The following is a 48,409-nucleotide window of genomic DNA, read 5'->3' on the forward strand; positions in this document are numbered from 1 at the left end:
TGCTGCCCTTCCGGGCTTTCGTTACCGTGAAAACGCGCTCTCTACGAGCCCTTTTCCCACTTCTATTTATCGCTTTTCAATCGTCCCTCCCTTGCGGAGTGGTGCAAAGATAGAACTTTGGCATATACCTTGCAAGTACAGCCCGCTTATTTCTTCTCCGAACCACGCAAGCACCTGTGGATCTGCGGGATATTTTTTCAAAAACAAAAGCTTTAAGCTTGCTTGGATATGAATAACGGACATATGTGATCAATTATTGCCTTGTTCTCGGACTTTTTCACAATACTGCAAAGGCAGACTTGTGAGAAATAAAAGTATAATCCGAAGCTTACCTATGTTCTAACTTTTGCGATCCTAAAAATAGCAGCCCGATTTTTGGTTTAGTTCCATAAGGAAGAAGGGGTAGTTGCGGAAGCTCATTGCTACCTTAATACTAGTACAATCCCCCCCCCTTTCGTGTGATGAATATTCGTAAACGAGGGAAATGTCAGAAAGTGATGTTTTGAAACGAGCTACTTTTTAAACACCCAGTATTTCTGCATGGTGAAATTAAAACCGAGAGAAACAACGAGTTCCAAAATGAGTTTCGAGTAAAAAGGATTTAAAAAAAAATAATCAACCAGGAGATATATTCCGGTAGATTTGAGCGTAATGCTTCCTAAAACCACCAAAACGAATTTCCACAATTGATTACCCAAAGGCATTGTTTTACTATCAAAGGCCCAGTACCTATTGATAAGAAAGTTGACAACGGCACCTAAAGACCCACTGACAATATTCGATCCGTGGGCGGAAAAGCCAAAGGCCTGTAGACAAAATGTATAAATGGCAAAATCGGAAACACCGCCCAAAAAAGCGGAGACCTGTGCTTTACCAAAAGAAAGTATAAAATCGCGCTTAGGATATTTATACTTCTGTTTCATGCGTACGTACTTTCTCGGTTTTCTTAGCCTTCTCTTCCCAATCTTTTAAATCGCCCAAGTGAAGCAAGTTTTTGGTATCTATCCAGTTGATCACAAACAGTATCGCACATATTCCTATCACCAAGTAATTGATGCTGCCTGGAAAGATTACTTCAGATAATAACACGGCACAAATTACAACTCGTATTTCCGTAGGCCCCATAAGACCCGCATCAATTGTGTATTTATCTGTAATGCGATACCGTAATTGTGAGATAATCATAGCCCAACCATATAGAGATACCAAAGCGAAACCTGAATATTTAAAATCATCCGGAGCGTAGAAGACATAACCTAGCCCAATCATCACGGTACTAATCCAGTCCATCACGATGTCTAAGGCGAACCCATACCACTTTCGCGACTTATTTCTATAGAATGCAATGCGGCCGTCTAGTGAATCACCATACCACTGCACGAAAAAGCCCAATATCCCTAAAAGTAATAGCGGTCTGGAAACATATTCTGCCAAAAGGAAGCTTCCCAAAATCATGACGGACCCAACGAAACCTATTCCCGTCAATCCATCGGAAGATACCCACTTTGGAACCCGAGGCACCAAGTACGAAATAAATTTCTGCTCGGGTACACTAAGTACGTTTGTTCTTTTACGATCTTCGAAAAGCTTTTTGTTGATCTGCTGACTCATGGGGCTTTATTTAAAACCAGTTATTATCTTTATACCAAAGCAAACTTTCACGCAGTCCTTCGGACAGGTCGTACTTTGGTTTATAGTGTAAAATATTTTTTGCTCTGGAGATATCGCAGCTCCAGTTTTGCGCCGTTAGCTCCCCCAGACGTTCTGGATAAATAACGGGTGTTTTGGATGAATTTCGAAAAGCCCATTGAAATAGCAGCGCGGCACGTTTTACCAGTGCATAGGGTACATGAAGCCGGATCAACTTTTTTGTAAAGGTTTCTTTGAAAATATCAGCCATGGCATAGCGCGAATAAACATGTCCATCTGTTATATTGAAAGATACTAACGCAGGCTGCGGAGCGGTACAGGCGTTTAATAAAACTTGAATCAAATCTTTCACATACACGAAGGACAGCTTCTGTGAAGCACGACCTATATAGGCGTCGAGCCCTTTGTTCATCGTATCAAAAAGAATAAACAAATCTTTTTCACGAGGACCATAGACGGCTGTTGGCCGGATGATTGTGATCGGCTTATCCGCAAATTTCGTTTTGATCATCTCTTCAGCCGCTCTTTTACTACGACCATAAAGTGTGAGCGGCCTGTATTCTGCATCATCTGCTATGTCATCGTCGTTATAGCTGACAGGACCTATCGCTGCCAAACTGCTAACAAAGACAAAGCGCTGCGGGGGAGCGCTACAGCCAAATGCAGCATCCAGTAAGCGCTCTGTAAGCGCAACGTTTGCAAGCATGATCTGCGACTCAGATTTTGCTTTAGTCATGGCTGCCGCGTGGATAACATAATCGTACCGCTCGTTCTCAAAAAGACTCTGTAGCCCGCGGTCATCTCCGAAATCCGTAAAATGGAAAGTGTGTATGTAGGGGGTAATAGCGGTGATGTCACTAGACTTTCTAACAGCAGCATGCACTTCAAATCCTTCTTTGCTAGCGAGTTCTACAAGATGAGACCCAACAAAACCACTTGCTCCTGTTATTAAAAGTTTCATGTTTACAGCGCTTTATCGTACAGACGATAACGCTTATAAAGATCAGCGTTAATCTGCTCTATAGCGTGATTCATCATGTAGTTATGATCTAGCATCCATGAACATTCTGCAGCAATGATGCCAGATGGAATAGCATTCTTTATAATTCGCCCGTACAAACAGGCTTCAATCCCCAGCTTGCGATATCCTTCCAGTACACCCAACATCAATACACGTACAGTCTTGATCTTCTTTAAGCCAAATAACAGTTTAAAAATACCGAAAGGAAGTAACCTGCCACGCTTGATTTTAATCAATACTTCGTTGATATTGGGTACGCCAAGTGCAAAACCAATCAACTCGCCATCTTTTTCGGCCACGATACAATACTTTGCATCGACGATCATTTTCAGGTCTTTAGCCGTATGATGAAACTCTTCATCGGTCATTGGGACAAAACCTAAGTTTTTATCCCAAGCTTTATTATAAATGGTTTTTATCTTTTTCGCTTCGTTATCGAAATCTTTAAGATTGATTTGTCTCAACGTAATACCAGACCGTTTCAAACGATCTTCCAACCGATCTAGAAGCATAACAGAACGCCGACTAGCAGTTTCCGTCGTTACCCAATAAGCGCGAAGATCTACTTTGTCGTTAAATCCAGCATTCTTAATGAGGTTAATATAGTAAGGTGGATTATAGGGCATCATGGCCATCGGCGGTCGATCAAAGCCATCAACCAAAAGGCCGCAAGTATCGTTTGTTGTCAAATTAATTGGCCCAACGATATTACTTCCGCCCTTCTCTCTCACCCATGCCGCCGCAGTTTCCAGAAGCTTATTCGCTACATCCTGGTCGTTAATACTCTCAAAAAAGCCAAATTGACCTTCGGAAACGTTATTAAAAGCATTATGGTTGGTATTCCAAATGGCTAAGATGCGCCCAACAAGGCGATTTTCCTTATAGGCTAAAAAAGCCTGCGCAGATGAATGCTTATAAAAGGGATGCTTATTAGGTGTTAACAGATCTTGTTGCCCTAAAAAAAGCTCCGGCACATAGTTCGGATCATTCGCGTACAAATCATGTGGCAGGTCAATAAAAGCGGCAAGTTGCTTTTTGGTTTCAACGGGAACGATCGTAATCATCAAACTAGTTCATAAAAGATTCGACTTCGACTGTTTTGAAAACCTTAGCCATTTTATCTACAGCCTCGTCAATCTGGTCGAATGTATGTGTGGCCATTAATGAGAACCGGATTAGTGACTCTTCGGCCGGAACCGCAGGTGCAACTACGGGATTTACAAAAACACCGCTATCTTGAAGCATCTTGGTCACGTAGTACGTTTTATCGTTGTTACGGACAAAAATGGGGAGTATTGGGCTTTCCGTAGATCCTAAATCAAATCCATTGTCTAGCAATAGCTTTTTAGCATAGTTTGTATTTGCCCACAATCGTTCTATATGCTCGGGTTCCGTCTGTATGATTTCCAACGCTTTTAACGTAGAAGCTACCGAAGCCGGCGTCATACTTGCGCTAAACATTAACGACCGTGCGCGGTGCTTCAAGTATTCGATAGTCTGCGCATCCGCCGCCACAAAACCGCCCAAGGAAGCAAGTGATTTACTAAATGTTCCCATAATTAGGTCTACGTTATCTGTAAGACCAAAATGTGAGGAAGTGCCTGCGCCTCTATCACCAATCACCCCCAAACTATGTGCATCATCACATAGGATTGCCGCGTCATATTCCTCGGCAATAGCCACCATTGCGGGAAGGTTTACAATATCGCCTTCCATACTGAAAATACCATCGGTGGCAATCAACTTCAAGCTATCTTCTGGTAATCTCGCCATTTTCGCACGTAAATCTTCCATGTCATTATGTGCGTACTTGATTACTTTCGAAAAGGATAAGCGACTTCCGTCAATTATGGATGCATGGTTGCGCTCGTCCAACAGGATATAGTCGTTACGCCCTGTTAGACAAGAAAGTGGGCCTAAATTTGATTGAAAACCTGTACTGAAAAGTATCGCAGCTTCTTTACCTACATAGCTAGCCAATCTCTCTTCCAGTTCGACATGGATATCAAGCGTACCGTTAAGAAAACGCGAACCTGCACAGCCAGTGCCATATTTGGCTAAGGCTTGTTGCGCAGCTTCAATAATCCGCACATCTGTTGTCAGTCCTAAATAAGAGTTTGAGCCGAACATCAACACGCGCTTCCCATCTATAATAACTTCCGTATCTTGCTTAGACTGAATAGGTCTAAAATAAGCATACAGATTATTAGACTTGATGGGCTCCAGTTCACTTTGTAGGAACTTAGATGTTCTTTCACTTAACTTTCCCTTGCTCATGCTGTAGGTATTCTATTTATTGTGATATAATTTCTATAATGTAAGCTGACTTAACTTTTGACTTTCACGTATTAAACGTCAAAAATATAATTATAAACAAAAATATACAATTTAAAATTTCTAATAATGCCAACGTTCAAAAGATTCTAAACGTAAGCTATTAAAAATAAATATTGTATACATTCAGCCTAAAAAAAACCGCTGCAAACATACGAAACTCGATTGACTTAACCTCATCTAAAAACCATATGAATATCATAAAATTAAATTATTGTTAAGAGATTAACAACAGTTTGCAATTAAAATTTCGACCAAAGCTTAAATTCACTATTTTTGCTGTTTGCAAGGATAAAATGGGCATATCAGGAAATATAAACATTAAAAATAAACGCGCTTCTTTTGAGTATCATCTTTTGGATCGGTATACTGCCGGTATTCGATTGTTGGGCACTGAAATTAAGTCTATTCGAGAGGCAAAGGCAAATATTAATGATAGCTTTTGTAGTTTTCTGGAGGATGGATTGTATATAAGAAACATGCATATTGCGGAGTATTCTTTTGGTTCCTTTTATAATCATGAGGCGAAGAGAGACCGCCAGTTGCTACTTACAAAAAGAGAGCTAAAGAAATTGAAGGAAAAGGGGGAAGAAAAGGGCTTCACCATTGTCCCACTACGCATCTTCATAAGCGAACGCGGATTTGCTAAGGTCGAAATCGCACTAGCGCAAGGAAAGAAAGATTTCGACAAACGTGAAACGATCAAAGAAAGGGAGAGCAAACGAGAGCTTGATCGCGTGATGAAATATTAGTTTTACGCCCTATTACTTCTGCATGTACTGCCCTGGCGTTATTCCTTCTCGTTGCTTGAAAAGCCGGATAAAATAGTTTACATCAGAAAATCCCGCTGCAAAACAAGCTTCCTTAACGCTTCCTACTTCCCCTAGCAATTTTTTTGCGTATTGCATCCGCATGCGTATAACGAACTCCATAGGACTTACGCCTAATTCATTTTTAAAAAATCGGGACAGCGCGCTTTTACTCATACCTACTTTTGCTGATATGCTATCAACCGAAAGTTTTTCGGTCAGGTTTTCCAGTATGTATTCTTTCACACCACGGGAAGCCGACTTATCCGGACTGACCTGCGTTTCTTCCAGCACAAGTAAGCCCTGCATCTGCATAATACGAATCATAAGCTCCTTTAACACAAGATCAGCTAAAGCCTCTTTATGCAGATCGGCACTCAGGGTCACTTGAAAAAGCTTATTCGTCAATCGTGCTAGTTCTTCACTATTTGAAAAGTGAAATTTATCCATTTGAAAATGCCAGCTGGCTTCGTTCCCATGTTTTGGATAAAACTCGTTCAGGTAATTGACAACTTCGCTAATCTTCGCTCCGTCGACCGTTATGGCGGTACACTGCGTGGGAGCCTCCAGCCGTGCTTCGGGGAAGTCTATCTGCATTTTGGTGTATTCAGGAAGCAAAAGCGTTTCGCCCGGAAAGTAATCAAACGACACCTTTTCCTGAAGATGCATTACCTTTTTGCCTTTGATCATATTAATGATCACCAATTCATCGAATTGCAGAGGTACCAACGAACTCGCTTCATATGTTTCAAACACATTAAGCTCATAATTTGGAAGTGTGTAGGCTCTCCGATTCTCCACTAAGGTTGACAATTCCTCTTTGCGGGATAACGGAAGCATTTTTATTTGATGATTTTTGGACATGTTACGACCTCTCGCTGTTTACGGATTACAATCAAATGTAGCTATTTCAAAACCGTCTGCAAGGTGCTATTGTCAGCATAATGCTACTATTTGAGACGATAATGCTACTGTTACAACACGCCGAAAGATATATTTGTTTTGCTAACAAAACCACTTTAAAAAGTAAGTATCATGAGTGCAATTAAAAAACCAACGTTCAAAGAGCGTTATGACAATTACATCGGCGGGAAATTTGTTGCTCCTGCACTGGGAAAATATTTCGATAACATTTCTCCTCTTGACGGGAAAGTTTTTACGAAAGTTGCCCATTCTACGAAGGAAGACATCGAATTAGCGGTCGATACGGCAAACAAAGCCTTTGAAAGCTTTAGTAAGACATCTGCAACGGAGCGAAGCATTATGCTCAATAAAATTGCAGACCGCATTGAGGAAAATCTGGAATACATAGCTGCCGTGGAAACCATCGACAACGGAAAAGCGGTTCGCGAGACATTAAACGCTGATATTCCGTTGGCCATTGATCACTTCAGGTATTTCGCCAGTGTCATTCGTGCCGAAGAGGGTGCGATAAATGAGTTGGATAAGGACACGGTCTCAATCATCGTAAATGAACCCCTAGGCGTGGTTGCACAGATTATCCCATGGAATTTCCCGATATTAATGGCCGTATGGAAATTAGCGCCAGCGCTGGCTGCAGGAAACTGTGTGGTATTAAAGCCTGCTGAGAGTACGCCAACATCCATCATGGTATTGATGGAAGTGATTGGTGACCTTATTCCCGAAGGCGTTGTCAATATCGTAAATGGCTTTGGATCAGAGCTGGGGAGAACGCTGGTGACGAATCCGAAAGTTGCGAAGGCCGCATTTACAGGCTCTACGGCTACTGGACGGATGGTCATGCAATATGCTACGGAAAATATTATTCCGGTGACCTTAGAATTGGGCGGCAAATCGCCTAACATATTTTTCAGCTCCGTCATGGATCATGATGATGCCTTTTTGGACAAAGCGATTGAAGGTGCTGTACTTTTTGCCCTCAACCAAGGTGAAATCTGTACCTGCCCATCGCGCCTATTGATTCAGGAAGACATTTATGAGCGTTTTATTGCGAAAGTAATTGATCGCGTGAATAAAATCCAGGTCGGCGATCCGTTAGATCCGAATACCATGATGGGCGCACAGGCTTCTAAAATTCAAAAAGATAAGATCATGTCTTACATCAAACTAGGAAAAGAAGAAGGTGCTGAAGTCTTGACCGGTGGTGATGAAAACAACCTTGGAGCGGGTTTTGAGGAAGGTTACTACATTAAACCAACGCTGTTTAAAGGGAACAATAAGATGCGCATCTTTCAGGAGGAAATATTCGGGCCGGTACTAGCGGTGACGACATTCAAAGATGAACAGGAAGCGATTGAAATTGCGAATGATACGATCTACGGCCTGGGAGCAGGGGTGTGGACAAGGGACGCCCACCAACTGTATCAAGTGCCGCGCGCTATTCAAGCAGGGCGTGTGTGGGTAAACCAATATCACTCCTATCCTGCAGGTGCACCATTCGGAGGCTACAAACAATCAGGTATAGGTAGAGAAAATCATAAAATGATGCTTGATCATTACCGCCAAACAAAGAACATGTTGATCTCTTACAACAAAGAGAAACTTGGATTTTTCTAAACAACATAAACTAATACAGCGCAAATGGGGTTATGAAAATAATCCCATTTGTTTTAATAAACGATAGCTATGGCAATACGTAGATTAGATGTAACAGATAAAGCTAAAGAACTTATAAAAGACTTGGTAGAGAAACACGGCGAATTGATGTTTTACCAAGCTGGCGGATGCTGCGAAGGCACGCAGCCACAGTGTTTTGAAAAGGGAGGATACTATCCACGTATGAACGACGCCCTCATCGGCTACGCCGAGGGCTTCCCGTTTTGGGTGGATCGTGATCTATTTGAATACTGGAAGCATGCCCATTTTACGCTCGACGTACTCGACGGCTTTGGCCCAGGCGGCTTTTCTTTAGAAACTCCTCTAGGTAAAACTTTCAAGGTGCATTACCGTCTATTCAGCGAGGATGAGCTCGCTGACCTAGAGCCTGTGCAGCGAAACGAGTAACGACTATTTACGAAAAACAATTATATGGCAATACTATTTGAAAAATTTCCCCTTTCACGGATCACACTCCCCAACAGACTTGTAGTATCACCCATGTGCCAATATTCTGGTCAAGATGGCTTTGCAAACGACTGGCATTTGGTACATCTGGGACAATTTGCAATAGGCAAAGCAGGCGCGGTGATACAAGAAGCGACAGCTGTTGTTCCAGAGGGCAGAATTTCCTTTTGGGATTTAGGTATCTGGAAGGATGAACACATCGAAAAATACCAGCAGATTACAGCGTTTATAAAATCACAGGGTAGCGTACCAGGGATACAGTTGGCACATGCCGGGCGCAAAGCAAGCGACAATAAGCCTTGGCAGGGACGCACACAATTTGCGCCGGATACCGAATATGGTTGGCAAACGGTAGCTCCATCTGCGATTCCTTTTCATGAAAAGGACCACACACCTATAGCCTTAGAACTGACAGCTATCCAAGCGCTGGTAGAACGCTTTCGTGAAGCGGCAGAACGCGCCATAAAAGCTGGTTACGAAATTATTGAAATTCATGCCGCTCATGGTTACCTGATTCATCAGTTTTTATCGCCGCTGGTCAATCAACGAACTGATGAATATGGGGGAAGTTTCGAAAACAGGATACGTTTTTTATTGGAAGTTGTGGACGCGGTTGCTCAGGTTGCAACGGAGCAGTCTTTATGGGTGCGTATTTCGGCAAGCGACTGGGCTGACGGAGGCTGGGACATTGAGCAGAGTGTGGCACTTACTGCAATATTGAAGCAAAAAGGTGTGGAAGTTATTGACGTATCATCCGGCGGCGCGGTGCGTCATCAGCAGATTGATGTCGGGCCAAACTACCAAGTGGGCTTTGCGGAGAGAATAAAGAGGAAAACGGGTTTAACGACCGCTGCTGTTGGGATCATTACTAGCGGTACGCAAGCTGAAGAAATCTTAAAACAGCAACAGGCTGATTTAATACTTGTCGCACGTGCCTTTTTGGATGATCCACATTTAGTCTATCATGCTGCGCAAGATTTAGATGTAGATCTGGAATGGGCAGATCAATATAGTCGTGCAAAAGAAACCATAAAGAGGGGCTAAAAACCCCTCTACCTAACTTACGCTTCGATATTAAGCCCCTCCAATACAGGAATAGGCTTTTTATCATCATCTAAAGCGACGAACGTGAACATGCCCTGAATAGCAAGCTCCCGCCCTTCTTCGTACATCTTTTCCAAATATATCTCTACCTTGACCTTCAGGCTGGTGCGCCCGACACTGGCAACTTTCGCGACGGCTTCTATGATGCTGCCCGAGGGAATTGCTTTTTCGAAATCTATACGATCTGTTGATACGGTAACTAATCGCTTGCGACAAAATCGCGTGCCTGCCATAAAAGATACTTCATCCATTATAGCCATGGCCTTGCCGCCAAACAGAGTGTCATGATGATTGGTTAAAAATGGGAAAACAGTTGTACACACGCGTGTCTCGGCAAGCTGTATCCTTTCCTCTAATGTCATTCTTCGTTATTTAATATGAATAATTTATACTTTTTCCACGTCAATCCCGATACCTTTCAGGAGCATGGATGCGTTAAAGATGGTACACCGACCATTTTTCAATTTGTAATCAAACAGCATCTCTCCTTCCACTACCTGAATATCGAAATGGTAGTTTTGCACTTTCCCACTATATTCCTCTTCGAGGCTGGCGAGTTGTAAATCGTGCGTTGCTACCATCCCTTGCCCTTCCATCGCTATCAATTTCCGAATGATGGCACGCGATCCCAGGTATTTATCGACAGAATTTGTACCGCGCAACATCTCATCAATAAGAAAGAAGCTCTGCTTGTCCTTTTCGACCGTTTGTAGGATAAACCGCATCCTGTCTAACTCCGCTTTAAATGTGGACGTGCTTTCATTCAGCGAATCTTTAATGCGCATGTAGGAGATCAAATGATAAATAGGCAGGCGGAAAGACTTCGCACAACATACAGCTCCGGCATAGGCCAGCACAGCATTAATTCCTATGGTGCGTAGGAATGTGCTTTTCCCTGCCATGTTCGAACCAGTTATTAATGCAATGCTGTGGTTCTCGTTGGTGTAATCATTCACTACCGATGTCTTAACTGAAATTAAGGGATGCGCAATATGCGTCGTCGCCAAGGAGACATTATCCTTATGATCTAAAATTTGTGGAAGCGTCCACTCCGGATGGTTCCGCTTTAAAATGGCCAACGAATTCAATGCTTCAAATTCGGCTATTACATCAAATGCGAGCAAAATATTAGCTTCATATTGGCTTTTCCAGTGGACAATTTTCATTACATATTTGAAATCCCAGAGAAAGACCATATTGAGCAAGCTTCCAACCAGCATATTATTGCGCGCGTCAAGATTATTAATGAGTTGCGCTAGCTGTTTAAATGCGTTGGAAAGTTGCGTATCATTCATCCGCAACTTGCTTTGTAGCATTTGTGTGAGGGACGTATTGAATGCTTTGCCTTCAATAAGCGCAAGCCCATCTGCATAGGCTGCCAAGACTTGCCCCACCTTATCAATTTTGCTGGAAAACAGGCTTACTTTGCCAGCCATGGCTAGCGTCCACAGCAAATGAATAATGGCTAGCCCGCCTAAATAAGTCCACAATGGATAAACGAATATAGAAATCGTAGTGAGCGCTAACATAATGAACGGGACGAGTGTGACATAAATCTTCAAAAGCGGCGTACCAAAGGATAATCCTGAATCTTGAAAGTAGCGCCCCAAAAAAGCTTTTACCTCTATTTTTTGCGACAGGTTGAAAACGAGCTTTGATTGGAAATGTTGGCTCCACTCCAAATCGTTCTCCAATTCAGCAACCGCCTGTTGACGGCTTTCAATACTAGGCCGGCTGCCCGCGGCCATAAGCCATGATGCCAAGGTAGACTTCCCCAATGCCGTTGCTGCTCTATTAAGCATAGCGAATAAAGAATACGGACCGAAAACATCCAGATCAGCGGTATACGGGTGTTGGTTGTTTTCAAATGTTTGTCCGTTATCATAGATACCTTGCCGTGTATCTTTAAGCTGGATTTCGTTCTCGTTGATTTTCAAGAATGCTAGTTTATCATCCCGTTGCCGTTCCAGCTTCGCTTGCCTATTGATGAGAAAGACGAATATCAAAATGATGCCGATAGTTAACATCAGTACCAGTAGAATATTATTAAGTTGAAAACTGTAGAACAGTAGCGCGCCGCCGCCAAGGATAACAAAGAGACGAGCAAAACTATTTTGATTGATGCGCTTATTTAATTGTTGGATCTCTTCACCAGACTGTTGAATATGGTCTTGGTACTTCTGATATATCATGCCATAAAAATAGGAAAAGCTCGGCAGTACCGAGCTCTTATTTTCAATTAATTATCTTTCCTACCAAGCTTGGTCTCCCACTAAGGGTACAAACCTAAAGGTATCAAGTTCAATGCGTTCGAAATCATTTTCGCCCACGCGTAGGATAGTTACCATCTTTTGTGATTTTTCGTCGCCGACAGGTATCACTAAAAGGCCACCATAACGCAACTGTTTCAACATAAGCTCAGGAACGAATGGTGCGCCAGCTGTCACGATAATTTTGTCGTACGCTGCGTGTTCAGGAATACCTTTCGAGCCATCACCTAAAAAAAAGTGGGGTTGATACCCCATGTAGGGCAGCACTTGGATTGTTCGTTGGTACAGCTTTTCTTGCCGTTCGATGGTAAAAACCTCGGCACCTAACTCTAATAAAATACAAGTCTGATAGCCTGATCCTGTTCCGATTTCCAACACCTTATCGCCTTTCCTGACATGAAGTAATTCTGATTGATAAGCTACCGTATAGGGTTGTGATATGGTTTGCCCATCTCCTATCGGAAAGGCAATGTCACGGTATGCCTGATTCCAAAATGTTTCATCGAAGAAGAAATGGCGCGGCACTTTACCGATGGCCTGCAGCACACGCTTATCTTCTATCCCCCGTTTTTCCAAGTGGTTTACAAGCTGCTTTCGCGCGCCCTTTTCCCGATAATTATCTACAAACTTATACGCCATTACTCCTCAAAAATACCATTGTTAAGGCATATTCGAGCGAATAAAATGCAAATTGTTTAGGGTCAAGCTGCTATAAGCCGCAAGCTTTCCTTACCTTCGTAGCGAAGTCGTTTTTCTGCTTGTTAAGCCAAAGACTGCTTGAACAAACGTTTATAATGCCCAGCATCATTTGCATTGGCATTTCAATTTCGCACCTATACGAAAACAAACATATGATTAGAAAATCTACACTTATCGTCTTTTTCACATTGCTCTTTCAATTCGTAAGTCATGCACAAAACAGTTCTATACGGGACACGGTTTTGCATGTCTTAGCCATAGGGAACAGCTTTTCAGAAGACGGTATTGAGAACTACTTGCATGAACTCGCAGCATCTGCCAACAAAAAAATAGTCATTGGAAACCTTTACATTGGTGGTGCACCCCTATCCCTACATGTACAAAATGTACGAAATGACGCAAAAAATTACAGCTATCGTAAGGTTTTACTAGATGGTAGGAAGACGACGACGAAAGATGTTAGCATATCCGATGCACTTGAAGATGAGGAATGGGATTATATTAGTTTTCAGCAGGCAAGCCCCCTATCAGGAAAATATGAAAGCATAGAAGAGAGCCTTCCGGAACTGGTGAAGTATGTCCGCGATAAAGTTGGTTCGCGCCCTCGATTTGTGTATCACCAAACCTGGGCTTACCAAAAAGACAGCAAGCATGAAGGATTTAAAAATTATAACGGCGATCAGGCCGTGATGTATCGATCGATTGCGAATAGTACTAAGCGCGTGAAGAGGTTGGGATATTTCCACGAAATTATTCCGGCGGGCACAGCGATTCAAAATGCACGTAGTAGCTCCATTGGCGACCATTATACGCGCGATGGCTATCATTTGGAACTTGGCTATGGAAGATTCACAGCCGCTTGTACTTGGTTCGAGAAGCTTTTTCACGAGGATGTTCGCAACAACAGTTACAAGCCAGTTTCGATAACTGATCTCCAAGCGACGATAGCAAAAAAAGCGGCACACGCCGCTGTAAAAAAACCTTTTAAAGTGTCTAAAATAAAGCTCTAGGATTGTTCCTAGAGCTTATTTATCAGTCTTTCAATGGTAGCTTCAAACTTTGCCAGCGCACTTTTCTCTTTATTAATAAAGTCATTATCAGCCAATTTACCGACAACTTCTTCCATTTCTTCATAAGAATTGTAAATCATTTGCTTAAACGGGTTTTGGTAATCTTTTGAGCGTGCATTCTCAATTTCCGAACATATCCATGTTTTGGTATCAAGCGCATCGGTAAGTAGATTGCGTAAAAACAGATGGTCCCAAGCGGCTACCTCTTTCTCTTGAATTTCTGCTAATGAAGAGACGGCATGTTCAAACCGATCTTCGAGATAATCCCGACTCCATGCATGGTAATGTTCGTGCACATCATTCCAGGAAGAAAGCGCTCCTTCACGAACATTGTCCAAAAGCTGTTTCAACTTTGCAGCAGGGATCAATTGCCCTCCAATGTTTTCAAAAGCCTTTCTATTTTGGGAAATTCCTCTTATTCTTGTCCAGAACGAATCCATTGATTCACTAGCCTCGAGTGCACCGATGATTTCCAAAGATGCATAATAACGGATCATGCGCTTATAGACGTGGTAGGATTCACGGGGCTTTGCCAGCACGACTTTTCGCTTCGAAAATTCTACATTATCTAGCAACACAGATTTTCCAGCAAGTGAATCATTAGCGTTTAGCAGTGTACGTCCAAAGCCAGCCCGCTCATCTTCTGACGCTCCTTCCTTGGCGAAAGTTTTTCCCACCGCTGTTTCAATCTCACCCAACGCCACAAACATTTCATTGATGGTATCTGGAGCTAATACATCATATTCAATATACTGATTTTTGAACTTACGTTTATCCCTGGCTGCAAATTTCGAGGTATTTCGCATCAGGGCATACATATTATACAGAAACCAATAGCCCGGTAAAATAACCAAGCGGTTGGTATCGACTTCATTACTGACTAAGCAAAATGGAAATTTTATATCCAGCTCATGTAAGAAATCGCCTTTTACAATCAAGGTATATGATGCAAAGCGCGAGTTGTGTTTTAAACTTACGCATAAGCCTGGCCAGAAGCCTCTTCCTGCTACGATCTCACCATCGGCAGCACGTGAATTGTGGTTAGAACCTACCGTTGCTCCCGCCGCCATATTGCTTTGCCCTTTGACGACTGCTGCACAAAGAAATGAATTGTTATGATGTTGCTCGTGTGCTGGAAAAATCAACGAGTTCAATACTTCGCAGCATGAAATTGTAGAATTGTCTCCCAAAAAAGAGTTTATCAAACGAGCCCCATACTTCAATTGTGAATTAGATGACAGAATAAACCTAACGGCCTTGACGCCATAAAAGATTCGGCATCCATAACCAATAATTCCGTTCACCAATTCACAACCTTCACCTATTTGCGTATAAGATTCTGACGATGAATTAATCGTCAAGTTTTTTAGTTTATTGACGCCTTTAATATATGCATGCGCGCCAATCTTGACGTCCTTAATAGTATGGGTATTCTTTATAATAGAATGATTGCCAATCTCGCTGTAATAGCCATGCTCCACAGAAAACTGCGCCTCAGCTAGTTCTTGGAAACGGCGTTGTAGCGTGGTATCTTCGCGATAGCGTGACCAAAGAAAAACGTCTCCAGCTTGCATGCCATCAAATGGCAATACGGATCTTCCGCCATTTTCATTACACAGCTCCAACCGTATTCTTCGTTCTTCCACATCACCCCTTTTCAAGATGCCATTTCCGAACTTTGCAGAGCTGCTCGTTTCCATTTCGCTGATATTGGCCAGCATTACATCGTTGCCTACAATAAAATGCGACATATACCGGACGTTGTGTACGGCAACTGTGCTACCAAAATCACAACTGATAATAGTAGAATTGTAAATACCACAAGGCAAGCGCAGGTCGCGAAAATCTAAATACACATCGTCCATATCCCCGATGCGCACCATTCCATAAAACTTACTGTTTTGTATCTGTTCTGGCAGAAATTGATCTGTAACCCATACATCTTTCCAGTTACTAGCAAAATTATCATTGCGCACCAGCACTTTTATCTCCTCTTCGCTTAGTGGTCTAAACGTGGCTGTGGACTGGAATTGTTGGTTACGGTAAAAATATTCATCTCCGTTTTGGAGGTAGGTTTCGGGTACGAAACCATACCCCAAATCGGTAAGTTTCTTTTTTATAATTTTTGACATATATAACTATTCAACAGTTACCGATTTTGCTAGATTGCGCGGCTTATCGACATCCAACCCGCGGTTGATTCCGATATAGTACGATAATAATTGAAGCGGTACCACGGACAGGATAGGTGCAAGAATTTCGTGTATTTGAGGTACGACCATCACATCATCAGCTAATCCAGCGACAACGTTGTCACCCTGTGAAACAACGGCGATAACCTGTCCTTTTCGTGCTTTAATTTCTTGAATATTGCTCACTATCTTCTCGTGATAACTGTCTTTAGTAGCGACAAAAACAACTGGAAGGTTTTCGTCAACCAGTGCGATAGGCCCATGCTTCATTTCAGCAGCAGGGTATCCTTCGGCATGTATGTATGAAATCTCTTTTAATTTTAACGCACCTTCTAGTGCTATAGGAAAATTAAATCCTCTACCTAAGTACAAGAAGTCTCGTGCATCAGCATATTTGTTTGCGATTTCTTTGATGGCAGCATCTTGTTCTTCCAATATATCTTGAACATATTGCGGCACCTTGGCGAGGTCACCCAATAATTTATTGAACAATGTCTTGTCTATCGTTTGTTTCTCATATGCCACCTTAAGCGCAATAAGGTATAAGACGGCCAACTGTGCGGTGAACGCTTTCGTGCTGGCAACGCCTATTTCTGGACCGGCATGCGTGTAGGCTCCTGCATCAGACATTCTGGCGATGGATGAACCTACGACATTGACCAAGCCAAAGATAGTCGCTCCCTGTTTTTTTGCATTTTCAATAGCTACTAACGTATCAGCCGTTTCCCCACTTTGTGATACGGCGATGATAACGTCCTTGTCCGTGATAATTGGGTTTCTATAGCGAAACTCCGAGGCGTACTCCACCTCTACGTTTATGCGACAAAGTTCTTCGATAACATACTCCGCTAAAAGTCCAGCATGCCAGCTTGTACCACAAGCAACGATGATAACGCGGTTTGCGTGGATAAGTTTCTCTTTGATCTTGTCCACACCGCTCAATGTGATGTGCTGATGTTCGGCATCCAGACGACCGCGTAGTGAGTCAAAAATAGTTTGTGGTTGTTCAAATATTTCTTTGAGCATGAAATGGTCATAACCACCTTTTTCTATCGCTGCCAATTCAATATCCAGTTTTTGAACAAAAGGTGTGATTCGCTCGTTGCCTAGATTTTTTAAGATCAATTCATCCGGCCTCACGATGGCTAGTTCGTAATCGTTGATATAAACGACTTCCTTGGTATAAGCCAACATCGGCGAGGCATCAGATCCTAAGTAATGTGCATTATTTCCAATACCGATCACCAATGGGCTACCCTTTCTTGCTGCGATGATTGTATCGGGCAGGTCCTGATCGATCAACAAAATGACGTATGCTCCAACAACACGCTTTAATGCGATACGAACCGCTTCTTCCAAGGAACAGTCATTGTTTATTTTGATATCCTCTATAAAGTTCAACAACACTTCGGAATCCGTATCGCTTGCAAAGGTATATCCTTTTTGTACTAACTCGCTTTTAAGCTGTGCATAGTTTTCAATGATACCGTTATGTATCATTGCTATATTGCCGGAATTGGAGTAGTGTGGATGTGCATTTCTGTCTGAAGGAACGCCATGCGTGGCCCAACGGGTGTGACCAATTCCGACTGTGGCTTGGATATTCTTTCCGTAAACGTAATCTTCAAGAGCTGCTACTTTGCCTTCTTTTTTATAAACCTCTAAGGCTTTTCCGGTATGGAGCGCTACACCAGCACTGTCATAACCACGATATTCTAATTTTTTCAATCCGTCGATAAGGATCGGATATGCTAAGTTGCTACCTACGTAGCCAACAATTCCACACATAAAATGATGAGTTTAATTTTGATAACAAAGGATAAATATAGGACAAATTACGTACCGCAATCGATTGATTACCCGTATTTATCGAAAAACATTTAGCGATGTGCGCCGTTCTATGAACAAAATCGTTTTACTATGCGCGCAATTTGGACAGGGGCAATTGGCTTCGGCCTGGTAAATATACCAATCAAGATCTTTAGCGCGATCCAGACGAGCCAACTGGATCTAGATATGTTGGATAGGAAAGATCTTTCTAATATCCGTTTTAAACGGGTGAATGATAAATCGGGCAAAGAAGTTCCGTGGGATAACATTGTAAAAGGTTATTTTTTAAAGGATAAGTACGTCGTATTGGAAGAGGCTGACTTTGAAGATGCTTTGCCCGAGAAAAATAAGATGATCAATCTGCAAACGTTTGTTAAAGAAAAAGATATCGACAGTATCTATTTTGACACACCTTATTACTTAGAACCACAGAAGGGTGGCGAAAAGGCTTATTCATTACTCTACAAATCACTTGAAAAAACAGGTCATGTCGGGCTAAGTACATTTGTGATGCGCACTACCGAAAACCTGGCAATCGTTCGTCCACGTGATGGCATGTTGTTGCTCAACAAGTTACGATTTGAAGAGGAAATTCGTGACACGGGGGATTTAAACCTGCCCAATAGCCGGATCTCCAAGGGAGAAATGGATATGGCGGTAAAACTGATCAAACAAAATAGTTCAGACTTTGATATATCGGGCTACCGCAATGAATATAGCAAGGAACTGTTGAAAATCATCAAGAAGAAAGCGCAAGGAAAACGTGCTACTATCCGCAAAATCAACGTGGATAAGGAAAATACGAAGGCTTCCGAGCTATTGGCTAAACTAAAAGCAAGTTTGGGGTAATCATAAGAAAGTACTTACTAGCGGTACCGCGCCATTTAAAAGGATGCAATTGCCTTTTTGAGGTTCGCTTTTTCTTCAAAAATATTTTTCCAAGGGTCTGGCTTTGTGGATATTCTTTCCAGCACGGTCTGCATGGTAAACTGCTGGATAGTTAAATCCTCGTTAACTTCGGCCCAGTCTAAGGGTGTGGATACCGTTGCCCCCGGTTTTGGCCTTACAGAATACGGCGCTACCACGGTCTGCGCACGTTTGTTTTGCATATAATCCAAGTATATCTTGTTTTTGCGTTTCGATGGAGATCGTTCTAGGCTTGTTGTTTGCGGATGTTGTTCATGAACCAGTTCGGCTACCATCTGGATAAAATCCCTTGCTACATCAAAATCATATTGGCCTGCAACATGAATGTAAATATGTATACCCGTAGAACCTGAGGTCTTCACGAAACTATTTATACCGGCTTCGTCCAAAATATCGTGAGCCGTATTGGCGACAGCAACAACCTCTTTAAAATCCACACCGTTCGGATCTAGATCGAGTACTGCAAAGGTTGGATTATTCTTTTTCCGGTAGCTAGCGAGCCAAGGATTAATTTCGATAGATCCCATATTGGCCATCCAGAGCAAGGTAGGTAGATCATTACAGAGCAGGTAATTGACGATGTTTCCGGTAGATTCCGATTCCAGCTCTACTGTTTTAAGCCAGTCTGGGCCGGTACCTTTATCGACATCTTTTTGAAAAAAACTAGAAGCCTCAATACCATTCGGAAAACGATTCATAGATATTGGCTTATCTTTTAAATAGGGCAAAATAAAGTCGCCTAACTGCTCGTAGTAGTCCAGCATCTCGCCTTTTGTTATTTGGTCTGCTGGCCAGTATATTTTTTTTTGATTGGACAGCTTCAGTTTTTTACGCCCGAATGTTAGCTCCCTTTCATTTTGTACGTCCCTTATCGGAAATACTCGCTTGATGTCTGCCAGCGCTTTGTCTTCGCGGAGCGCTTTAAAAACGGGATGCCGAAGATGACCGTCAGTCGTCCATTCGCTATATTCTATTTCAGCAATAAGCTGGGGCTTTACCCAGCTAACGCTTTTCTCATTAGCTACAACGACACCTTTCGGAAAAGGCTTCTTTTCAACAACCGCTTTATCCAGCTCTTTCTTCATCTCGCGTAACACATCGTCTGGAAAACCAGTACCCACGTTGCCGATATAGACTAAACCTTGATCGCCCTGCACAGCCAACACCAATGCGCCAAACCCTACGCGGCTTCCGCTAGGCTTCGTGAAGCCTACGATAATTGCTTCCTGCGACTGCTGAACCTTTAGCTTTCGCCATAACGTTGATCTTTTCCCCGACAGGTAGCGACTATCGGTCTGTTTAGCGATCACACCCTCCCATTTTTTTTTACGTGCCTGCTGCAAGGCCTGCTCCAAATCTTCCTTTAATTTTGGGACAATCAATACGTCTGCAGATAAAATTTTCGAAAATAAACGTTCCAATAGATCTTTGCGATCTAGCAGGGGAAATTCACGTAAATCGTTTCCATCCAGCATCATTATATCGAAAACATGGTAGCGTAGTTTAAATTTCGCAGGTAGCGGCTCGCCATGCTGAAGGAGCTGAAAATTTGATTTACCCTTGGTATCCTCGGCAACTACCTCTCCATCTAGAACCACCGATTTACCGAAATTTTGGAAAGCTTTAACCACAGAAGGAAATTTGCTATTGAAATTTATGCCATTGCGCGAGGTCAGCTGCACGTTCTTCTCGGTAATTTGGGCAATCGTCCGGAATCCATCTAGTTTCTGCTCGAAGATCCAATCCGCATCTTCGTTAACATTTTCGGAAAGCACCGCAAGCATTGGTTCCAAAATCGTCCCGCTCGCCTCCTCGTCTTTGGTAGAGGCTGCATTTTTTTGCTTAGCCGATGGCTTATTTGCCGGCCTATCTGCCTTAGGCGTGGAGCGCCCACTTTGCGACTTCCGAAAAGACTCTCCCTTTTCTTTAATCGCTTTGGGAATTTCATCTTCAGCATCGTAGCCATCATCAACCGCATACTTATCCTTATGCTTGATGAGAAGCCAGGCGTTGTCATCCTGCGGATTTTTAATGCGTACCAAAGCAAATTCACCCTTTAACTTTTTACCCTGCAGGACGATCTTTACACTGCCCTTTTCAAGTGCATCCAGCAGCTCTCTTTCTCCATCAGTATTTTCTAAAGGCGTATAAAATCCCTCATCGAATATAGAAACCGTTCCAAAGCCATAATTTCCTTTTGGAATCTCGCCCTCGAACGTTCGATAACTCAACGGATGGTCTTCGACCATAACTGCTAATCGCTTATCTTTAGGATCTAACGAAGGGCCTTTAGGCACTGCCCAGCTTTTAAGCACGCCGGCCATCTCCAACCGAAAATCGTAATGTAGGCGAGAGGCGTGATGTCGCTGTACAACAAAACGTAGCTTCTTTCCCTTGCCCGACAATGTTCCTTTCGGTTCCTTGGTTTTTTCGAAGTTTCGTTTTTGATTGTATTTCTCCAGCGCTGCCATACGCTATGAACAGCGGATCAAGGGATTTGGTTTTTCGATAACTAACAGGCGTACAACGCCTCGCATAATCACATTAACGAATCTGACCGCTATCCCGAAAATCTTTTAAAATCATATCAATGATTGTATTTGAAACGGGTTTACGGATAAACAAACGATTTAGCGCTTTAAACCAAAAGTTCCCTATCGTAGCATTTAAGACAGCTTCCAACCTTTGTCTGATCTTTTGTTTATAGCGCCTATTGAAATCCGCCTCCGCAATAACTGGAAACTCCATAAAATCCAATTGGGCGTCTGTTCCATAGTTTTCATGATACATCTCATTCGTTCGCGCTTTAACAACGCGCATATCCGGAATGATGGGGAAGAATTTCTGGCTGTGCACATCAAATTGCTTTTCGTTAAATGCAAACCTAAGCTTTGCCGAATCATGTGGTTCCAGCCCTAGCTTACTCGCAACCCCGGCTTCCGGCAGCGCGAAGTAGTAACGCAAAAAGGCTTGACAATTTAGCCTACCCAAATGGTAATCATGTACACGGAAAGATTTATCCATAAAGCCTCCAAAACCACTAAAGGGAGCCGATGCAAGATGTTTTTTCACGGGCGTAATAACCTTTCCGACCTTTAGCTTACGAACAGGCTCGATCAAAAACTTTGTATGATCTCGGCCTTCAATCGCATCCAGTATGCCGTCTTGATTAAACATCGCCTGGTTACGCAGGGCTTTAAACATTCCTTTCGCTACCGTAATAATGTCGGGACGAGGATTCTCCTCTTCCACGTCATGATCACTATTGGGAAAAGGGTCGATCATCACTACAGCATATCTATCGTTCAGATCGGTGGGATTCTTCTCCCTCAACACTTTCAATCCTATTGCGAAAGGTTCGTTGTTTATCAAGCCTCCATCGATCGAATTAAATTTGTAGACGGTATTTTCATGCAACAAAGGGCGAATACCTTTTTGCTGTCCAAAAAGGTATAGCGGATAGCGATTAATAAACTCTTGCGATATGGCTACCTCTCGCGATTTTAATCCTATTGGAAAGGCTGCTGTGCTTAGTGTCGCCTCTTTCAGATAATTCATGTCGCGAGGATTATTAAGATCCAGCACATAATACAATTCATTCCCGGTAGGAATGCCTGCTGGCATATCTTCATGCGCTAATTTATAGCGAAAAAATCCGGCGTGGCTTGTTATGATAGGATCAGATTTTCCGTATCCTCCAAAATCTAGTTGGAAATTGATACCGCGTAAATTTGTCGTTGTAAGGACGAGATCCAGATCGGGGGATATATAAGATGGGTATTCCTTTAGTTGATCAAGTTTCAACATGCTATTGGCGATAGCATCGATAGGGTCGGCATTCAAAAGCGCTTCTGGCTTTTCGCCTTTTTTCAGCTTTTTCAAATCATCTTTCGCCAGCATCTTTTCGAAGGTATCCGCGCGGTCATCGTCCGCCATCTCCACCCAGCTTTGGTAAAATCGATTCATCTTACCTGTCGGATTGTCTTTATTAACCGGTTGATAATGCTGATCTACCAGATTTAACATGGTTAATGCACCCGTTATTCCACCAGCTGATGCGCCACTAATCACATCAATTTCCACATCGTGCATGGGAACAGAATGATCATAGCTCGCATGCGCTATCCCCAGCGCCTTATTTTTCTGCTTTGCTTTTTCCCATAATTCTAACGTTTCCAATAAGTAATCCATAACACCGGCAGTAAAGGCGCCGGCAGAGACGGCTCCCGCCATGGTGAGGCAAATTTTGAACTTTTGATTTTCTTCCATGTGAGATGATATTTATCAAGACAAGCAGTTGGTATGAGCAGTTTCCAATAATAATAAAACAAAAGGTTTCCGTCAAGCGGAAAACCAATATTTATCAAAAAATAATGAAAAATTAATAGCACATAAGTTTTAACAAAAAGGCCTTATATCCTATTTGATATTGGAATTTAGTCTTTTCTCGTGTTCAGAACACAGTAACAAAAAATCACAAATAATTGAAGCAAAGTGGCCATTTAGAATTTAAAACGACCACTTATGCTTAAGAAAAACAATTTACCGGTTACCAGTCTTTTGTGTAGCGATGAGTTGTATCAAAGACTAACTCGTCGTCAAATAAAATAGAAGCGATATTTTGTAAGGCAGGCATCTGATTGGAAGAGAAATTTGCACGATTTGGATCGAAAGCAAATATCATATGTGCTCCATAGCCTCCAGATCTAAGATTGCTAAGCGCTGTTGTTGTCGGATATCTGCTCAAGTTGTATTCGCCGGATGACATTCCCCAACCTGACCGGGGTAAGCCCGGGTATAGGTTGCTTAAATCGAAAGAACCTAGGTAATCATGTAGTGCATAATCAACATATTCGCCGGCCTGAGCTTGAGGTATTGCATTCGCACCGCCGAAATTGCCGGTTAAACTATATACATACACCATCACTAGCTTTTCAGGCATTGCCAACTTTGTTTCATAGCATAGACGTGCTGCCGCCTGATAAGATGGCGTAACGAAACCAGCGGGTGCCGGCGTTTCATACCTGGAGTATTCGTCGTCGAAAAAAACACCATCTAGATCATAAGTGGCACATACATTGCGAATCTCCTGCGCGAAATCGCGTGCCGTTTGTTCGTTAAGATTAGCAACACCTGATCGGTCATGATTACCTAAAATACTAAGGATAACTTTCATTCCCTTATCTTTAAGCGGCTTGAGGTATTTATCTTTATTTTCTAATAAATGGGTCACATTCTCATTGTGGGTAACGCGTACTTCCCCTGTCTCCTCATCGTAGTTAATATTCGAAGAAAAAAGGATAACCATATCCACCAGCGGGTTCCCACTGTTCTTCAATGTTAAACTCAAATTGTTTAATGGATTCGTATTATTCACCTCCATACAGCTCACGATCTTGATGCCGGTAGATTTATCCGTGGATGCAACACTTAAGTCATTCTCACTGGCTTTAATAAGGGATTCTTCGGCTGGCGTCATCTGGAGCACATCTTGTTTACAAGAGAAAAAAAATAACACCAAAAAACCTAGACAAATGTTCATGATTTTTGAGGAGTTATCAATAGTTAAATAGTTCATAATATTGATTTTTAAGTTCTTATACTTTATTATTATTAAACAGTAGCACCCATATCAATACCCAATATTGGAACAGGAGTTAATTTCAAAGGTCATATATTTATCTTATTCGTTAGAATTAACAGACCACTCAATTTCCTGCGCTTACTTCGACTCGCGCACCTGATTTCAAAATTCACAACCATCGACAGCAACCTTAAAACCTTAAAATCAATTCAATAACATATTACAAGCATTGATACCTGCTGATTTGAATTTTGCAAGTCACCGCCCAACAGCAAATGCAACCTTGTATATTATATGTAATTATTTATTTAAGTGATTCATATTAATTCTTTTAAAACACGTTTGATTAATCCAATATTATACATAAACCAAACATAACAAATATTTTACAATAACATATTAACTTAAGATGATTTTTTAATAAAAAATTAATAATTCAATATAACTTAACTTACCAAGGTTATGATTAAATGTCAATTAACGAAGTATAGCTCAATAAACATTTAAACATTATTAATTTGCTATATTAAAAATAACTTTACCCCATTAACCAACAACCCCTAATTTTGTCATTATGGAAGTTTGGAGATCTTTGTAGAAACTAAAGATTTTGCTAGGATATACTTTTATGGGGCATACCTAAATAGGAAGTCACATTGGCTTTAAAATTTTAATTTATCTGCCAACAGTTGTAAATGTTGATCGGTAATGTCCAGGTGTGTAACAAAGCGTACGAGATACTTATCAAAAGCCACACAATGGATGTCATTTTCCTTCATTTTGGAAACGAAGGATGCTGCATCCATAGCGTCGCGCAGCTCGGCCATGATAATATTTGTGGCTACCGGATAACAGCCTTTCACATGCGAATTTCGTGTTAGCATCTCTGCGATATCCTTTGCTTTCCTGTGGTCATCTTTTAACCGATCCACGTGATTATCCAGAGCATATATACCCGCCGCCGCTAATGCGCCAGCCTGTCGCCATCCCCCACCCATCACCTTACGGAATCGACGAGCTTTGTGAACCAACTCATGCGAGCCAATAAGTACCGAACCTACCGGACAGCCCAACCCTTTTGACAAACAAATGGAGATACTGTCAAACTCTTTGCCGTAGTCTTTTGGCGTTTGTTCAGTCTCGACCAATGCATTAAAGAGGCGTGCACCATCTAAATGCAGGATAAGTCCACGATTTTTGCAAACCGCTTTAATCCGTTTTATTTCCTCAAAATCATAGATACTGCCGCCACCCTTATTCACTGTATTTTCCAAGGAGACAAGTTTCGTGATAGGCTGATGAACATCATGCGGATTGTTAATGTTTTGCTCTACCATTTCGGCAGTTATCCTTCCAAGATTGCCATCTAGCGGCCTTACCGAAGCGAAAGCATTTAACGCTATTCCACCACCTTCATACAGGTAAATGTGCGCGAGCTTGTCACAAATAACTTCATCTCCTGGTTGCGCATGCACGCGAATAGCCAGTTGATTCGTCATGGTTCCTGTAGGACAAAACAAAGCCGCATCTCGTCCAAACATGTCTGCTACTTTGGCTTCGAGTTTATTGACGGTAGCATCTTCGCCATAAACATCATCACCAAGTTCGGCAGCTTCCATAGCGGCACGCATGCCCGCAGTAGGCAAGGTTACCGTATCACTTCGTAGATCAATTTTCATAGTCATCAATTTTTATTTTTGAACCAACCACCTATCCCCACTAGATGTCCGTAAAATCAAGTGCTGTTACTTTATGTTGATCACGGAAATCTAAAAATTCATTGAGCGTATATTCCGGACAGGCACCCTCCTTAGCAGTAATAAAAGCACCCAGTGTTACCGCATGCTGCATAGTCTGCTCGGCGGTCGTCCCCTGTTCTAACCTCTTTGATAAAAACCCCGCTAAAAACGAATCTCCGCTGCCCACTGTATCCTTTATTACAACAGGGACCGTCGGATACAAATAGAAATTATCACCACGAGCATACAAAGCGCCTTTACTCCCCTTAGAAATAATAACCTCTTGTAAATTGAAGGTATCTTGCAGATAACGGATACTATCCTTCTCACTGCTGTATGCTTTCCCCATAAAGTCTAGCATCATACGAAGTTCAGCCTTGTTGAACTTTGCTAAATCTGTCTTATACAATAAATCTTTGATAGTGTTGACATCGTAAAACGGATCACGCAGGTTAATATCAAACACATTGTATTTGCTAAGTTCAAGCAAGTCGAATAATGTATCACGAGATACTTGATTTCTTGTTGATAGTGTCCCAAACACTAAGGCATCCGCCCTGTCCACAATATTTTGGTTTGCGACGGTTTTCTCAATAAAATCCCAGGCTACATTTTCTACTATATCATAATGGGCGTCATTGTTTTCATCCATATGGGCGATAACAGTACTGGTAGGATAGCTTTCATGAATTTGTAAACCTTTCGTCGTCATTTTCCAAGCGTTGAGTTTATCCAGCACTTCCGCACCTAAATCATCCCGTCCAATCGCACTTAGCATCGTCGCATCCATACCCATTTTAAAGAGATGGTAAGCTACGTTAAACGGAGCCCCGCCAATCCTCCGTTTGTTATTAGGGAATATATCCCACAACAACTCTCCAAAGCAAGCTACCTTGATCTTATTCTCCTGCATAATATTGTTTTATATCTATTTTATATGACAATTACTGTCCATCTATTTACGTAGTACATTTGCTCTGCAGCACGGGATTTTTGCTAGAAAGAATAGGCTTGTACAGAAAACTGTAAGAAAGCACGGTTATCTACTGGATTCCACATGCCCCATAAGCCTAATGGCAACACAATATCTCCCACCTTAAGGTTTCTGCTCAGCATAAGACTAATCTCATTGAAACCTGCATTTCTGGAGAAAAAATTCGATTCCTCACCTTCTCCGTTATTTAGTGCAAAGCTATAACCTAAACGTCCTCGAACTTCAATCTGCTCATTTTTCAATATCGGATACTCTCCAGATACGAACGTAGAAAACTTGTTTTTGGAATTATTAAGATCTCTATCTCGTCCAAACACAACGGTGTTCCAGCTTAATATTAACGGAACAGCTTCACTTAAAGTATAAAATGTCCTAAAATCAAAAAAGCGCCCCGTTTCGTCATTTCTATAGTTAAAAAACTCGGTATTGTTATAAGTGGCATCCGGTGAAAAGTTATAGATATCCCATAGCTCCACAGCGAAGCGTTTATGTTTATAGCCAATAAAGTTATTAAACTCTTTATATGATCCGCTGGTATTGCCAGCGGCCCAGAAGCCACCATAAAAGTTTTTGTAATCAAGCTTTACATCGCCCGTATAAATGAGTCCGGATGCGACTTCAATACCTCGCCAAAGGTGATTATTTCTGAACTGTAAAGAAGAATGCAGTTCCTGTCCAAAAAGTGCAACTGATCCCGCCAGCCACAGGCATAGCATGGCCAATAATCTAGCTTGTCTCATTAAAAATAGATTTTAATAGTAAGAAAATACATTATACGTTGTCGCCGGTAGGCGATAAAAGAAGGTGTTTGCCTTAGTCAAGCATATCCTTAGGACGAATGCGTGAGCCAAACAAAGCGTAGGCCAGCATCAGCAATTCGCAGACCACCGTCAACGTCCATGTCCAGCGCCATGAGCCCAAAATATCTGCTAGGCCTCCCTGAATAAGTGTGAACACAGCGCCCCCGAAGACTGCTGAGATGAATACACCGGAAGCTTTGGACGTGTACTTCTTTAAGCCTTTAATAGATAGCGAATAGATACAACTCCACATCGAGGAGTGCAACAGACCTATAGCAACTAAAAACCATAAGTTTTGGGTGATCATCGCTATAATCGCAAGTATGGTAGCTAGAATGGTGGTGGTTATCAATTGCGTTTTGGCTGATATCTTGTTAAAGAAACTGGATATCGCTCGGCCAACAAGGAAACCTCCCCAATACAACGTAGAGAGCAAAGCATGTATACCAAGATCCATTCCGCCAATGATGATATCTGATTTACCGAAGAAAGTAAGCGGGTGGCCCGATTCCATAAGTTCAAAAGCGTGCAGATTTATATTTGCGCCAATAGCGACTTCCGTTCCTACATAGAAGAATATGGCTAACACACCGAGTACAAAGTGTCGAAATGACCAAATACTGCGTTCCAACTTCTCACCATCCACGGCTCGCGTATTGGCAATATCTGGAATGTTTAGATTCTTCGTGATTAGCGTAACCAACAATACACATAGCACAAGCCCAGCAATAGGCAGTATCAATTGCTTAATCTCTATACCGGCGATGGAAACCCCGCCAAACATTACAGCGGTCACAAAGAAAGGTGCGGAAGTTGTACCGATAGAATTAATCGCCGTCGTGATATTCAGTCGCTGGACGGGCTGCGTTCCTGGCAATTCATACGAAGCGACATAAGGATTGACCACTACTTGGATCACAGCGGCTGAAGTACCCATAAGATAGGATCCGATGACAAAAATAATGAAGCCATAAGGAATGATTGTTTCGCCCAATTGTAACACAAGATGTGTATGTTGAGATCCGATCCATGATGAAATTAAATACATCAGTAAGCCCGATATCATAAAGAACAAGCCCCTTAGGATGGTACTCTTATACCCCAATCGATTGACCCATTTACTGGCCAATGTACCATTCAGCAAATAGCCCAAGAAAAAAAAGAAAGTGATTAACGTGGTAAACGTATTCTTTAATTGGCCCGCGTCAGCAAGAAAGGTAATTTTTAATGGTGCCTGTAATTGCTCGTTTACAGTGGTCAGAAAGCCCACAATGAAGTATATAAAAGTCACCGTAGCAAATGGCAAAATGCTATTACGTGTATTCGATGTCATAACCTATAGATTTATTTCAAATAATAAGATGATTAGTACGATGTTGATTGATTAGCTAAGACATTTCGCATGCCCTCCCTTTTTATACGATCTACATAATTGGTATATAGTGTGGAAAATTCACTATTATCTGTTAGATTTAAATGCTTAAATGGTGGGATTGCCAAAAAAGCAAGTGGATCCTCGTTCTGTATAAGATCTAAATCTTGCTGTGTCAGCCAGGGTTCATTGATCTCGTATGTTGATCCGGAATCGTCCTTCAAGCAGGCAAGGTAGTGTCGGTACGCTGCAATGAGTATAGCGACCCTTGTTAAATCCTGCCCTGCTGCTATCATTTTTTTAAGATTTGGAACGATATAGACCGGAAATTTAGAGAGTCCGTCACCGCATAAACGACTCACCTGGTCGCTTACGGATTTGTTTCCGAAACGTTCGAGCAGCGTTTGTTTGTACTCCTCCAAATCCGTTCCCTGCGGTGCAGGTACGTGCGGGGTGATATCTTCATCCATAAATTTCTTTATGAATGCACGTACATCATCATCCTGCATGGCTTCGTCCACCTTGCGGTAGCCTTTGAGCATAGACGGGTAAGACAACAACGTGTGGGAGGCATTCAGCAAACTAAGTTTCATGTTTTCAAACGGCTCGACATTGTCGGTAAATTCCACCCCTACCCTTTCCAACGCAGGCCTTCCGGCAATAAAATTATCTTCAACGACCCACTGGATAAAGTCCTCACAGTAAACCGGAGCTTTATCCGCAACACCACTTTTCTTATTCAATCGCTCTACATCCTGCGCTGTCGTCGTTGGCGTTATGCGATCTACCATACTGTTTGGGAAAGTGACGTTATCGCTAACCCAAGTTGACAAATTCTCATCCTGCTCCGCGATGAATGTGGTAAAAGCTTGTTTGGCGGCTTCGCCATTGTGTTGCAAGTTATCGCAGGACAAGATGGTGATCCCCCCCGCCTGGTTAGCGCGACGGCGCCGTAAACCTTCTGCAATAAAACCAAATACTGTCTTGGGTGCTGAAGGACGCTGCAGATCATGCTCTACAGCATCGTTATCCCAAATAAAACTTTGCGTTGATTTGTCTAGGTTATAGCCGCCCTCGGTGATCGTCAGCGTGATGATTTTAATAGCAGGATCAGCAATCTTATCCAATACAGCTTCAGGCTGCTCAACAGCCCACAACAGTTGCTTAATGGAATTAACCTCATGCACTTCGTCTTGCCCGTCACGACCACATACAGTGAGGGTATAGCGCAAACCCTGTGCTGTAAGATTGTGAAACGTATTTTTGTCAGACGGCAGTAGACACACTCCACAAATCCCCCAATCCGCCTGGTCTGGATCGCTTAGCAGTTGATTGATAAAAAACGCTTGATGTGCGCGGTGAAAATTTCCTACCCCGATATGCAAAATTCCGCAAGGCACGCCTGAGTGATCAAAATTATGTTGATTTTCCATCCTATAACAATTTACCGGTTTATAATAAAATCTTACTGGTTAACCAAAACTAACGATAAGCCACATTATTAAAAATTGAAAATCAATATTATAGACATGGGAACGATCCCAAAATTAAGGGAACGATCCCAAAATCACATTCTTATACTTACCTTTGAGTAAATAATTAAGCACAGAGAAAATTTATGAAGCGCATAACTATTAAAGATTTATCTAAATACCTGGCCTTATCAACATCGACGATATCGCGGGCGTTTGTAGACGATAAACATATTCATCCGGACACAAAGCGAACGGTACTGGAGGCCGCGCAGAAGCTGGGCTATCGCCCTAATCCTATGGCGCTTAGTTTAAAATATGGGAAATCGAAAAACATTGGGTTCGTGGTGCCGGAGATGACGACACCATTTTCCTCTACGGTGTTACGAGGCGTGCAAAATATACTGTATCCATTGGGCTATCGGGTAATCATTATGCAATCGGAGGAAGATCCAGAGATAGAACGAAAGAATCTGTTGCTTTTGGAAGAATTTAATGTAGACGGTATTATTATCAATCTGTGTCATGAAACCTATAATCAGGCTAACTATCAGCACGTCATGCAGCGCGGCATCCCTATGGTTTTCTTTGATCGTATTCCACCCAATGCCTTAGATGTTTCCAAGGTTTTGGTCAATGACGCTATAAAAGCCTCCCTGATGGTGGAGCATTTGATCAGTATTGGAAGAAAGAGGATTGTACACCTTCGAGGTCCTGCCAGCATACGCAATGCCGAAGAGCGCGTTAGTGGTTACCGCCGCATCTTAACAAAATATGGACTGTTTGATCCAGCACTGCTTGTAGAACCAAAGGGCATGCTGTTTCAGCATGGACGTGATGCAGCTAAAGAGCTGGTAGAGAAAGGTATTGCTTTTGATAGTATTTTTGCGTTCACAGATACCTTAGCAATTGGCGCTATGAATTATTTACTAGAAAAGGGTTACCGCATACCTGAACAGGTCGCGCTTGCAAGTTTCTCGGGAACAGAAATGGCTACGATAGTACACCCGCCGCTGTCCAATGTCCAACAACCCCTGGTAGAAATGGGGGAAACCGCAGCGACATTGGTTATGGAAAAAATTAAAGATCCAGATGTCGCAAGTAAATCGGTCACGTTAGATGCTAAACTCATCTATCGAGCATCGACATTGGGAATGCCCGTGTAAAGGAATTCTATACGATCAGTAGCTTCTTTTTGTTCAACCTATAAAGCGCCGATTTCTCTTACCCAACCGGCAGAAACCCAGAAAGCTTACTCGACGGTCATATCTCTATACGTTGATGGACGATAGCTGTAAATTTTCAAATTAAAAACTAAAGGCAACACATGTAAAACCATTTAGCGAATTATTATACCCTCAAGCGTAAAAAAAGTGCAATCGTTTACATTTTCGTTTTATTTTTTTAGATTTACATTGGTCAACGCAAAAAACCGACTGCTCCGGCAGCTACTAAACTAACTAACCAGCAACTTCGATCTGTATGAATGAAAGAGAGCTACAAGAAGGGATAATGCATGGCAAGCAAACTGCCTTTTCCTTATTTTTTGACAGATATTGGAAGGAATTTTATGCTTATGTGTATCGCATCCTTCAGGATCAGGAAGAAAGCACTGATATCTTGCAGGACACTTTCGCTGCATTATGGGAACAACGCGAAAAGTTAGGCCAAGTGCAGTCTATCAAGGCATATGTTTATACAATCATCCACCACAAAGCTGTAAAAAGCATAAAAAACAATATAAAACTTCGTCATTTAAAAGATGAATTGGGTAAATATTTCCCGAGTCATGACGACAAGCTGGCGCAAGAAGTAAACGCCCGAGAATTGGCGGCCCTGATCAACGAAGAAATACAAAATCTTCCTCCACGCATGCGCGAGATTTTTTTATTAAGCCGAAACGAATATTTATCGTACCGAGAGATTGCTGAACAACTTTCCATATCAGAAAATACCGTAAAGAAACAAGTAAGCTTGTCCATAAAACAGCTTAAGCAAAGAATTGACGCTGTCTATTTAACAAAATCCGTCAGCGCCGTTAGCATTTGCAAAGCACTAACTTTACTAGACTCACTATAATTTTTCCACCTGTATTTCAGGATCTTATATATTTTTTCATTTTCACACTACTACTTCTTTCCCAAAAAGAACACCTACTGGCATACTAACACCATAACTGCCAATGCACCGCCCTGAAATAAACGATATACTGGAAAAGTATGTGAACGGAACTTGCACTACGCAAGAACGTGAATTAATAGACTTATGGTTACTCAAGCGTGGGCATAATGAAAAAGTTCTGGTTAACGTAGACCATGATCACAACTTAAAACAAAATCTTTTTGCACAGATCAATGCATTGGAAGACTTGCCACTGCATATCCAAGACGCGGATCGCCGCCCTTCTTTTTTACGCGTTATTCACCGTTATAAAAACTATATCCTTCCCTTGAGCGCCGTCGCCGCGCTGATCTTAATCTTCTTTGGCTTGCCTCGCCATAGTGAGATACAGCAGGCGAATAGGGTGGTTAACGTGCAAACACGTGAGGTAACAAGCGCAGCAGAAAATCCGACAGCATTTAAGATTAGTACGGCAGAGCGTGACTATACGATTGATGAACTACCGGAAAATATAGAACTTCATATTGGCAACGCTTATGTTATGAAGCGTGGCGATAACAGCCTTCATTATCGCGCAGACAATCAAGCTGCGGATGAATTATTAACCTACCATACTGTCAGTGTTCCGGCGGGGAAAGACCTGAATCTTTACCTTGCAGATGGCTCCAAAGTATGGGTTAATACCAAAACTGTTTTGCGGTTTCCTACCAGCTATGCCGGGAAAAATAGAATGCTCTATCTATCTGGCGAGGCATTTTTCGATGTAGCTTCAGACAAAGCTCACCCCTTCATCGTAGCTGGAAAAGGCATGCAGGTGAGCGCCACGGGCACGCAATTTAACGTGCGTAACTACATCGACGAAAAGCAAAGGAGCACAACCTTGGTCGAAGGCAAAGTCGATGTCGATGACGGAAATCGGGTGGCAAAACTATCGCCAAACCAGCAATGGCTTGCGAAACAGAAGGACACGCGTGTGCGCAATGTTGATGTCGCTAATGTGTTAGGGAGCAAAGATGGCTACTTCGTTTTCGACAAACAGAATATTCGCGAAATTATGCACGAAGTTTCTCGTTGGTATGACATCGAGGTTAATTACCAAGGAGAAATTACCGACAAAGAATTTGGCGGAACATTTTCCAGAAAACGCAGCCTTGAAGAATTACTAGACTACCTCAGTTCACTGGGTGGATTTTATATGAAGAGAGAAGGAAGGAGGATTACGATCATGTCATAATATATCATCCTAAATGTAAAAACCGGAAGTGCTCCAACACGCCCGGTTCAATACACAGCATAGAGCTGCTATTAGGTCAAACAATTGCGGTAACAATTCTAACTAACCTATTCATGCAAATATACAATTATTTTGCTGCCCTAAAAAGGGGTAGCCAGCGATCTTTTTATCTAACTAATCTGATCATAACCGTGAAACTATGTATCGCCATGCTCATCTCTGTCGTGCACGTGCATGCAGCAGTATTTGCGCAAAAGGCCACCATCCAAGTGAAAAATGAGTCATTGGAAAAAGTCTTCACCAGCCTGCGCAAACAAACAGGATACGATTTTCTGTATGTATCTGCCGACTTAAAGGGTACGAAACCAGTGACCCTAACTTTTGTAAACTCACCTATTAACACTATTCTGCAGGCTGTTTTTGACAAGCAACCGGTTACTTATACCATAAAAAATGATATGGTTTTGGTACAGCGGCGGTCTGTAGCTCCAAAAGCGACTGTTCGACAAGACAGCACCGTCCGAAAAATATCCGGTGTGGTAAAGACTCCAGATGGCAACACGCTAGGCGGAGCATCTATCACCTTGCAGGGAGGTAAAGCCGAGAGCACCCTTACAGATGCGACCGGAAAATTTACCATCAACGCTCCTGTTCATTCCACAATCTCGGTATCCTATGTGGGTTATAAGTCAATGCCCGTTGCTGTAGGTGAGCAAACCTGGTATGATATCGTGCTGACAGATTCTTCAAGTATGCTTGAAGAGGTGGTCGTAGCAGCTATGGGGATACAACGCAAACGGAAGACCTTAGTTTACTCGAGTGCGGAGATCAGCGGATCCGCGCTGAATGAAGCCCGGGAAACCAATGTCGCCAATGCACTGACGGGCAAGATTGCCGGTGTGGACGCGACGCAAGTAGCGGCAGGGCCTGGCGGATCCAGTCGTGTTGTCATCCGGGGAAATGGATCTCTAAACAGCAACCAACAGCCTCTTTATGTCATCAATGGTATTCCGATGAACAATAACAACAAAGGCGGTGGTACGAACACAACTGGGCTGAATATAGACCGTGGGGATGGAATATCAAGCATTAATCCTGACGATATTGAATCTATGACCGTGCTTAAAAGTGGGGCAGCTGCGGCGCTATACGGTAGCCAAGCGGCAAATGGCGTTATTTTGATCACCACTAAAAAAGGTGCCGCCCGACAAGGTATTGGCGTAGAGTTTCGTTCAAACGCCATGATCGGTACGCCTAGTGCCTATCCAAATTACCAATACCAGTATGGATCTGGGAACGATGGAGTGAAGCCAACCACGCAGGCCCAAGCGTTGAGCGCCGGACGCTTATCTTACGGTGCGCCGATAGACGGCTCGTCTGTTGTTCAATTTGATGGCGTCTCTCGGCCCTATTCCGCTGTGTCCGTGCGCGATAATATCAATAGCTTTTACAGACCTAGCGTAGACCTGACCAACTCGCTGGCCTTCAGCGGCGGCTCAGAAACTATAAACTACCGGGTTTCGCTTTCCGACCTGCGTTCACAGGCACAGACACCAAATTCCACATTTAAAAGAAAAACGGGCAATCTTAGCCTGCAATCTAAGCTTGGGAAAAACGATTTCCTAAAATTGGAATCTACCATCCAATATAATCGGGAAGACCGAAACAATATTGCCGGTGTTGGTTATGCCGAACGCAATCCATCTTGGGCAGTCTACCTGATCGGGAATACAGTCGATATCAATTCCCTTCGTCCCGGCGCGAATGCCGAAGGTAACGAAATCCCGTGGAACCCAGTTCCTGCGGCACCCAATCCATGGTTTGTTGTGAACAACACGGGCAACAGCGATGATCGGGATCGCTTCATTGGACAGTTTTCTGCACAGGTGGACCTGATGAAAAATCTGTATGTCCGCGGAACCATCGCTCGCGACTGGGAATCCATCGATTACATGGACTATAGCCCGATCGGGACAGCATTCACGCCGCGAGGATTGTTTAACTCCAACCAAGAGCAAAATGTCAAAACAAACTATTTGGGGATAATTAATTACACCTCGGACTTTTCTGAAAATTTCGGCTTTACGGCCTTGTTAGGCGGGCAGGCAGATCGCAATGCTTACACATTTAGTGCTATTAACGGAAGAGAATTTATCGTCCCGAATTTTATCAGTTACACAAACTTATCCATATTGGATAACCCGAGCCGGATAGACACGCGTTTTGGCACCAATTCAGTTTTTGGCCAAGCGGATTTTAACTATAAATCATTCCTGAATCTAACGGTAACCGGACGGCAGGATTGGTTTTCAACATTGAACAGAGAAAACAATGCCATCTTTTATCCTTCTGTTGGCGGTAGCTTCATTCTGTCTGACATCGTCACGCTGCCTTGGAAGATGAACTTTCTGAAACTACGCGCCAACTGGGCACAGGTGGGCAGCAGTAATGTGGGGCCGGGCGATGTGATCCGTATGTATCAAATCCGGACGGGTGGTTTCCGCGGTACCACCGTGCAAGACGGTAGCAGTGAACTCATAGACGTAAATCTTAAACCCCTCACGGTAACGACATCCGAAGGTGGTTTCGAGATGAATTTCTTCAATAACCGTTTAGGAATAGATGCGACCTACTATAGTCGAATTACCACGAATGACATTCTAAAACCCAATATATCACAAACGAGTGGCTTTCTATCCGGCTTTATCAATGCGGGCAAGATCAGCAATAAAGGTGTCGAACTGATGATCACGGGTACGCCTATACGAAGAGATAAGTTTCGCTGGAATATTACCTACAACTATGCGTATAACCAAAGTAAAATCGTTGAGCTTGCGCCTGGGCTAGACTTTGTGGAAGTAGGAACAGGCATCTCGGGCGCCGTACGCATACTCAACGCTGTTGGCCTGCCATACGGTACTGTTCGCGGTTGGAAACTGCTGAAAGACGAACAGGGCAGACAGGTTTACAATGCTACGAGTGGCTACGAGGAACGCGTTGAGGCAGACCTTGGTATTGCCAATCCGCCGCACACCATGGGATTAAATAATCAATTCCAATATGGCGATTTTTCGCTTAGCTTTCTCTTTGATGCAAAATTTGGCGCTGTGGCCTTCAATAACATGTGGACCTACGCCATGCGCTTTGGTTTAACGGAGAGCACGCTACCGGGCCGGGATAACCCGAATGGACTTACGCTGGAAGGTGTAGATCGAGATGGAAATCCCTTCAGCAAAACTTGGCCGAAGGAGCAACTGGACACCTATTACAACAACCGTGGCGCGATGTATTCGGAATTACAAACGTTCAGCACCGACTTTGTCAAATTACGCGAGCTGGTTTTCAGCTACCGCATCCCTGCCAAGAAACTTGGTATTAAGGGCATTGAATCGGCCAGCATCGGGATCGTCGGCCGAAACTTAGCCATCCTCTACCGAGACAAGGCAGTGCGGGCGGCAGGCCTTGACCCCGAAATGCAGCAAACGGTAGGCAATGCCACAGGCACAGCCGGGACAGGCGAGCCTAGAACAAGAAATTTCGGATTCAATTTGAGTGTTACATTCTAAAGCTATCACAATGAAAACTACGTATATAAAACCTATCAAAAACCTTTTCTTTGGTCTTTTTGCGGTTGTCGCTATTAGCAGCTGTAATCCGGAGTCATTGACCGAAATGAACAGGGACGTCAACCGCATCGATGAGGTCATTCCTGAATACATGTTTACGGGTGCATTGCTGGATCTTCCACAACACAGCTATACGGTCATCGCACAAGGTGTACAATATTTCTCTACCTATAAAGAGGTTGCTGGCGTGGGCGATAAGTACTATAGCTTTAACGGTACGGAGGCACCTTTCTTTTACTATACTGGCACCACCGAGAACAACCTGTGGATCGGCAAACTCAATCGCCTTTATCAAATACAAAAAGAACTGGATAGCCAAGCCGAACAGGGCATAGACAATACAAACAAACTGGCATTGGTGCGTATCCTGAAGGTGTATTTCTATCATCAGCTTACGGATGTAGCGGGCGATATCCCATATTTTGAAGCCCGACTTGGGGAGCGAGGCACTTTGAGCCCCAAGTATGATACACAAGAAGCCATCTACAATGATCTGCTGAAGGAGCTTGATGAGGCGGCGTCTTCGCTTACCGCTAATAGCCCTAGCTTTGGTAGCGCCGATCTTTTTTTCGCAGGTGACATCGTCAAATGGAAGAAGTTTGCTTATACGCTGATGCTTCGCCTGGGCATGCGATTGACAAAAGTTGATCAAGCTACGGCACAAACCTGGGTCCAACGGGCAATTGCCGGGGGCCCTATGAGCGAGGAAGGCGATATTGCATACATATCCTACTCGGCCAACCCTGGAAGTCTGAATTACAAGATCAATAGCTTGGTGAATGGTGACTACAACACGCCGGGCGGCGACAATGTCGAAGGGGGAAAATATGCGGCCACCTTTATCAATCACCTCAAAAGCACGGCAGACCCGCGTTTACCGGTTCTTTCCGTCGTATGGGTTAGAAATCCCGATGGTAGCTACCGCGCGGATAACAGCATCGCTACCCAACGCGGCATGATCAACGGCAGCCTTAACACATTCCCTTCGGATTTTGATAGCTATTCAGAGCCATCACAGCTTTACCTCAACACGTCTTCGCCCATCATTATTTTGGGCCCAGCGGAAGCCTACTTGCTTTTGGCTGAGGCTGCGATCCGTGGCTGGTATACGGGCAGTAGCGCCGCGGACGCCTATAATCAAGGGGTGCGCATGGCCATGAAGCAATGGGCACTTTGGCCCGACGTAGCACCGCACAGCGGACGAATTTCTGATCAACAGATCAACGCCTATCTCGCGCAAAACCCCTTCTTAACGTCAGGATCCTTTGATCAACAATTTGGCCAAATCAATACGCAGAAATGGGTAAGCCTTTTCGGTGACGACTATGAAGTTTTTGCTAACTGGCGCCGCACAAATTACCCAACGCTAATGCCGGTAAACTATCCAGGCAATGTTACGGGAGGCAAGATGTTCCGGCGTTTTTACATTCCACTGAATGAAAACCTTACCAACCGCGAAAACTATATGGAAGCCCTTCAACGTCAAGGATTTTCAGAATTTACGGGCGACAACCTGACTACCCGGGTGTGGTGGGATGCAGAATAGCACCTTAAACCGCACACGATTTCTTTAGTCCGGCGGCACGTACAATTCGCCGCAGCGGGCTTCATTTTCATAAGTACAATAAAACTAATAAAGACATGCAAAGAAGAGACGTTTTAAAGTTAGTATCGGCTGCTTCCCTTATGGGCGGAGTATTAGGACCGAAACAACTGGCGCACGCTATAGATAAAAAAGCTGTTACAGCAGCATCACGCAATTTATTCAAAGAACTGGGCATCCGCACATTTATCAACGCCCGTGGCACCATAACGGCCATGACAGGTTCATTGATGCATCAGGAAGTCTTGGACGCTATACAAGATGGCGCGCAAGCATTTTGTATGCTAGACGAGGTTCAGGATAAGGTGGGCGAGCGCATTGCAAAAATGGTTCACTCCGAGGCGGCAGTAGTTACATCAGGCGCCTTCTCTGCGTTGACGTTGGGCCTAGCCGGAGTATTGACCGGAATGGACGAGCACAAGGTTCGCCAGCTCCCCCACTTGGAAGGCACGGGCATGAAATCTGAAGTGATCTGCCAAAAATCCCATGATATCGTTTACAATAAAGCTTTAACCAACACCGGCTGCAAGATGATCATGGTAGAAAGTGCTGCGGAACTGAAAAATGCTATAAACGACAAGACCGCACTTTTATTTTTCTTAAATATTGAGGCTGATAAGGGTCAAATTGGGCACGAAGAGTTCGTCAGAATAGGAAAGGCGCACAACATACCGACGATGATCGATATCGCAGCGGATGTACCGCCCGTGTCAAACCTTTGGCGCTTCAACGATATGGGTTTCGACTTGGTTTGTATCTCTGGCGGAAAAGCTATGCGCGGGCCACAGAGCGCGGGAATCTTAATGGGGCGAAAAGCAATTATTGATGCGGCGCGTCTCAGTATGCCACCCCGCGGCTTCAACATCGGTCGCGGCATGAAAGTGAATAAAGAGGAAGTATTGGGGATGTATGTCGCACTTGAAAAATTTGTTAATCAAGATCATGACGCCACGTGGAAAAATTGGGAGGCACGCACAGCTAAAATAGCGAAGCGTATAGAGAAGCTCCCCGGTATTCAAACCCTTGTATTCGTGCCTAAACTCGGCAATGTAACGCCTAATCTGGAGATCTCTTGGAAAGCTGATGCTTTTAAATTATCCGGTGAAGCGATCGCCGAGCAACTGCGAAAAGGAACACCATCCATCGAGCTGGGTGAAGTTAAGAGCAATTCGGTATCGCTTACAGTATGGATGATGAAACCTGGCGAAGAAGATATTGTCGCGGAGAGACTGAGCGAGGAACTGCAAAAAGCAAAAGCGTAAATCTTAAAAAGTACATCATGCATTATTCAATAAAAATAGCATCGCTGATGTGGATATTTTCCGTATTTGCATCAACAAATACGCTTCTCGCACAGGAGTATGACCTCATCATTAAAGGCGGACATGTGATCGATCCGAAAAACAAGGTTGACGAGGTTATGGATGTTGCGGTGAGTGATGGCACTATTGCCCGTCTGGCCAAAAACATCGATACGGCTCAAGCCGTGCAGGTGGTTGATGCCCGCGGGTTGTATGTAGTTCCCGGACTTATCGACATCCACACGCACCATTTTTGGGGAACGAAACTTGACCAAAACTACATGAATGGTCCTAGCGCTTTTCCGCCAGATGGCTTTACCTTTCGCAACGGCATTACGACGGTGGTTGATGCTGGAAGCTCGGGATGGACATCTTTCCCTGATTTTAAAAAGCAAACCATAGATTTATCTAAAACGAGGGTACTGGCTTTTCTAAATATTGTGGGCCAAGGAATGCGTGGTGGACCCTACGAACAAAATACGGCGGACATGGACGCTAAGATGTCTGCGTTAACTGCTCGACAATATCCAGAGCATATCGTCGGTTTTAAAGTTGCGCACTATGAGGGCTACGACTGGACGCCTGTGGAAAGAGCTGTAGAAGCGGGCAAACTGGCGGGTGGCCTTCCCACGATGATCGACTTCGGCGGAAGTACGCCCCCCCTCCCCATCCGGGAGCTCTTCATGGAAAAGCTACAGCCGGGCGATATCTTTACGCACGCTTTTGCCCAACTGGGCGCCCGCGAATACCTTGTGGACATGCAGACGGAAAAGGTAAAGCCTTTCGTCTACGAGGCGCGCAAACGAGGAATAAAATTCGATGTGGGCTATGGCGGCATCAGCTTCGCTTTTTCACAGGCCATTCCTGCTATACGTGAGGGTTTTTATCCCGACGCAATCAGTACCGATATTCATATCGGTAGCATGAACGGATCTATGAAAGATATGTTGACCGTGATGGACAAGTTTATGGCGATGGGCATGAGCCTGCAAGCGGTAATAGAAGCATCAACCTGGCAACCTGCTCAACTTATCAAACGCGAAGAGCTAGGCAATTTATCCGTAGGCGCTGTAGCGGATATCGCAGTGCTAGGTATCCGCGAGGGTAACTTCGGACTATTCGATTACATCGGGCACCGCATTACATCAAAAAAGCGCCTGGAGTGCCAGGTAACTGTGCGGGGCGGCAGCATTGTCTACGACTACAATGGGCTTGCAAATCCATTGAATGTAGATTTTCGGAAATACCTGCGTGAGGAAAACATCAGACGGAAGACAATGCGTGAACATTAACCTGCCTTATCAAACTGGAAGACTATGAAAAAGAACATATATCTTTTTTTGCTAACTGTCCTTTTGCAACAGGGCTGTACCGAGCACGACGAAACAACGGCGTCCAATACCGGACAAATAACCTCCTCGGAAGTGACTAACGCGCTGGAAGAATTGCGACAAAACTTGCTATCATCTCAGGAAGAACGGCTTCTTTCATTAACGGCTCCTTCGTTGTCTTACGGACACTCCTCGGGGATGATTGAAAATCGAGATAGCTTCATCGCATCGCTAACTTCTGGTCGGTTTAAGTTTGAACAGTTGGAATTTTCGGATGTAGCTATCGAATTGACGGATCGCGCTGCTATTGTACGCCATACATTGACCGGACGCAGTGCTGATGAGGGCAAAGCCCCTGGGGATGTGAACTTACATGTGCTCTTGGTATGGTATAAGGAAGATGGACAGGTACGCTTACTGGCTAGGCAAGCCGTAAAACTGTAATGGTATGAGGAACACAAACACACTATCGGCAAAACGTTGGTACCGGCTATTGCCGGTCGCGTTTATCACGTACAGTTTAGCTTATCTGGATCGTGCAAATTTTGGTTTTGCCGCCGCTGGAGGCATGGCCGAAGACATCGGTATCACGCCTGCGCTATCCTCGCTATTGAGCTCGCTGTTCTTTTTGGGTTATTTCTTTTTTCAAATTCCGGGTGCTTATTACGCGTCCAAACAGCGAGCAAAGAAGCTGATCTTTTGGTCGTTGATACTGTGGGGCGGTCTGGCGGCCGCCACGGGGATGGTGAAAGAAACGTATAGTCTTATTGCGATACGCTTTTTGCTAGGTGTGGTGGAAAGCGCAGTTATGCCAGCTATGCTGATCCTATTAAGCAACTGGTTTACTCAGCGTGAGCGTTCGCGGGCAAACACTTTTCTTATACTCGGCAACCCCGCAACGGTACTTTGGATGTCGGTAGCATCTGGCTATCTCATAGATTCACTGGGGTGGCGTTGGATGTTTATTATCCAGGGACTACCCGGAATCCTTTGGGCTTTTTGTTGGTGGCGATTAGTAGACGAAAAACCAGCCGCCGCCAACTGGCTGAGCGATAATGAGAAACGTGATCTAGAAAAAGCCTTGCACGAAGAACAAACGGCTATCAAACCCATCACGAACTATGGACAAGCTTTCCGCTCGCATAGCGTTATTTTGCTTTGCGCGCAATACCTGCTGTGGAATGTGGGCGTTTATGGCTTTGTCATGTGGCTACCCAGCATCATCAAATCGGCGCCGAATATTAGTATGGTGACAACCGGCTGGCTGTCTGCTGTACCCTATGTATTTGCTATTGCGGGGATGCTCGTTGCGTCGGTCTATGCGGACAAAGGAAGCAACCGGAAAGGCTTTATCTGGCCATTCCTGCTGGTAGGTGCACTAGCTTTTTTTCTGTCTTACTTGATCGGCTCCTCGAACTTTTGGGTGTCCTACATTTTACTATCCATAGCCGGTGCAGCCATGTATACACCATATGGTCCTTTCTTCGCCCTGGTGACTGAAGTTTTGCCACGCAATGTTTCAGGCGGCGCCATTGGCTTGATCAATAGCATGGGTGCGCTTGGGTCTTTCGGAGGTGCCTACCTGGTGGGCATTTTGAATGCCTACACGCAAGGATTTGGCAGCTCCTATCTTTTTATGGCTTTGAGTTTACTGGCGGCAACCATGCTGACATTACTTATCGGGCGGAAGCCTCGCGGACAGGCCGCGGAAACTATTCAAAAAAGTATAACAATTTAAATTAATGTATATGAAAACTACAACAAACGGACGTCGCTCCTTACTTAAAAAGATCGCTGCTTCGGCAACGGGAATCTTCGGCATGAGCTTTTTAGCAAAAGCAGAAGCCCAGATGGGGACTCCAGAAAAACAGGTTGGAAATATTACTACCGATCAAGAGATTCCGCTATTTTCCGGACATACCAAACAAGGCAATTTGGTATTTGTGGCGGGGAAAGGCGCTCATTTTAAAGGAGATGTTGCGGCACATACTAAGCATGTGTTAGATGAATTGGAAAAGGAACTGAAAAGTGCCGGCTCATCCATGGAGAAGGTATTGAAAGTTAATGTTTATCTGGCCGATCTGGCGGACTATGACAAAATGAACGAAGCATACCGTGGCAGGTTTGGCAAAAAACCTCCCGTTAGGACGACGGTAGCCACTTACGGCGGCGTACCGGGGGATTCGTTGGTGGAAATGGACTGTATCGCCTATGTATAGGTTTTCGAAAGCACTATTATGCGCGATGGTGTGCGTAGGCTGGCAAATGGCGCCCCACAATGTGGGGGCGCAAACCTTGCCCAAAGTAGAGTTGACATTTTTGACCTCATCCTGGACTGGTGATCGCTTCGAGGATGGACGGCCGAAAATCGCTGATGATTGGATAAATCGTGCGCGCGCTATTGGGCTCGATGATGCCTGGACTATCTTGAAAAACAAGGGATACAACAACCAATTTGTTGGAGGCTGGAAGCCGCTGCATACAGATAAGCCCATTGTTGGCCGTGCGGTAACGGCTACATTTATGCCAAGCCGCCCCGATGTCGATCAACACATCTTAACACGTGGACACGCGAATGGTAGACAGGGGAATAGCAATACCTGGCCTATCGAAGTACTGTCCATCGGAGATGTGTATGTGGCCGACGGTTTTGGCAAGATTGCCGGGGGAACATTGATCGGGCAAACGCTGGGTAACGCTATTTACAACAAAACGGGGAATGGTGTTGTCTTCGATGCTTCCGTGCGAGATCTGGAGGGGCTGATGGAGATAAAGGGATTCAATGCATTTGTGCGTGATTACCACCCTTCTTACTTGGAAGAGTCTACGTTGATGGGGCTCAATGGCCCTGCTCGCATCGGAGAAGCTATTGTTTTGCCAGGCGATATGGTATTGGCACAGCGCGAAGGGGTGCTGTTTATCCCTGCGCACTTGGTAGAGCATGTTGTCACCCGAGCCGAATTCATTTTGCTGCGCGATAAGTTTGGTTTTGAAATGATTAAGAAAGGAACCTACAACAGTGGTCAAATCGATAACCAATGGAGCGCCGAAATTAAATCATCATTTTTGAAATGGCTCCAAGAAAATCCAACAGATGTTAAATTGACAGAAAAACAGTTGGATGAAATCATGCAGGACAGAACCTGGTAATTTGTATGTAGCTTAAAAAACACGTGGTTCTCTAAAAAAGGTTACTGCGATAAGTAAAGAGGAAAATCAATCTTACATTTTTAAAAATGCAGATTGGTTTTTCTCGTCCCTACAGGTTAGCATTTAAGGGCTATCTATTGATGGCGTTTATTGGTTCAAATAAATTGTTTTGTGCTCAGCAGCAGATTTCAGAGCGGCATCTAAAATCGCAACGGTAATGACATTGACAGGCAATCCATAGCAATCAAATTGGTCCAACATTACTTTTCCTTTTACGACCGCCGCTAATACCGAAAAAGGATCGTCGAAAGGTGCTGCCCGTTGCGCAAGTTTCTCGGTATCCACGGTATTTTGGTTTTCCAAACGAGACAGGAGCGTGGTCGCATCAGCCGCGACGGCATAACCCTTCGTGCCGTAAATCTCCATATCTTTACGGGAGAAAGGCCAATTCCAAGAAGCTTGGATGACACATTGCACGCCTGGGTATTGCAAGATGATCGTTGCTTCATCATCAACCTGCTTATAAATAGCTGGCTTATTTTGATGCGTTACTGCGGTAACGGAAAGCGGCTTTTCGCCAGCCATCAGCCATGTCATCAGGTTGGCTCCGTAACAGCCAAAATCAATCAGCGCGCCAGCACCATTTTTCTCTGGATCTGTCAGTATTTCAAAAAATTCTTTGCTCACTCCTATCTCTTTCGGCCCCTGATGTCCATCATTCACCATTACTTTCCGAATATCACCTAACCGACCAGATTCCAACAAACTTTTAGCCTGCTGGTTGCTTTCATACCAGGATGTTTCGAAATTTGTCAGCACATGAATTTCATGCTTGTTTGCGAGCTTCTCTATTTCTATGGCATCCGCCAATGAGCTCGCTAATGGCTTCTCGACCATCACATGAATTTTCCTTGGCGCACATGCGCGAACCACGGATACATGCTCATTGACGGCACCGAAAGCGGAGACCGCATCGGGCTTGACCTGCTCTAACATCTTTTCCAAATCGGTAAAAAACATCGCTTTATCAATACCATATTGCTTCGCATAGCGATCAATCAATGCAATATTGGTTTCATAAATCCCAACCAGTTGCACATCATGCTTGTCTTTTCTGTTGAAGATCCAGTCGACGTGCCCATGACTGAGCCCGGCAACAGCGAGTTTTAGTCTGCTTTCTGCAAAGGTGCTGCAGGTAATCATGGTAAATACAAAACTTGAAATAATATATTTTATCATAGCCTTAGATTTCTCCCGGACTTCATTATCCAGATGATTGAGACAGGTCGGCACTGATAGGACAGCCTAATCCTATACAATATAAAAAAATATCCTGTAATCTTATGCCGCATGATGACTTCGGTAGTTTATAGCATTTTACAAGCTCTCACATCTATCGATATGACTTATTGCTAAGACACTCCATTTTTAAATTATCCGCAAGAATAATTTCTTTTAATAAATTTATTTTTTTTAAAAGTATAATCATTCTAGTTATTTTTGACATTGAGAGAAAGTATTGGTGACATTCGGGCAATCAAAAAATACGCTATAAATGAAAAAAATGCATAACAAAGGAATAACGCCAACTTTTATACCAGTCGGTGAAACCTCGGAAATTCTTAGCAAAGAGGAAAACAGTCATTTGAAAAAATCCAGAAACCCATCCCTCAAAACTATCCTAAAATTCGCGAAGGATATGGGTGTTAGCGGGCTCAAAATTATTCTTCTTGTACTATTTGCCTACGGTATTACGAATACTATTGTTATTATTTACACATTAGTACGTTTTTTAAGTATCGACTATACCTGGACAAATTTCTACGTGGTTTTATTTATGCTCTTTATCAGCTTTTGTTTTACTGCCTTAGCCTGCTTTCTTACCTATCGGTATGTAATTGCGCTGCTCATCTGGAAAGTGTATGAAGCTACGCTGGAGGAGCGCATCTCGATCAGTCAAGCTATTGTCAGGCAAGTAACGGAACTTTTCAGTGGCCAAAAGACGATCGAGGAGGGTCAATTGAACAATATGCTTAATTGGAGCCGATTAGTCTATACCCACTATCAGGCTGTACCCGTCTTTTTACAGTCGGGTATCACGCAATTGTTTAACAAAATTCCTATTGCCAAGTTTATTATCGAATTAAAAGACGACATTCTTCTCGGCAATTCAAGATTAGCCGCTGAAAAACTACAGGAGCAAATTTCTAATTTCTTCGGGGGAAATTTGATAGGAAAACCTAGCAACCGTCTTACATGGTGGTTCCTGATTTTAAACGCTGCATTGTCATACGAGCTAGCCACCCGATTGATAGCAGCTGATTAATGGTAAGCTAAAGGGCGTATAAGCTAATGGGCTTAGAGAGGATATCTGGTTATAGCGCGAATTTAATTTTCTGCAACCATTTTATTACTTCTGCCTGTACTTGCTTTTCTTTATCGCCCTTCATCACATACAATACGCCGTCACGTTCTACACCGCCCTTTGTCGAGAATCCGTCTAATACAGTACTGTTTGGGCAAAGCTGCTTAACAGTTTCGAAGCTGCTACCTATGCCGTAACCTGCGTTGGTATTAAAGGGCACTATTGTTTTACCACTTAAATCGTATTGGCTTAAGAAGCTTTTCATGGGCGGGGGCAGCTGCATTCCCCAAGTTGGAAAACCGATAAACACAACATCGTATTTTCCCATGTTGTCAATATTTGTTTCAAGCGGTGGCAAATAACCTCTGCTATTTTCTTCTGCTACTTGATCTACCATGGTTTGATAATGTTCGGGATATGGGGTTTCCAATTCCAGTGCCACCAACGTACCAGCGATATTTTTCTGGATAATATTAGCGACTGCCTTTGTATTATTGGTTCGAGACAAATAAACAATCAATGTTCGTTCTGGATTTATGCTTGCTTGCCCATTTTGATTGATATTTTCCTTCGCTGCTGTGCAGGATATAGATAACGTACATATCAACATCACGATTTGCGCAATCCAACTTCTTTTTCTCATCCTTGTATAATTTTCATCTTGATTTTTCAAATTGCTTCCTATTATCCGTTGTCAGTAATACAAAGTTGCGGCTAATTATTAGCTTCTCCCTTATACCAATCACGGTATGACTTACCATAATTA

The 48,409-nt window shown here is 43.4% G+C and carries 40 protein-coding genes; 19 read left to right on the forward strand and 21 right to left on the reverse strand.

Going from position 1 to position 48,409, the window contains the following annotated elements:
* The coding region (locus tag DI53_RS20525) for a hypothetical protein (protein ID WP_206537997.1) at nt 1-232 on the forward strand (232 nt) is incomplete at its 5' end.
* A 280-nt stretch (nt 233-512) separates the two neighbouring features.
* Here DI53_RS20525 and DI53_RS05385 read toward each other — a convergent pair.
* From DI53_RS05385 to spt, 5 genes are read right to left on the reverse strand one after another with little or no spacing between them, the layout of a single operon-like run.
* Nucleotides 513-923 carry a GtrA family protein gene (locus DI53_RS05385; protein WP_037496361.1) on the reverse strand — a complete coding sequence of 137 codons (411 nt, stop codon included), beginning with the start codon at nt 921-923 and terminating at the stop codon, nt 513-515.
* Nucleotides 907-1,611, reverse strand: a complete 705-nt coding sequence (locus tag DI53_RS05390; protein ID WP_037496364.1) for a CDP-alcohol phosphatidyltransferase family protein — start codon at nt 1,609-1,611, stop codon at nt 907-909. The genes DI53_RS05385 and DI53_RS05390 overlap by 17 nt, the downstream gene beginning before the upstream one ends.
* Nucleotides 1,612-1,621: 10 nt before the next feature.
* Nucleotides 1,622-2,611, reverse strand: coding sequence for an NAD-dependent epimerase/dehydratase family protein (locus DI53_RS05395; RefSeq protein WP_037496368.1), 990 nt, complete (start codon nt 2,609-2,611; stop codon nt 1,622-1,624).
* A gap of 2 nt (nt 2,612-2,613) precedes the next feature.
* Entirely contained in the window at nt 2,614-3,735 is a 1,122-nt protein-coding gene (locus tag DI53_RS05400) for a hypothetical protein (protein WP_037496370.1), read from the reverse strand.
* 4 nt (nt 3,736-3,739) lie between these two features.
* A complete protein-coding gene (gene spt / locus DI53_RS05405; RefSeq protein WP_037496372.1) occupies nt 3,740-4,948 on the reverse strand; it encodes a serine palmitoyltransferase in 1,209 nt (402 codons plus the stop codon).
* A gap of 353 nt (nt 4,949-5,301) precedes the next feature.
* On the opposite strand from spt, the gene smpB reads away from it, so the two are divergent.
* Entirely contained in the window at nt 5,302-5,757 is a 456-nt protein-coding gene (smpB, locus tag DI53_RS05410) for an SsrA-binding protein SmpB (protein WP_037496374.1), read from the forward strand.
* 12 nt (nt 5,758-5,769) lie between these two features.
* Here smpB and DI53_RS05415 read toward each other — a convergent pair whose 3' ends face one another.
* Nucleotides 5,770-6,654 carry an AraC family transcriptional regulator gene (locus tag DI53_RS05415; protein ID WP_117624848.1) on the reverse strand — a complete coding sequence of 295 codons (885 nt, stop codon included), beginning with the start codon at nt 6,652-6,654 and terminating at the stop codon, nt 5,770-5,772.
* A 195-nt stretch (nt 6,655-6,849) separates the two neighbouring features.
* Between DI53_RS05415 and DI53_RS05420 the strand changes: the two genes are divergently transcribed.
* The 3 genes from DI53_RS05420 (at nt 6,850) to DI53_RS05430 (ending at nt 9,903) form a co-directional block, all read left to right on the forward strand.
* Nucleotides 6,850-8,352 (forward strand): aldehyde dehydrogenase family protein, encoded by a 1,503-nt coding sequence (locus tag DI53_RS05420; protein WP_037496378.1) that lies wholly within the window; start codon nt 6,850-6,852, stop codon nt 8,350-8,352.
* Between the two features lie 69 nt (nt 8,353-8,421).
* Nucleotides 8,422-8,799 carry a DUF779 domain-containing protein gene (locus DI53_RS05425; protein WP_037496381.1) on the forward strand — a complete coding sequence of 126 codons (378 nt, stop codon included), beginning with the start codon at nt 8,422-8,424 and terminating at the stop codon, nt 8,797-8,799.
* Between the two features lie 24 nt (nt 8,800-8,823).
* Nucleotides 8,824-9,903 (forward strand): NADH:flavin oxidoreductase/NADH oxidase, encoded by a 1,080-nt coding sequence (locus tag DI53_RS05430; RefSeq protein WP_037496383.1) that lies wholly within the window; start codon nt 8,824-8,826, stop codon nt 9,901-9,903.
* A gap of 17 nt (nt 9,904-9,920) precedes the next feature.
* On the opposite strand, the gene DI53_RS05435 is transcribed toward DI53_RS05430, so the two are convergent.
* From DI53_RS05435 to DI53_RS05445, 3 genes are read right to left on the reverse strand one after another with little or no spacing between them, the layout of a single operon-like run.
* Nucleotides 9,921-10,325 (reverse strand): acyl-CoA thioesterase, encoded by a 405-nt coding sequence (locus DI53_RS05435; protein WP_037496385.1) that lies wholly within the window; start codon nt 10,323-10,325, stop codon nt 9,921-9,923.
* A 24-nt stretch (nt 10,326-10,349) separates the two neighbouring features.
* Nucleotides 10,350-12,155, reverse strand: a complete 1,806-nt coding sequence (locus DI53_RS05440) for a MutS-related protein (protein ID WP_037496388.1) — start codon at nt 12,153-12,155, stop codon at nt 10,350-10,352.
* A 60-nt stretch (nt 12,156-12,215) separates the two neighbouring features.
* The gene (locus DI53_RS05445) at nt 12,216-12,872 is read right to left on the reverse strand and encodes a protein-L-isoaspartate(D-aspartate) O-methyltransferase (RefSeq protein WP_037496391.1); all 657 of its coding nucleotides are present in this window, start codon (nt 12,870-12,872) and stop codon (nt 12,216-12,218) included.
* Nucleotides 12,873-13,084: 212 nt separating this feature from the next.
* Between DI53_RS05445 and DI53_RS05450 the strand changes: the two genes are divergently transcribed.
* Nucleotides 13,085-13,942 carry a DUF4886 domain-containing protein gene (locus tag DI53_RS05450; protein WP_037496434.1) on the forward strand — a complete coding sequence of 286 codons (858 nt, stop codon included), beginning with the start codon at nt 13,085-13,087 and terminating at the stop codon, nt 13,940-13,942.
* 8 nt (nt 13,943-13,950) lie between these two features.
* Here the strand turns inward: DI53_RS05450 and DI53_RS05455 are convergent, their stop codons facing one another.
* Together DI53_RS05455 and glmS are read right to left on the reverse strand one after the other, a co-directional pair.
* Complete coding sequence (locus tag DI53_RS05455; RefSeq protein WP_037496393.1) at nt 13,951-16,134, reverse strand: DUF4954 family protein; 2,184 nt, start codon at nt 16,132-16,134, stop codon at nt 13,951-13,953.
* A gap of 6 nt (nt 16,135-16,140) precedes the next feature.
* Nucleotides 16,141-17,982, reverse strand: a complete 1,842-nt coding sequence (gene glmS / locus DI53_RS05460; RefSeq protein ID WP_037496395.1) for a glutamine--fructose-6-phosphate transaminase (isomerizing) — start codon at nt 17,980-17,982, stop codon at nt 16,141-16,143.
* Between the two features lie 132 nt (nt 17,983-18,114).
* Between glmS and ku the strand changes: the two genes are divergently transcribed.
* Nucleotides 18,115-18,873 carry a non-homologous end joining protein Ku gene (gene ku, locus DI53_RS05465; RefSeq protein WP_037496397.1) on the forward strand — a complete coding sequence of 253 codons (759 nt, stop codon included), beginning with the start codon at nt 18,115-18,117 and terminating at the stop codon, nt 18,871-18,873.
* Nucleotides 18,874-18,908: 35 nt separating this feature from the next.
* On the opposite strand, the gene ligD is transcribed toward ku, so the two are convergent.
* From ligD to DI53_RS05505, 8 genes are all read right to left on the reverse strand, one after another.
* Nucleotides 18,909-21,422 (reverse strand): DNA ligase D, encoded by a 2,514-nt coding sequence (ligD, locus tag DI53_RS05470; RefSeq protein ID WP_037496400.1) that lies wholly within the window; start codon nt 21,420-21,422, stop codon nt 18,909-18,911.
* A gap of 73 nt (nt 21,423-21,495) precedes the next feature.
* Nucleotides 21,496-23,220, reverse strand: a complete 1,725-nt coding sequence (locus DI53_RS05475) for a patatin-like phospholipase family protein (protein ID WP_117624847.1) — start codon at nt 23,218-23,220, stop codon at nt 21,496-21,498.
* Between the two features lie 280 nt (nt 23,221-23,500).
* Nucleotides 23,501-24,529 carry a glycoside hydrolase family 18 protein gene (locus tag DI53_RS05480; RefSeq protein ID WP_037496404.1) on the reverse strand — a complete coding sequence of 343 codons (1,029 nt, stop codon included), beginning with the start codon at nt 24,527-24,529 and terminating at the stop codon, nt 23,501-23,503.
* 668 nt (nt 24,530-25,197) lie between these two features.
* The gene (locus tag DI53_RS05485) at nt 25,198-26,214 is read right to left on the reverse strand and encodes a threonine aldolase family protein (protein ID WP_037496406.1); all 1,017 of its coding nucleotides are present in this window, start codon (nt 26,212-26,214) and stop codon (nt 25,198-25,200) included.
* A 40-nt stretch (nt 26,215-26,254) separates the two neighbouring features.
* Entirely contained in the window at nt 26,255-27,187 is a 933-nt protein-coding gene (locus DI53_RS05490; RefSeq protein ID WP_037496408.1) for a carbohydrate kinase family protein, read from the reverse strand.
* 83 nt (nt 27,188-27,270) lie between these two features.
* On the reverse strand, nt 27,271-28,008 hold the full coding sequence (locus tag DI53_RS05495; protein ID WP_037496410.1) for a hypothetical protein: 738 nt from the start codon (nt 28,006-28,008) through the stop codon (nt 27,271-27,273).
* Between the two features lie 73 nt (nt 28,009-28,081).
* Complete coding sequence (locus DI53_RS05500; RefSeq protein ID WP_037496413.1) at nt 28,082-29,401, reverse strand: MFS transporter; 1,320 nt, start codon at nt 29,399-29,401, stop codon at nt 28,082-28,084.
* A 32-nt stretch (nt 29,402-29,433) separates the two neighbouring features.
* The gene (locus DI53_RS05505) at nt 29,434-30,873 is read right to left on the reverse strand and encodes a mannitol dehydrogenase family protein (RefSeq protein WP_037496415.1); all 1,440 of its coding nucleotides are present in this window, start codon (nt 30,871-30,873) and stop codon (nt 29,434-29,436) included.
* Between the two features lie 185 nt (nt 30,874-31,058).
* Here DI53_RS05505 and DI53_RS05510 point away from each other — a divergent pair, with 185 nt between their 5' ends.
* From DI53_RS05510 to DI53_RS05560, 11 genes are all read left to right on the forward strand, one after another.
* Nucleotides 31,059-32,078 (forward strand): LacI family DNA-binding transcriptional regulator, encoded by a 1,020-nt coding sequence (locus DI53_RS05510; protein ID WP_037496418.1) that lies wholly within the window; start codon nt 31,059-31,061, stop codon nt 32,076-32,078.
* Nucleotides 32,079-32,394: 316 nt separating this feature from the next.
* The gene (locus tag DI53_RS05515; RefSeq protein WP_037496420.1) at nt 32,395-32,991 is read left to right on the forward strand and encodes an RNA polymerase sigma factor; all 597 of its coding nucleotides are present in this window, start codon (nt 32,395-32,397) and stop codon (nt 32,989-32,991) included.
* Nucleotides 32,992-33,094: 103 nt separating this feature from the next.
* A complete protein-coding gene (locus tag DI53_RS19530; protein ID WP_052072089.1) occupies nt 33,095-34,267 on the forward strand; it encodes a FecR family protein in 1,173 nt (390 codons plus the stop codon).
* A 113-nt stretch (nt 34,268-34,380) separates the two neighbouring features.
* Nucleotides 34,381-37,833: a SusC/RagA family TonB-linked outer membrane protein gene (locus DI53_RS05525; RefSeq protein WP_052072090.1), complete on the forward strand. Its 3,453-nt coding sequence runs from the start codon at nt 34,381-34,383 to the stop codon at nt 37,831-37,833.
* A gap of 10 nt (nt 37,834-37,843) precedes the next feature.
* Complete coding sequence (locus tag DI53_RS05530) at nt 37,844-39,439, forward strand: SusD/RagB family nutrient-binding outer membrane lipoprotein (protein WP_052072091.1); 1,596 nt, start codon at nt 37,844-37,846, stop codon at nt 39,437-39,439.
* Nucleotides 39,440-39,534: 95 nt separating this feature from the next.
* Entirely contained in the window at nt 39,535-40,758 is a 1,224-nt protein-coding gene (locus DI53_RS05535; protein WP_037496423.1) for an aminotransferase class V-fold PLP-dependent enzyme, read from the forward strand.
* A 17-nt stretch (nt 40,759-40,775) separates the two neighbouring features.
* Nucleotides 40,776-42,089: an amidohydrolase/deacetylase family metallohydrolase gene (locus tag DI53_RS05540; RefSeq protein ID WP_206537998.1), complete on the forward strand. Its 1,314-nt coding sequence runs from the start codon at nt 40,776-40,778 to the stop codon at nt 42,087-42,089.
* 24 nt (nt 42,090-42,113) lie between these two features.
* The gene (locus DI53_RS05545) at nt 42,114-42,572 is read left to right on the forward strand and encodes a nuclear transport factor 2 family protein (RefSeq protein ID WP_037496426.1); all 459 of its coding nucleotides are present in this window, start codon (nt 42,114-42,116) and stop codon (nt 42,570-42,572) included.
* 4 nt (nt 42,573-42,576) lie between these two features.
* A complete protein-coding gene (locus DI53_RS05550) occupies nt 42,577-43,866 on the forward strand; it encodes an MFS transporter (protein WP_037496428.1) in 1,290 nt (429 codons plus the stop codon).
* A 10-nt stretch (nt 43,867-43,876) separates the two neighbouring features.
* On the forward strand, nt 43,877-44,347 hold the full coding sequence (locus DI53_RS05555) for a RidA family protein (protein WP_037496445.1): 471 nt from the start codon (nt 43,877-43,879) through the stop codon (nt 44,345-44,347).
* Nucleotides 44,340-45,278 (forward strand): RraA family protein, encoded by a 939-nt coding sequence (locus DI53_RS05560; RefSeq protein ID WP_081939392.1) that lies wholly within the window; start codon nt 44,340-44,342, stop codon nt 45,276-45,278. Before DI53_RS05555 ends, DI53_RS05560 begins: the two co-directional genes overlap by 8 nt.
* Before the next feature lie 147 nt (nt 45,279-45,425).
* Here DI53_RS05560 and DI53_RS05565 read toward each other — a convergent pair whose 3' ends face one another.
* Nucleotides 45,426-46,517 (reverse strand): Gfo/Idh/MocA family protein, encoded by a 1,092-nt coding sequence (locus tag DI53_RS05565; protein WP_037496450.1) that lies wholly within the window; start codon nt 46,515-46,517, stop codon nt 45,426-45,428.
* 316 nt (nt 46,518-46,833) lie between these two features.
* Here DI53_RS05565 and DI53_RS05570 point away from each other — a divergent pair, with 316 nt between their 5' ends.
* Nucleotides 46,834-47,604, forward strand: a complete 771-nt coding sequence (locus DI53_RS05570; protein WP_037496431.1) for a hypothetical protein — start codon at nt 46,834-46,836, stop codon at nt 47,602-47,604.
* Between the two features lie 49 nt (nt 47,605-47,653).
* On the opposite strand, the gene DI53_RS05575 is transcribed toward DI53_RS05570, so the two are convergent.
* Nucleotides 47,654-48,286, reverse strand: coding sequence for a flavodoxin (locus DI53_RS05575; protein ID WP_037496452.1), 633 nt, complete (start codon nt 48,284-48,286; stop codon nt 47,654-47,656).
* Between the last annotated feature and the right edge of the window lie 123 nt (nt 48,287-48,409).

This window comes from Sphingobacterium deserti (genome assembly GCF_000757725.1).
GTDB classification, from domain to species: Bacteria; Bacteroidota; Bacteroidia; order Sphingobacteriales; family Sphingobacteriaceae; genus Sphingobacterium; species Sphingobacterium deserti.

Coding starts and splice junctions, on each gene's coding strand:
- DI53_RS05385 (WP_037496361.1), bottom strand. CDS start 923: ATGAAACAGAAGTATAAATATCCTAAGCGCGATTTTATACTTTCTTTT.
- DI53_RS05390 (WP_037496364.1), bottom strand. CDS start 1,611: ATGAGTCAGCAGATCAACAAAAAGCTTTTCGAAGATCGTAAAAGAACA.
- DI53_RS05395 (WP_037496368.1), bottom strand. CDS start 2,611: ATGAAACTTTTAATAACAGGAGCAAGTGGTTTTGTTGGGTCTCATCTT.
- DI53_RS05400 (WP_037496370.1), bottom strand. CDS start 3,735: ATGATTACGATCGTTCCCGTTGAAACCAAAAAGCAACTTGCCGCTTTT.
- spt (WP_037496372.1), bottom strand. CDS start 4,948: ATGAGCAAGGGAAAGTTAAGTGAAAGAACATCTAAGTTCCTACAAAGT.
- smpB (WP_037496374.1), top strand. CDS start 5,302: ATGGGCATATCAGGAAATATAAACATTAAAAATAAACGCGCTTCTTTT.
- DI53_RS05415 (WP_117624848.1), bottom strand. CDS start 6,654: ATGCTTCCGTTATCCCGCAAAGAGGAATTGTCAACCTTAGTGGAGAAT.
- DI53_RS05420 (WP_037496378.1), top strand. CDS start 6,850: ATGAGTGCAATTAAAAAACCAACGTTCAAAGAGCGTTATGACAATTAC.
- DI53_RS05425 (WP_037496381.1), top strand. CDS start 8,422: ATGGCAATACGTAGATTAGATGTAACAGATAAAGCTAAAGAACTTATA.
- DI53_RS05430 (WP_037496383.1), top strand. CDS start 8,824: ATGGCAATACTATTTGAAAAATTTCCCCTTTCACGGATCACACTCCCC.
- DI53_RS05435 (WP_037496385.1), bottom strand. CDS start 10,325: ATGACATTAGAGGAAAGGATACAGCTTGCCGAGACACGCGTGTGTACA.
- DI53_RS05440 (WP_037496388.1), bottom strand. CDS start 12,155: ATGATATATCAGAAGTACCAAGACCATATTCAACAGTCTGGTGAAGAG.
- DI53_RS05445 (WP_037496391.1), bottom strand. CDS start 12,872: ATGGCGTATAAGTTTGTAGATAATTATCGGGAAAAGGGCGCGCGAAAG.
- DI53_RS05450 (WP_037496434.1), top strand. CDS start 13,085: ATGATTAGAAAATCTACACTTATCGTCTTTTTCACATTGCTCTTTCAA.
- DI53_RS05455 (WP_037496393.1), bottom strand. CDS start 16,134: ATGTCAAAAATTATAAAAAAGAAACTTACCGATTTGGGGTATGGTTTC.
- glmS (WP_037496395.1), bottom strand. CDS start 17,982: ATGTGTGGAATTGTTGGCTACGTAGGTAGCAACTTAGCATATCCGATC.
- ku (WP_037496397.1), top strand. CDS start 18,115: ATGCGCGCAATTTGGACAGGGGCAATTGGCTTCGGCCTGGTAAATATA.
- ligD (WP_037496400.1), bottom strand. CDS start 21,422: ATGGCAGCGCTGGAGAAATACAATCAAAAACGAAACTTCGAAAAAACC.
- DI53_RS05475 (WP_117624847.1), bottom strand. CDS start 23,220: ATGGAAGAAAATCAAAAGTTCAAAATTTGCCTCACCATGGCGGGAGCC.
- DI53_RS05480 (WP_037496404.1), bottom strand. CDS start 24,529: ATGAACTATTTAACTATTGATAACTCCTCAAAAATCATGAACATTTGT.
- DI53_RS05485 (WP_037496406.1), bottom strand. CDS start 26,214: ATGAAAATTGATCTACGAAGTGATACGGTAACCTTGCCTACTGCGGGC.
- DI53_RS05490 (WP_037496408.1), bottom strand. CDS start 27,187: ATGCAGGAGAATAAGATCAAGGTAGCTTGCTTTGGAGAGTTGTTGTGG.
- DI53_RS05495 (WP_037496410.1), bottom strand. CDS start 28,008: ATGAGACAAGCTAGATTATTGGCCATGCTATGCCTGTGGCTGGCGGGA.
- DI53_RS05500 (WP_037496413.1), bottom strand. CDS start 29,401: ATGACATCGAATACACGTAATAGCATTTTGCCATTTGCTACGGTGACT.
- DI53_RS05505 (WP_037496415.1), bottom strand. CDS start 30,873: ATGGAAAATCAACATAATTTTGATCACTCAGGCGTGCCTTGCGGAATT.
- DI53_RS05510 (WP_037496418.1), top strand. CDS start 31,059: ATGAAGCGCATAACTATTAAAGATTTATCTAAATACCTGGCCTTATCA.
- DI53_RS05515 (WP_037496420.1), top strand. CDS start 32,395: ATGAATGAAAGAGAGCTACAAGAAGGGATAATGCATGGCAAGCAAACT.
- DI53_RS19530 (WP_052072089.1), top strand. CDS start 33,095: ATGCACCGCCCTGAAATAAACGATATACTGGAAAAGTATGTGAACGGA.
- DI53_RS05525 (WP_052072090.1), top strand. CDS start 34,381: ATGCAAATATACAATTATTTTGCTGCCCTAAAAAGGGGTAGCCAGCGA.
- DI53_RS05530 (WP_052072091.1), top strand. CDS start 37,844: ATGAAAACTACGTATATAAAACCTATCAAAAACCTTTTCTTTGGTCTT.
- DI53_RS05535 (WP_037496423.1), top strand. CDS start 39,535: ATGCAAAGAAGAGACGTTTTAAAGTTAGTATCGGCTGCTTCCCTTATG.
- DI53_RS05540 (WP_206537998.1), top strand. CDS start 40,776: ATGCATTATTCAATAAAAATAGCATCGCTGATGTGGATATTTTCCGTA.
- DI53_RS05545 (WP_037496426.1), top strand. CDS start 42,114: ATGAAAAAGAACATATATCTTTTTTTGCTAACTGTCCTTTTGCAACAG.
- DI53_RS05550 (WP_037496428.1), top strand. CDS start 42,577: ATGAGGAACACAAACACACTATCGGCAAAACGTTGGTACCGGCTATTG.
- DI53_RS05555 (WP_037496445.1), top strand. CDS start 43,877: ATGAAAACTACAACAAACGGACGTCGCTCCTTACTTAAAAAGATCGCT.
- DI53_RS05560 (WP_081939392.1), top strand. CDS start 44,340: ATGTATAGGTTTTCGAAAGCACTATTATGCGCGATGGTGTGCGTAGGC.
- DI53_RS05565 (WP_037496450.1), bottom strand. CDS start 46,517: ATGATAAAATATATTATTTCAAGTTTTGTATTTACCATGATTACCTGC.
- DI53_RS05570 (WP_037496431.1), top strand. CDS start 46,834: ATGAAAAAAATGCATAACAAAGGAATAACGCCAACTTTTATACCAGTC.
- DI53_RS05575 (WP_037496452.1), bottom strand. CDS start 48,286: ATGAGAAAAAGAAGTTGGATTGCGCAAATCGTGATGTTGATATGTACG.